Below are 54,418 nucleotides of genomic sequence, written 5' to 3' on the forward strand. Positions count from 1 at the left end.
GCGATGCTGCCGTGGCCCGGTTGAACGTCTTCAACTACGTCGGCTTCCTCGTCGGCTCGCCCCTCGTGGGGGCACTCGGCGACGCCTGGAGCTATCGCGGGGCGATGCTCGTGCCGATGGTGCTGGTCCTGGTGACGTTGGTGTATGCCAGGTCGTTCGGCGAGGGAGGCGCCCGATACGGTGGCGGGCATGAGCGGCCGCGGGTTGTTGATGTGGGACGAGGCGGTAACGAAGTATGACTTCGGACTCGGCCATCCGATGGATCCGGTGCGGCTCGCGCTGACCATGGGGCTGGTACGGGCCTATGGTCTCGACCGGTCGATGCGCCTGGTCGCCGCGAAGCCCGCCGGGGCCTCGACGCTGCGTCTCGTGCACCGGGAGGACTACCTCGAGGCGGTACGGGCGGCGTCGGCCGACCCGAAGGCCGCCGACCAGGCGTACGGACTCGGCACGGTCGACGACCCGGCGTTCGCCGGGATGCACGAGGCATCGGCTCTGATCGCCGGCCAGTCCGTCGGTGCGGCGGAGGCCGTGTGGCGCGGGGACGCCGCGCACGCGGTGAACTTCGCGGGCGGGCTGCACCACGCGATGCCCGGTGGTGCGTCCGGGTTCTGTGTCTACAACGACGCGTCGCTGGCTATTGCGCGGCTGCTGGAGCTGGGCGTGGAGCGCGTCGCGTACGTCGATGTGGACGTCCACCACGGGGACGGCGTCCAGGCGGCGTTCTGGGACGATCCGCGGGTGCTGACGGTGTCGCTGCACGAGCATCCGCGCACGCTGTTCCCGCAGACCGGCTGGCCGGAGGAGACGGGCGGCACCGACGCGGAGGGCTCCGCGGTGAACGTGGCGCTGCCCGCGGGCACGGGCGACGAAGGATGGCTGCGGGCGTTCCACGCGGTGGTGCCGGAGCTACTGGCCGATTTCCGGCCGCAGGTGCTGGTGACGCAGCACGGTGCGGACACCCACTTCGAGGACCCGCTGGCGCATCTGGCGGTGTCGCTGGACGCGCAGCGCGCGGTCCAGGAGGCGTGCCACGCCCTGGCGCACGAGCATGTGGACGGCGCCCGCTGGGTCGCGCTCGGCGGCGGCGGGTACGCGGTCGTGGACGTCGTGCCCCGGTCGTGGACCCATCTGGTGGGCATCGCGGCCCACGAGCCGGTGGAGCCCGAGTCGGTGATCCCGTCGTCGTGGCGGCACGAGGTGTACGCGAAGACCCGGCAGTTGGCGCCGGCGCGGATGACGGACGGCCGATGGCCGGTGGCCTGGCGCGGCTGGGAGGAGGGCTACGACCCTGCCGACCGGCTGGACCAGGCCGTGCTGGCGACCCGGCGGGCGGCCTTTCCGCTGCGGGGCCTGCTGGCGTAGGTCGCGGCCCAATCGGCGGTCCATCGGGGGCCCGTCGGACGGCCCCGGAGCCGCATTACGCCAACTGTAGGGGTTTTACCGGATTTTCCTGTCCCGGGTGCCCGGGTGCGTCAGCATCGGGAAGGTGTTGAGCACCCGAGCGCTGCGGGCGCACCTGCTGGCGTCACGACTGGCCGGTGAGGTCGCCACCACCCGTGAGACGAGTCTGCGGAGCTATCGTGCGTTCGTCGCGCGTGACCCCCGGGTCACGATCGGCCTCGACCCCGGGTGGGCCTGGAGCGTGCGGGACGTCGTCGCGCTCATGGCCGACCGGTGCGGGGTGTCGGCCGATCCTGAGCATGTGAGCGGCGCGGACGTCATCGATCCCGAGCTGACCCTGGCCGGGCTCGCCGCGTTCGCGGCGCGGCTGGGGGCGGTGGCCGCACGGGGCGGCTCCGTGCTGTTCGGGACCGGACACCCGCACCGGCTGATCGGGTTCTACGCCGGTCTGGCAGACGCCGTGTCGGCGGCGGGCTGCTCCGTACTCACACCCGCGCAGGGGCGATGTGTCGACATAACGACCCGGTTCGGCGTACGTCCCTACCGCCTGGAGTACGTACGGGGTGTGGCCCTGCTCAGTGAACCGGGGGCGCGTGCGGTCGGCGTGCACACCCATTCCCCGCTGCCGGTCAGGCTCGCGCTCCAGGCGGCCGTGAACGCCGGCGGGCCGCTGCCCGATCTGGTCGTCGGCGATCACGGCTGGGTCTGCGGCGCAGGTCAACTGGGTATCGAGGCCATCGGGGTGGCCGACACGGACGATCCCGCGCTGTTCGTCGGCGCGGCCGAGGGCCGGGTGTCGGTCGCCGTTCCGCTTGACGACGGCGTACGGTCCGACTTCTACCGGCCGTTGACGCGCTATGTACTCGATCGGGCGTGTCTGTCACAGTAGGCGCCTGATCGCAGCTCCTCTTCCCCACTTGCATCACCCGCCCCTACTCTGGGCAGTGAGCGCACAGCGACGAAGAGTCACCGGAGGGGAAGCCGGTGCGCGTCGGGTGCGGAAGGTACAGGTGGGTCATGGCTGCTGGCAGCGAGAGGCCTCTCAACGAGGTCAAGTTTCTCACCGTGGCGGAGGTTGCCTCGGTGATGCGGGTGTCGAAGATGACCGTGTACCGCTTGGTGCACAGCGGTCATCTGCCGGCGATCCGGGTGGGGAGGTCCTTCCGGGTACCGGAGCAAGCGGTGCACGAGTATCTCCGCGAATCCTTCGTGGGGGTGGAATCCGCGTGACGGAGCCCGGTCCATTGCCCTCGGATTACGTCCCTCACTCGGCGGCAGGTAGGCTAGGCCGACGTAGGTCGTGTGGGCCCAGACGCCCCGCACCGAGTGAAGAGAAGTGAGCGAGGGTAGTCGTGGGCTCTGTTATCAAGAAGCGGCGTAAGCGGATGGCCAAGAAGAAGCACCGCAAGCTGCTCAAGCGCACCCGCGTTCAGCGTCGCAACAAGAAGTAAGCGGCAGCTGTACGCGTCGCCCCGGCCCCTCCACCGCACGGTGGAGGGGCCGGGGTGTTTGTGACCCGCGTCTCCGATCCATGGTTTGGTCCGACACGGCACGACGTGGCAAAAGTCCGTCGTGCGGTCATCACAGCGCAACACCGACGCGCTACGGTGACGCCAGGACTCGAGGCCCTGTCCGGCGGACCAGGGCCGGAACGCCCCAAGGAAGGCGCTGATCTTGGGCAAGGTCGTGCTCGTCACCGGAGTGGCCCGGCAGCTCGGAGGCCGTCTCGTGCGGCGCATCCAGCGCGATCCCGAGGTGGACCGGGTGATCGGGGTCGATGCCGTGGGCCCCGGACACCACCTGGGCGGTGCCGAGTTCGTCCGTGCCGACATCCGGCAGCCCGCCATCGGGCGGGTCCTCGCCGAGCACGCCGTCGACACGGTCGTGCACATGGACGTGACGGGCACGCCGCTGGGCGCCGGCGGCCGTACGGCCGTCAAGGAGACCAACGTCATCGGCACCATGCAGCTCCTCGGCGCCTGCCAGAAGTCGCCGACCGTGAAGCGGCTGGTCGTCAAGTCCAGCACGAGCGTCTACGGCTCCGCTCCGCGCGATCCGGCGGTCTTCACGGAGACCACCCCGCCCAAGTCGCTGCCCAGCGGTGGCTTCGCCAAGGACGCCGTCGAGGTCGAGGGATATGTGCGCGGCTTCGCCCGGCGCCGGCCCGACGTGGCGGTGTGCGTGCTGCGCTTCGCCAACATCCTCGGACCGTGCGCCGACTCGCCGCTCGCCGAGTTCCTCACGCTGCCGGTGATGCCGACGGTCTTCGGGTACGACCCGCGGCTGCAGTTCGTCCACGAGGACGACGTCATCGACGTGCTGCGGATCGCCCTGCACGAGCCGCGGCGCTCCACGCTCAACAGCGGCACCTTCAACATCGCAGGGGACGGCGTGCTGACGCTGTCCCAGTGCTCGCGGAGGCTGGGCAGGCCGACCCTGCCGGTGCTGCTGCCGGCGGTCACCTGGGTCGGCTCCGCGCTGCGGACGATCGGCATCACCGACTTCTCGCCCGAGCAGATCCGGCTGCTGACCCACGGGCGGGTGGTGAGCACCGTTCAGATGCGCGAGACACTGGGCTTCCGGCCGAAGTACACGACGGCGGAGACGTTCGCGGACTTCGCACGCAGCCGCGGGCCGGGGCTGCTCCCGCCCCGGACGCTCGCCAAGGCGGTGGACCAGGTCACTGCGGCCCTGCCGTTCACAGACGGCGCGGCCCTCGAAGACGGCGGGCGGACGGCCACGCGGACGCCCACGCAGACGACGCACAGCAGCGGACAGCCCGGATAAGGAGCGCAGCCGACGATGGCGGACGCCAAGGTCATTCCGTTCGACGACGACCGGTCGCGTGGCGGCGGCGCGCAGCGCCCGGCGCGGCGGCGCTCTGCGGCAGGCGGCCGTCGCAAGGCCGAGCCCGCGGCGACGGGGGAGGCCGTGGTGAGCCCCCTGCCCGGGCAGCACGGCGGTGAGAGCGCCGACGGCGGTACGGGCAAGCCCCCTGTGCCGGCCGCTCCGGTGGCCTCCGGCGCTCCGGGCGCCGGTGAGGTGCCGGACGCCGCCGAGGGTGCCCATGACGCCCCTCAGGACGCTGCCGCTCCTTCCGCCGCCGGACAGGAGTCACTCGGGGCGGCGCCACCCGGGGCGCCGGCGGCCGGGGTCTGGGACCGGAGGATCGCCGGCGGTCTGGCGTTTCTGCGGCGCCGGATCACGGGTGACTACGAGGTCGACGAGTTCGGGTACGACGCCGAGCTCACCGACCAGGTCCTGATGTCGATGCTGCGGCCGATGTACCGGAAGTACTTCCGGGTCGAGGTGAAGGGCATCGAGAACATCCCGGCCGAGGGCGGCGCGCTGGTGGTGGCCAACCACTCGGGGACGCTGCCGCTGGACGGGCTGATGATGCAGGTCGCCGTCCACGACAACCATCCGGCGGGCCGTCATCTGCGCCTGCTGGCCGCGGACCTGGTCTTCATGCTGCCAGTGGTCAATGAACTGGCTCGCAAGGCCGGCCACACCCTGGCCTGCGCCGAGGACGCCGAAAGGCTTCTGCAGCGCGGCGAGGTGGTGGGTGTGATGCCGGAGGGCTTCAAGGGCATCGGCAAGCCGTTCGGCGAGCGCTACAAGCTCCAGCGCTTCGGGCGCGGCGGTTTCGTCTCGACGGCGCTTCGGGCGGGAGTGCCGATCGTGCCGTGCTCGATCGTCGGGGCCGAGGAGATCTACCCGATGATCGGCAACGCGAAGACGCTGGCGCGGCTGCTGGGCATCCCCTACTTCCCGATCACGCCGACCTTCCCGTGGCTCGGGCCGCTCGGGGCGGTGCCGCTGCCGACGAAGTGGACGATCCAGTTCGGGGAGCCGATCGAGACGGACGGCTATCCGCCGGAGGCGGCGGAGGACCCCATGCTGATGTTCAACCTGACGGACCAGGTGCGCGAGCAGATCCAGCACACGCTCTACAAGTTGCTGGTGCAGCGCCGCTCGGTCTTCTTCTGAGCCCGCCTCGCCGGCCCCGGCGGCGCGTCAGCGGCCGGGGACCCACGTCCTGAGCCGCGACCTGTGTTCTGGCGAGCGGATCTGTGTTCTGCCGCGCGGACATACGTGAGGGGCGGGCCCCTGCCGGGACCCGCCCCTCACGCACGCACTGTCCGGACGGCTAGTCGTCCTCCGCCTCGAAACCGAGGCCCGGGAGAATGCCGGGCAGGAGCGGCGGGATGGTGACCTCCGGCGCCGACGGTGCGGATTCCATGCCGGACAGCGACGGGCTCGTCAGGCCCTCCGGCGGGTCGAGCAGACCGCCCGTGTTGCCGCCGAGCAGGCCGTCGTCCTCCGCGTCCGTGCTGGACCCCGACGGGCTGGGCCGGGTGACCTCGCCCGTCCGCCCGCCGCCGTCCGGCGCGCTGGGCGCCGTACGGTCCGGGTCCGAGGCGCTTCCCGAGTCCTGTGACGTGCTCGGGCCCTGGACGCCGCTCTGCTTCTCCGGGGGCCGGGGCAGCAGCGACTCGAGCGGGCCGACCTGTTCGTCTATGGCTTCGAAGGCGGAGTCGACCTCGTCGCCGACGTCGGTCAGCTGGGCGGGCAGCCGGTCGCGCAGTCCGTCCCACGTCTCGCGGTGCGAGCGGGAGAAGGAGTTGAGCGTGGCCATGGGGGCGAGCGAGCCGTCGCGTTCGTACGCGGCGCTGAGCAGACGGTGGCCTTCGGTGACGTCGTGCCGCATGCCGGTGAGCGTGCGGCGGACCTCGCCCAGGGACTCGTGGTCCATGGTGCCGGAGCGGCCTCGCTCCATGAGCCGGCGGGCCTCGCTCAGGCGGGTCGACGCCTGGTCGAGATAGAGCTCGCCGCGGTCGGACTCGTCGTCGGCCAGGCCGAGTTTGAAGTCCTCCATGCCGCGCTTCAGCCCGTACAGCGAGTCACCGGGGAGGGCGTCGGAACTGGCAGCGGCCACCCCGCCGAAGGCGCCCGCCGCCACACCGACGGTCAGGCCGCCGGCCGCGAGCCCCTTCGACCAGCGGGAACGCGGTCGCAACTTCCGGAGCGGGGATGCCCGGTGGGCGCCGCGGCCGGAGGTCCGCTGCTCGGGCACCGTAGGGCCCGCGGGCGCACCCGGCGAGGCTGCCGTGCCCTCTTGGAGCATCGCTTCCATGGCGGCCACGAGCTGTGCCCGCTGCACCACCTTGACCTCGGGGTCCATTTCCGGCTTGGGCAGCTCGCCGAGACCGTGGGCCAGGGTCAACAGCCGTTCGTGCTCGGGCGGTTCGACGGACTCGACCGACTCGTCGGGCTGTTCGGCCGCCTGGTCTTCCAAGGCCTGGGCGAAGGCGTTCGCCCGCCGGTGCGCCGAAACGTTCGCGATCACTGGCGGCACCTCCTCTCGTCATGACGATCGACTCCCCTGGGGGTCTGGAGGGTTGCACACCTTGAGCACATCCACACGAAAGAGTGAGCGGCTGCGGGCATGGCGTGTCCAGAGGGAGCCTGCATTCCGCACAACGAGCGGCGCGGCACTTGGGTTACGCGCGAAAGATGATCGGACCAGTGCGTCATCGAGGCGTCACCGAATGTGAGTCGGGTACAGGGGGCGTGGGGGGAGGCTGTGGGGACAGCGGGGCTCTGGAGCGGGCAGGGGCCGGTCAGCGTGCGTCATCGGGGAGCAGCCGGGCGAGGGTGCGCACGGCGCGGTACTGCAAGGTTTTGATCGCGCCCTCGTTCTTGCCCATCGCCCTGGCGGTCTCGGCGACGGACAGGCCCTGCAGGAAACGGAGGGTGACGCACTCCTGCTGCTGGGGGTTGAGCTTGCGGACGGCCTCGAGCAGCGCGGCGTTGGAGAGGGACTCCAGGACCGAGTCCTCGGGGCTGCGCTCCACCTCATTGGCGTCGAGCATCTCCCCGGTGGTCACTTCCAGCCGGAAGCGGCTCGACTTGAAGTGGTCGGCGACCAGATTGCGGGCGATCGTCACGAGCCAGGCGCCGAAGTCGCGGCCCTGCCAGGTGAAGGTGGAGATGCGGCGCAATGCGCGCAGGAAGGTCTCACTGGTGAGGTCCTCCGCCGTCGCCTTCCCGCCGACGCGGTAGTAGATGTAGCGGTACACGGTGTCGCTGTACTGGTCGTAGAGCCGGCCGAAGGCCTCGGCCTCGCCCGCCTGGGCCCGCTCGACCAGCTCCATCATGCGGGCGCTGTCGCTGTCGGCGGTGGGCCGCCGGGTGGCGGCCTGTGCGCCGGAGCCGCGGCCGGCCCTTCTGCCCGCGGCGCGTCCTTCGGCGGGCCCTCGCCCCTCGTCGACGGCGCTGCGTGTCGGCCCCTTGTGCAGGCCGTCGGTCAGGGCATAGCAGGGTGCGGCCGGGCCGTCGGCGGCAAGGCGGGGCGTGGCGAAGGCGGGGACGGCGTACGCGGCGGGGACAAGGCCGCGCAAGTGGTCGAGGACCGCTGCGCGCAGCGTAGCCAGGCCCGAGGCGTCAACCCCGACGTGTGGGTACACGGGACTCCCAGAGGCAGAGCTTCCATCACGAGCAGTGCGGGACCGTTCACCCGTCGTGGGGACTGGTGGGGTCCGTCATGCGTCTGAGGAGAATAACGCTTCGTACAGGCATTGCTACGCCCAGTTGCTCAAATCGCCGTTTCAGACACTTTTGTTGCGTCTACGCGATGGTTCTGGTCGCACATTGTGAGCAGTTATTGATCGAATTTGGTCATCATCTGTCGTGCCGGGCGGTGTGTTCTGGCCGGGCCGGGACAAGAGGACTGGCCGGGGACTTACCGGGACGAAGCCCGCGGATTGGTCGGCGACACGCGGAAGAGCACATGTTCGCCGGGCCGGGACCGGCCGGGCCGGTGTCAGCGGCGGCGGCGGTGGAGGGCGACCGCGGCGGCGGTACCGCCCGCCAGCGCGCCCACGCCGGCCGCGGCCGGGATGCCGACCTTGGCGGCCTTGCGGCCCGTCCGGTAGTCGCGCAGCCGCCAGTCGCGCTGCCGGGCGTGCTTGCGCAGCTTGGTGTCCGGGTTGATCGCGTACGGGTGCCCGACGAGCGAGAGCATCGGGATGTCGTTGTGGCTGTCGCTGTACGCGGCGCAGCGGGAGAGGACCAGGCCCTCTGCGGCCGCCAGGGCGCGTACCGCCTCCGCCTTCGCCGGGCCGTGGAGCGGTTCGCCGACGAGCTTGCCCGTGTAGACACCGTCGACGGACTCGGCGACGGTGCCGAGTGCGCCGGTCAGCCCGAGACGGCGGGCGATGATCGTCGCGGTCTCGACGGGTGCCGCGGTCACCAGCCAGACCTTCTGGCCGGCGTCGAGGTGCGCCTGTGCGAGGGCGCGGGTGCCGGGCCAGATCCGGTCGGCCATGTACTCGTCGTAGATCTCCTCGCCGATGCTCATCAGTTCGGAGACGCGGTGGCCCTGGACGATGGACAGGGCGCTCTCGCGGGCGTCCTGCATGTGCTCCGGGTCCTCGACCCCCGCGAGCCTGAACCACGCCTGCTGCCAGGCGAACCGGGCCAGTTCGCGGCGCTGGAAGAACTTCCGCTTGTACAGGCCCCGGCCGAAGTGGAAGATCGCGGCGCCCTGCATGACGGTGTTGTCGAGGTCGAAGAAGGCGGCGGCGCGTTCGTCGCCCGCGACGGGGAACTCCGGTTCGACGGCAGGGGCGGTGACCTCCTGCGCCTCGAGCGCCTCGATCGTCTGCGAGGACTTCCGTGCTGCCTCTGCTGCGGCTTCGCCCGCGAGCACGCTGCGTGCCGTGGCGGAGCGCCTGCGCGGAGTGAGCCATCCCAGTGCGGCCATGTCGTGAGCATAGCCAGTCTGTTCGGTACTTCCCGACCCGCCGGGGATGCGGCGGCGTGAACTCTGCGGGTCCGCGCTGTTAATCCGTACTGATGAGAGGACCGGCGAGAATGGGTGCATGAGTCCTTTGCTGCGGCGCACGAAGAAGAACCCCGCCGAACACACGGTCACCCTGATCGGGAAGCCCGGCTGTCACCTCTGTGACGACGCGCGCGCCGTCGTCCGGCAGGTGTGCGACGAGGCGGGCGCCTCCTGGGAGGAGAAGGACATCAACCAGGACGTGGAACTGCACCGCGCCTACTGGGAGCAGATCCCCGTCGTGCTGATCGACGGGGAGCAGCACACCTTCTGGAAGGTGGACGCCGACCGGCTCCGGCGGGCGCTCGGCGTCTGAACGGTCTCCCTCCGGCCCGTCGTGGCTCTATCGGGAGGCGCGGGCGGCAGGGCAGAGTGGATGGGATCAGGCGGTCTCGGGGGCGTGCGCGAGAGGAGTGTGTCCGGCTTTGCGCCCTTCGGTGCCCCAACGGTCACGGACGGTTTGCGGTTCCGTAATTCGCCTGTCGAATTGCGTGACCCCGATCACTTTGGACGGACAAACCGGACACCATCTTTGTGCACGCGTTCACAAAGACATAGCCTGCTGTCGACGGGGCGGTCTTGGGACACACGGCCGCCTGCAGCCTCGCTCATCCCCCAGGAGCACCGTGGCAACTGGCCGAAATCACCGACCGGCGACCCGTAGCCGAGGAATCCCCGAGGCCACCGTCGCCCGACTCCCGCTGTACCTGCGGGCTCTGACCGCACTTTCCGAGCGGTCCGTCCCCACGGTCTCCTCCGAGGAGCTCGCCGCGGCGGCAGGTGTCAACTCCGCGAAGCTGCGCAAGGACTTCTCCTACCTCGGCTCGTACGGGACCCGTGGCGTCGGCTACGACGTGGAGTATCTCGTCTACCAGATCTCCCGTGAACTGGGCCTGACGCAGGACTGGCCGGTTGTGATCGTAGGAATCGGTAATCTCGGCGCCGCGCTCGCCAACTACGGCGGCTTCGCGTCGCGTGGTTTCCGGGTCGCCGCACTGATCGACGCCGACCCGGCAATGGCCGGAAAGCCCGTCGCCGGCATCCCGGTCCAGCACACGGACGAACTCGAGAAGATCATCAGTGCCAACGGGGTCTCCATCGGGGTCATCTCCACGCCCGCCGGTGCCGCGCAGCAGGTGTGCGAGCGCCTGATCGCCGCCGGGGTCACCTCGATCCTGAACTTCGCCCCGACCGTGCTGTCCGTGCCCGACGGGGTCGACGTGCGCAAGGTCGATCTCTCGATCGAACTGCAGATCCTCGCCTTCCACGAGCAGCGCAAGGCCGGCGAAGAGGCCGAGACCACCAACCGCAGGGGCCCCGAGGGTGACATGTCCGCGGTGATGCCGGCATGAGTCTCCTGGTCGTGGGGCTGAGCCACCGCAGTGCTCCCGTGAGCGTGCTGGAGCGGGCGTCGCTGCCCGCCGACGCCCGGATCAAGCTGCTGCAGGACACCCTCGCCGCGGAACCCGCCACCGAGGCGACCGTGCTGGCCACGTGCAACCGCATCGAGCTGTACGCGGACGTGGACAAGTTCCACGCCGGTGTCGCCGAGCTGTCGACCCTGCTCGCCCAGCACAGCGGGGTGGGCCTCGAAGAGCTCACCCCTTATCTCTATGTGCACTACGAGGACCGGGCCGTCCACCACCTCTTCTCGGTGGCCTGCGGCCTGGACTCGATGGTCGTCGGCGAGGGCCAGATCCTCGGACAGATCAAGGACGCGCTGGCGCTCGGGCAGGAACTGCACACCGCCGGACGGCTGATCAACGACCTCTTCCAGCAGGCGCTGCGGGTCGGCAAGCGGGCCCACAGCGAGACCGGGATCGACCGTGCCGGGCAGTCGCTCGTCACCTTCGGTCTCGAGCAGCTCGCCGCCGGGGCACCGGTCGACGGATGGGCCGCGGACAAGCGGGCGCTGGTCATCGGCGCCGGTTCGATGTCCTCGCTGGCCGCCACGACGCTGGCGCGCCTCGGCGTGCGGGAGCTGGTCGTCGCCAACCGGACCACGGAGCGTGCGGAGCGGCTGGCCGCGGTGCTCTCCGAGCCGGGCACTCTCGACGCGCGCGCCGTCAGCATGTCGCAGGTGCCCGCCGAGCTGGCCCTGGCCGACGTGGCCGTGTCCTGCACCGGCGCGACCGGGCTCGTGCTGACGGCCGAGGCGGTCGCGGCCGCGCTCACCGAGCACATGGTGCCGGGCGCGTCCCCCGCCGCGGACCTGCGCGCCCCCGAAGGCAGCGTCGTCGCCCGGCTGGCCGCGCTCGCCGCACGCGACGGCCGCGTGGCCGAACTCCCGGGGGGCGCCGACGACCTGGCGGGCCTGCCGGGCGTGGACCGCGCCGGCGGCCCGGGTGCGCCCGAGGTGGGAGCGCCCGACGCGGGTGCGCCAGGACCGGCTGACGCGCGGGCGGACGCCGCCACTGGAGCCGAGGACTCGCTGCCCGGCGACGCGGCCGGGGCCGAGTGCCCCGTCGGCCTCGACGACTCCCTGGCGCAGCACGCCGCCTGGGTCGACAACGGCTCGCGCGCCCGCGACGCCCACGCCGGCGCGGTCACCGCGCACGGCGCCGGGCCCGTACGGCTCGCGCTGCTCGACCTGGCCATGCCGCGTGACATCGACGCCGCCGTCCACCGCCTCGCGGGCGTACGGCTCGTCGACATCGAGTCCCTCGCGGAGGCCTCGGCCGACGCGCCCATGGCCGCGGACGTGGACCAGGTGCGCTCCATCGTCTCCGACGAGGTCGCCGCGTTCGGCGCCGCCCAGCGGGCCGCGCACATCACGCCGACCGTGGTCGCCCTGCGCACCATGGCCGCCGATGTGGTCGCCGGGGAGATGGCGCGTCTCGAGGGACGGCTGACCGGACTCGACGAGAAGCAGCGCGCCGAGATCACCCAGACGGTGCGCCGCGTGGTGGACAAGCTCCTGCACGCGCCCACCGTGCGGGTCAAGCAGCTGGCCGGAGAACCCGGCGGCGCCGGGTACGCGGACGCGCTGCGGACCCTCTTCGACCTCGACCCGGAGACGGTCGCCTCCGTCAGCCGGGCCGACCTGAATGACGCAGACGTCAAGAACCGAGGGCGAGTATGACCGAGAGGGCACTGAGGCTCGGAACCCGGCGGAGCAAGCTGGCCATGGCCCAGTCCGGGCAAGTGGCAGAGGCGGTGCGCCGCCTCACCGGCCGCGACGTCGAGCTCGTCGAGATCACCACGTACGGGGACGTGTCCCGCGAGCACCTCGCGCAGATCGGCGGCACGGGCGTGTTCGTCGCCGCGCTCCGTGAGGCGCTGGCGCGCGGGGAGGTCGACTTCGCCGTTCACTCGCTGAAGGACCTGCCGACGACCCAGCCGGACGAGCTGGCGCTCGCGGCCGTGCCGAAGCGCGAGGACCCGCGGGACGTGCTGATCGCCCGCGACGGCCTGACCTTCGAGCAGCTGCCGAACGGCGCCCGGATCGGGACCGGTTCGCCGCGCCGCATGGCGCAGCTGAACGCGTACGCCCGCACCCACGGCCGGACGGTCGAGACGGTGCCGATCCGCGGCAACGTCGACACCCGCATCGGATTTGTACGGAACGGGGAGCTCGACGCCGTCGTGCTCGCCGCAGCCGGACTCAACCGCATCGGCAGGACCGACGAGGTGACCGACTTCCTGTCGGTCGACTTCGTCCTGCCCGCCCCCGGCCAGGGGGCACTGGCGATCGAGTGTGCCGCGTCCGACGCGGACCTCGTCGCCGCGCTCGCCGAGCTCGACGACCCGCGCACGCGGGCCGCCGTGACCGCCGAGCGTGCCCTGCTCGCCGCCCTGGAGGCCGGCTGCTCCGCACCTGTGGGTGCGCTGGCCGACCTGTTGGGCGACGGCCAGGAAGTCACCGAAATGCGCCTGCGCGGCGTCGTCGGCACGACCGACGGCTCCTCGCTGGTGCAGCTGTCCACCACCGGTCCCGTACCCACGTCGCACGACGACGCGGCGGCGCTCGGACGCGAACTCGCGGACGAGATGCTCGCCAAGGGTGCGGCCGGTCTTATGGGGGAGCGAGCACTTTGAGCCCCACCACCTCGAACCGTCCACCCCTTCCGGCACACGGACACGGGCACGTCACCTTCCTGGGTGCCGGTCCCGGCGATCCCGGTCTGCTGACTCTGCGCGCCGTCGAGGCACTGGCCGGCGCCGACGTGCTGATCGCCGAGCCGCACGTGCTCGAGGTCGTTCGCGGCCACGCGCGGGCGAGCGTGAGCACGCCTGAGCTGACGGTCGTTGACGGCGCGTCAACAACCGCCGGAATCCCCGTACTCAGGGATGCGGCCAATCTTGTCATGGAGGCCGCGCGGGGCGGCAAGCGGGTCGTCCGTGCGGTGACCGGCGACCCGGGCCTGGACACCGACGCAGGTCAGGAGATGCTCGCCTGCGCCGCGGAGGGCATCCCCTTCGAGGTCGTGCCGGGCGTGGCCGCCGCGGTGGGCGTGCCCGCGTACGCGGGTGTCCCGCTCCGCGACGAGCACGGCACCGACGTCCGCTTCATCGACGCGCGGACCGCCTCCGACCGGTGCTGGACCGAGGTCGGGACGAGCGACGGCACGGTCGTCGTCTCCACCACCCTGGAGACGGTCGCCGCGGCCGCCGGCGAACTGGTCGCCGCCGGCCGCAAGCCGGACACCCCGCTGACCGTGACCGTGGCCGGTACGACCACCCGGCAGCGGACGTGGACCGCGACGCTCGGCACCATCGCCCAGACCTTCAAGCAGGCGAAGGTGCTGCCGTCCCCCGAGGGGCACCAGCCGGTCATAGCCGTGGTCGGTGAGCGCAGCGCCGCCGCCCAGCGCGACCAGCTCGCGTGGTTCGAGTCCAAGCCGCTGTTCGGCTGGAAGGTACTCGTGCCGCGTACGAAGGAGCAGGCCGCCTCGCTCTCCGACCAGCTTCGTTCCTACGGCGCGGTGCCGCACGAGGTCCCGACCATCGCCGTCGAACCGCCGCGCACGCCGCAGCAGATGGAACGCGCGGTCAAGGGCCTCGTCACCGGCCGCTACGAGTGGATCGCCTTCACCTCCGTCAACGCGGTGAAGGCGGTGCGGGAGAAGTTCGAGGAGTACGGCCTCGACGCGCGCGCCTTCGCCGGCATCAAGGTCGCGGCGGTCGGCGAGCAGACGGCCGCCGCGCTCGTCGACTTCGGTGTGAAGCCCGACCTCGTGCCGAGCGGCGAGCAGTCCGCGGCCGGTCTGCTGGAGGACTGGCCTCCGTACGACCCGGTCTTCGACCCGATCGACCGCGTCTTCCTGCCGCGCGCCGACATCGCGACGGAGACGCTGGTCGCGGGCCTGATCGAGCTGGGCTGGGAGGTCGACGACGTCACGGCCTACCGGACCGTGCGGGCGTCGCCGCCGCCGGCGGAGACGCGCGAGGCGATCAAGGGCGGCGGCTTCGACGCGGTGCTGTTCACGTCGTCGTCGACCGTGCGGAACCTGGTCGGCATCGCCGGCAAGCCGCACAACGTGACCGTGATCGCGTGCATCGGTCCGGCGACCGCGAAGACCGCGGAGGAGCACGGGCTGCGGGTGGACGTCCTGTCCCCGGAGCCGTCCGTGCACCGGCTGGCCGAGGCCCTCGCCGACTTCGGCGCGGCGCGCCGCGCGGCGGCGGTCGAGGCGGGCGAGCACGTGACGCGCCCGTCGGAACGGCGACCGGGCGGGCGGCGGCGGCGTACGACGACCTGATGGGTGCGCGTGGCGGGGCGGGTGGGGTGCTTTCCCCCACCCGCCCCTTCCCGTAACCGGGGGCTCCGCCCCGGACCCCGTACGGGCTGCGCCCCGGACCCCGGTACCGCGCTTCGCGCGGTGTTCCGGGGACTCCGCCCCCGCACCCCCGCGCCTCAATCGCCGGCGAGGCTGACACAGTCAGCCCGGCCGGCGATTGAGGCCGGTACAGGGTCCGGGCGGAGCCCGCCACGCGGCGGAGGCACATATCGGTACACCGGGAAGGGGCGGGGTGGGGACGGCTCCGCGCAGCGGTTGGCGGGGCCGCAGCCCGAGGCGTACACCGGAAGCAGACACGTCGCGCGGCTGAGAATGAGTGGGTGACCGCCATGAGCGCCAGGACTCTGCACGTCGATCCGTCCAACGCCGAGCAGGCACGCGCCTGGGACGGTGACGAAGGCTCGTACTGGGCCGCGCACGCGGACGACTTCGACCGCGCGATTCACGCCTACCAGCGGCCGTTCCTGGACGCCGCCGCCCTCCACCGCGGCGAGCGTGTCCTCGACATCGGCTGCGGCAACGGGCTGACGTCCCGCGCCGCCGCCCGGCTCACCGTCGGCGGCCCCGTGCTCGGCATCGACCTGTCGGGCCCGATGCTGCGCTTCGCGCGGCGGGAGGCCGAGCGGGAGGGGCTCGACAGCGTCCGCCACGAGCAGGCGGACGCCCAGACCTATCCGTTCCCGGAGGCGTCGTTCGACGTCGCGATCAGCCGTATGGGGTGCATGTTCTTCGCCGATCCGGTGACGGCGTTCCGCAACATCGCCCGCGCGCTGCGGCCCGGCGGCCGGCTGGTGCTGCTGGTGTGGCAGGCCGTGGAGCACAACGAGTGGTTCCGGTCCTTCGCGACCGCTCTCGCGGCGGGCCGCGATCTGCCCGTGCCGCCGCCCGGCGCGCCCGGACCGTTCGCCATGGCCGATCCGGACGTCGTACGGGAAAGGCTCACCGCTGCCGGGTTCGAGGAGCCGGAGCTGACGGGGCTGCGCCGCCCCATGTACTTCGGGCGGGACGCCGATCACGCGTACGCCTTGGTCTCCGGGATGCTCACCTGGCTGGTCGACGACCTCGACGATGTCGGCCGGGCGCGGGCCCTCGCCGGTCTGCGTGTGAACATCGAGACCCACGAGACCCCGGAGGGTGTGCTCTACATGTCGGCCGCCTGGCTCGTCACCGCCACGCGCCCGTAGAGAGGGCCGCAGGGGAGGCCGTGGAGGGCCGCAGGGAGCCCCCGCACCGACGGGCTGTCGGCATTCGCACCCCCGCGGCGGGCGTAGCGTGGCATGCATGACTGTGTACGGATCCTTTCCCGGTGCGCGGCCGCGGCGGCTGCGGGTGAATCCCGCGATGCGGCGCATGGTCGCCGAGACCCGGCTGCACCCGGCCGATCTGATCCTGCCCGCCTTCGTGCGCGAGGGGATCAGCGAGCCCGTCCCGATCCAGGCCATGCCGGGCGTCGTGCAGCACACCCGTGACACGCTCCGGAAGGCCGCCGTCGAGGCGCGTGAGGCCGGGGTTGCCGGGATCATGCTCTTCGGCGTACCGGAGGACGAGAAGAAGGACGGCCTCGGGACCGCCGGCACGGACCCGGACGGCATCCTCCAGGTCGCCATCCGCGATGTGAAGGCCGAGGTCGGCGACGAACTCGTCATCATGTCCGACCTGTGCCTCGACGAGTACACCGACCACGGCCACTGCGGTGTCCTGGCCGAGGACGGCCGCGTCGACAACGACGCCACGCTGGAGCGTTACGCCGAGATGGCCCAGGTCCAGGCCGACGCCGGCGTCCACGTCGTCGGCCCCAGCGGCATGATGGACGGCCAGGTCGGCGTCGTCCGCGACGCGCTCGACACCATCGGCAAGGAGGACGTGTCGATCCTCGCGTACACCGCGAAGTACTCGTCCGCGTTCTACAGCCCCTTCCGCGAGGCGGTCGGCTCGTCGCTCAAGGGCGACCGCAAGACCTACCAGCAGGACCCGGCCAATGCGCGGGAGTCGCTGCGCGAGCTGGCGCTCGACCTCGAGGAGGGCGCCGACATGGTCATGGTCAAGCCCGCCGGCCCCTACCTCGACATCCTCGCCAAGGTCGCCGAGTCGGTGGACGTGCCGGTCGCCGCCTACCAGATCAGCGGCGAGTACGCGATGGTCGAGGCCGCTGCCGAGAAGGGCTGGATCGACCGGGACAAGGCGATCGCCGAGACGCTGCTCGGCATCAAGCGCGCCGGCGCGAGCATGATCCTGACGTATTGGGCGACGGAGGTCGCCCAGGGGCTCGGCGCAGGTCGCTGACCGAGAGAGTCCTCCGACGGCCCGGTGCACACGTCGCACCGGGCCGTCGGCCGTTCCGTGCCCGGTTCGCCCGGCACCCTGCCGCCCGGTCAGGCCACCGCGTAGTCGGCGAGCGCCGGTTCGAGCAGGTCGAAGGCGCGGGCGGCCTCGTCGGCGACGGTCCGCGCGATGTCGTCGTTGGAGTGCCCGGCGAGGGTGAGTTCCTGGATGCGACCGAACAGGACCCGGTGCACCGCGCCCAGCAGAGCGGCGGCCGTGCGGGGGGTGATGTCGGCGGCAGTCGTGCCCGTGGCTCCGGCGAGGGCGTCGGCCAGGGCCTCCTCGCGCCGGTCGTGCAGACCGCGCAGGCAGGCGGACAGAGTCGGACTGTCGTCGATCATGCGGGAGAAGTCCGGGCCCGCGAAACCGGCGATCGGATCCTGGGCCGCGACGGCGGCCTCGAACGCGCGGCGCAGCGCCGCGAGGGCCGATTCACCGGAAGACCGTGCGGCGACGGTGTCCGCCAGGCTCGCGGCGAACGCGTCCTGGTGGTCCAGCGCCATGTCCTCCTTGCGCGGGAAGTAGTTGGTCACCGTCTTCTTCGCCACGCGCGCGGCGTCGGCGATCTCCGCGATGGTCGTCCGCTCGAAGCCCTGTGCCATGAACAGCCGGGTCGCGTGATCGGAGATCAGCTGTCGCGTCTCGCGCTTCTTGGACTCCCGTAGGCCCGCCGGTGCGGCAGGCGCCGGGGTGCTCGTCACCGTGCTCGTCTCGTTGCTCATGAGAGAATCTTACATCCGTAGCAAATTTACGTTGACACCCTCGCTCTCCTCGGTCTAAGTTTACGTCCAACGTAAGTTTCTGTCGAGAGGACCATCGCATGCAGCGAATCGATCTCGCCAAGCTCCTCGCCGACCAGGCAGCCGGCAACCCGGCCGCCCGAGGACGGCAGCAAGGCGGTCGACAGTCCGTACAGCTCCACCCCGTCCGCTTCCAGGACAACCATCGCCGCGCACGGAACCTCCCGCGCCGCAGCTCCTACTGACCGACCCGACCGCCACCGTGGCGCGCCGGCCCCCTCAACCCACCGAAAAGGAACCCGCCTTGAAGATCACCGCCTCCACCGTCTCCCTCACCGTCGACGACGTGGCCGCTTCGCAGGCCTTCTTCACCACCCACCTCGGCTACCAGGAGCAGGCCGCCGCCGACGGCTTCGCCTCCCTCACCCGGTCCGACGCCGCAGTGGACATCGTTCTGCTGCAGCGCGGCATCGAGGTCCTGCCTGCGGAGCAGCGCGACCAGCACGCCGGCGGACTGATCCTCGCCTTCACTCTCACGGGGCTGGAGGCCGAGGAGAAGCGGCTGCGCGGCGAGGGCGTCGAGATCACCATGCCGCTGCGCGAGGAGCCGTGGGGTGAGCGGCTCTTCCAGATCACCGACCCGAACGGAGTGATCGTCCAGTTCGTCGAATGGGTCCCCCCCGCCGCCGCCGACGGCGCGGAGGGGGAGATGTGAGCGGGACGTCCAGGCCTCAGCGCAGGTCGCTGACGAAGGCCGCCCAGGCGGCCGGTGCGAGCGTGAGCACCGGACCGCCGGGGTTCTCGCCTCCCGCTCCAGATCCATGTACTCCACCGCCCACGCCGGGATCAGGTCCACCTCCGGCATGTGCTCGACCGCGACCGACAGCGCGCCCTTGGTCTCCAGACGGTCGTCGAAACTCTGCGCCAGGTCCGGTTCCAGCGGGCGGCGGCCCTGCTCGACGGAGGCGACGGTCTCCTCCGCCAGGTTGAACTCCGTCGCGAGTTCCCGTTGCGTGAGGCCCGCGGCCTTGCGGAAGCGGGCGAGCCGGCGGCCGACCAGCCGCATGGCCGACGCGTGCTTCCGGTGGCGTCTCCTGGGGTGCATGTCCGACCAACTGCCCGGACCCGTCCGTACGTTACGCCTGCGCGACCGGTACAAACGAAATGTACGGGTCGGCGGAGTGCAGCCGGACGCTCACCCGCCGCGACTCTCGTTCCCGTGGACAAGACGATGCAACACGAGGACGTGCGCGAGCTGTTCTGCCGGCGTGAGCGCCGGTCGGAGCGCGCCGCGCGGGAGTTCGCCCGTGAGGCGCTGACCGCCTGGGAGTGGGGCGCGGGGGCCGGCGACGTCACCCTCTGCGTGAGCGAACTCGCGGCCAACGCGCTGGTGCACGGCGTACCGCCGGGCCGCGGGTACCTGCTGCGGATGTGGCTGTACGAGCAGGGGTGCGCCCTGCGCGTCGAGGTGCACGACAGCGGCTACGGGAGACCCCGCGTGCGCCGGCCGGAGGGCGAGTCGGGGCGCGGCCTGCTGCTGGTGGACGCGCTGGCCGACCGGTGGGGGGTGGGGCCGCGCGAACCCGGCAAGGTGGTGTGGTGCGAATTCGAGAGGCATAGGCCATTTGCATCAATCCCCCGGCCCTCTCCCTCTGCCCCTGTAAAGGAGCCCTGACCTGGGGACATGCGGAATCACCCGGGCTGGAGCGGCGTGATGTGGACGTGTCGTCGCCGCTGATCGCGGCGAGTGTGGTGCGCGGCACAGCGTTGGCCCGTCTCCCGGGACTTCTTCGGGACGGTGCTCTTGCGGAGGAGAGATCGATGCGGTTTTCCCGGATAGCGACAGGAGCCGGCGTCGCCGGCATGGTGCTGGCCTTGTCGCCGGCAGTGGCGTGGGCGGGCGGTGCGCCGGACGGACGCGGCCCGACGAATGTGAGCGTGAGTCCGTCACAGGTGCATCAGGGCGCGACGCTGTCCGTGACGGCGAGCGGGTGTACGAGCGGCGGTACGGTCACCTCGGCGGCGTTCCCCACTGTGCGCCTGCCCGCGGGTTCGAGGACCACGACCACGGCCCGCGTGTACAACACCGCTACCCCAGGGGCGGCGACCCTGACCGTGACGTGCTCGGGCCGCAGTGCCCACGCCGGTTTCACAGTCCTCAAGGGAACCGCGACGCAGGGCGGCCTGGGAGGCTCCCAGTCCCTCGGCACGGCGGAGACGGCCATCGGCACCGCCATGGCTGCCGGAGCGTTGGCTGCCGGGGCGTTCGTCGTGTCCCGTCGGCGTCGACGCGTGGGCGTTCGCGCCTGACGACACCCACCGGGTGGGCGGAGGACACGCACGGCGTGCGGGGTGGTGAACCGTGGGACGAGCAAGGTCCGCCACCCGCACCGGTGCGTTGCCGGAGATGGGGCGGCCGCGGCCGGGGGACGAAGTCTCCCCGGTCCGCGGCCCGTTCAGTGGCGGCGGGTCCTCAGCAGTAGAGGTTCCCGCCGGTCGGCACGCCCAGGATCTGGGCGAACTGCTGGTACTTGCTGACCCGGCTCTGGACCTGCGCCGGGTTCTTGCCGTCGCACTCCAGGGAGCCGTTGATCGAGCGGATGGAGTGGCCGAAGCCGGCCTGGTTGACCATGGCGTCGTGGCCGGTCATCGTGCCGGGGCCGCGCTGGGTGTTCCAGTACCAAAGGCCCGTCTTCCAGGCCACGGCGGCCTCGTTCTGGACCCGCCACGGGTTGTTCAGCAGGTCGATGCCGAGTGCGTCGCCCGCGGCCTTGTAGTTGAAGTTCCAGCTGAGCTGGATCGGTCCGCGGCCGTAGTAGGCGGCCTGGCCGGCCGGGCAGCCGTACGGCTGGCTCCAGTCGCAGTAGTGCGGGTAGTTGGCGGTGTTCTGCTCGACGATGTGGACCAGGCCGCCGGTCTCGTGGCTGACGTTCGCGAGGAAGGCCGCGGCCTCCTGCTTCTTCACCGTGTCGCTGCCGGTGTTGGCGAAGCCCGGATAGGCGCTCAGGGCCGCCTTCAGGCCGCTGTAGGTGTAGAAGGAATTCCGGTTCGGGAACATCTGATTGAACTGCGACTCGCTGACCACGAAGCCGGACGGGGAGGGGGTGCCCCCGCCGCTGCAGGTGTACGGGTCCCAGTACCAGGTGCTGACCGTCGGGCTGTAGCCCGGATTGTCGTGCTCGGCTATGTAGTACGAACCGTTGTACCTGACAACGTTGCCAGCTGTGTACCAGGCGCCCTGCTGCCAGTTCGGAGCGGTGTCGCAGACGGTGGCCGCCGACGCCGCGGACGCGGAGGGCATCAGGACCGCGGCGAGCCCGGTGGCGGCGAGGATCGCGACCAGCAGGGCCATGAGACGTGTTCTCAGCACTCGATCACTCCTTTGAGCGCAACGGCCTTACCCGGAGCCGTAGTTGCCCTCCGGGCTCGGCCGCGGTGGGGGGCTGTGCGCCCACTCAAGCGCTATTGACGTGATCGAGTCAAGGTATAGACCAATGAGAACCGGCGGTAACTTCAGAGACCCTTCCAGAACGGGTACCGGTGTTCGGCCTCGAAGTCCGTCGGACGGTCCCCGGCGGACGACAGCGACCGCACCTGGGGCGAGGCCGGCGTGTACGGCTTCCAGGCCGCTCGGCCGGTCCGGGCGAAGTCCGACCAGATGCCGATCAGCGAGGCGGCGAGCGCGGGCTGGTGCCCGGTCAGCGGCTCCGCCCACGCCATGTCGAAGAGGTAGGGCAGCTCGGCCAGATGCGGCGCGCCGACCGGGAGACTTCCCGGGGAAGCCCCTGGAACCACGGGTTGGACGCCTCGGCGAACTCGTACGCGTACGTCCGGGGCCTCGCCCCCAGCGCCCTGTTCGTCTCCACCGCCGTACGCGCCCACAGCGCGTCCGTCATCGCGGCGGCGAGGGCCCTGCCGTGCGAGCCGCCCCACGCCCCGGCCGGGTAGCGGGCAGGATGCCGTCGACCGTTTCCGGCCCGAACGCGGCGGCGCCCGTACGTCGCCTTCGTCGAGGGTGGCCGCCGGATCCTGGAGCCGCCGGCGCTTCTCGAACTACTGGCCCCAGATGCGGAACGTCTCCTCGTCGCGGTTGATGCCGTGCAGCACCGGAACGCGGTGGAAACGGCCGGAGGTGAAGGCGTGGGCCGGGGTGCGGGGCAGCAGCCGAGTGCCGTAGACCGGGCCGTAGCGCGTCTCCTCGTCGTCCGCCGCGACGAGATCCCCGGCCGGCACGGTACGCAGCGGCACCTCGAACTTCCCGTCCAGACGTCGCGCGTGACGCAGCGCCTCGGCGCGGGTCAGGGTCTCGTCGTCGTCCAGGCACGGGCCGCAGCGGCATGGCCGTGACGGTACGGAGCCCGGCCTCCCACGGGCAGCCGGCCCGCCCCCGCCCCGGGGGTGTACTTCGGTGCACCCCGGCCCTGAGGGCAGTCCCCGGGCGGGGCCCGGGAACGCGGGCGCCCGAGCCGTGCCGCGGGCTCGCGATCAGCAGCCGTGCGGCGCACCCTTGAAGGGGAACCGCTGGAGGTGGTCCGTCATGCAGACACTCGTCGGATGGCACATCGAGATGGAGTTCAAGGAAGACGGCGACCGCACGAGGGCGGCCGCCATGGTGAGGCTCGGTGACGGTACGGAATACCGCGGTCACGGAAACGCGAATCGGCACCGGTCCGACCAGCCGCAGTTGCTGGTCGGCGAGGAGATCGCGGGCGCACGTGCCCTGATGGACCTCGCCTCCCAGCTGCTGCAGAAGGCTCACACGGAGATCGACGAGGCGTCCGGGAGGCCCTCACACGACATCGTCCGGTGAACGGTCGGCGGCTCCACGCCGCCGGTGGTCGACAAGTCAGTACATAAGGGCGTCGTCCATGGAGTTCTGCCAGTGGCTGACGGTCGTCGTCGAGTCGATGTACGTGTCGGCCGGCAGCCGGACGACGGCCGGAGCGGCGTCCGTCGAACCCGAGCCGCCGCGCGGCGCGAAGCTCACCGCGAGCTTCGCCGCCGTGGTTCCCGCTGCCGTCGGCCGCCACCAGTATGACGGACGCGTAGGCGGATTCGCCGGGGGCGAGGGTGACGACGGCCTGCGGCTTGCTGGCGGCGTCGATCGCGGTCGCCGCCTGTGCCTCGTCGAAGCGCAGCAGCGGCGCGTGGTACGCGTTGCACGGCTTCGAGCCGGTGTTGGTCATGGTGAGCAGCGCTGCCGAGCCGCGGGGTGGTGGCGGGAGCCGCGTCCTGCGCAAGCGCCTTCTCGTGGCGCTCGCCGCGTCTGCCGTCGTGGCCTTCGCCGTCGCCGTCGCCGTCGTCGCGAGCAGCGGCCGTGGCAACGGCAACAGCAGCGGTTCCGGCGACGCGGCGGCCCGGGCCGAGTCACCCGCCGGGGCTGTCGCGCCGACCGGGGGCGCGTCCCGTACGCTCTCCGGTTCCCCGTCGGCCCCGCAGAGCGCTTCGCCGAGCAGCGGCAGCCGGGCCCCCGGTGACTCCCCCCGCGGCGCCGACCCCTCGCCGGAGGCCGGCCGGCAGAACACCGCCCCGGCCGGCGGCGTACCGCTGCGCGTCGGGATCAGCTCGTACAACTGGGCCTCGCCGTGCGGCCAGTACTACCTGTTCGACGGGAAGCCGGACGGAGTCCCCCGCCGCCCGCCCCGCAGGACCGCCGGCGCTGGGCCGGCGTGCTCGGCGGCATCGACGCCGGCCGTATGCATCTCCAGCTGACCGCCACCGGCAGGACCGAGGACTCGGTCGTCATCAACGCCGTGCACGTACGGACCGTGGCGCGGGGCGCGGCACTCGCGTGGAACGCGTACTCGATGGGCGAGGGATGCGGCAGCGGGGTCACCCCGCAGACCTTCGACATCGACCTCGACGCGGGCGGCCCCGTGGCGAAGCCCGTCGCGGGAACGGACGGCGACCTGACCGTGCCGGCCAAGGACTTCCCGTACAAGGTGGCGTCGAACGATCCGCAGGTTCTCAACTTCGACGTGCACACCGAGGAGCACGACGTCAGCTGGTACCTGGAGGTCGCCTGGAGCAGCGGTGACCGGAGCGGAACCGTCCGCGTCGACGACGGGGGCAAGCCGTTCCGTACCAGTGCCGCCGAAGGCCGCCCCATGTACGACTACTGGCCGGACAAGAGCGAGTGGGTGGCTCGCTGACTCGTCCGGCCAGTGTGCGGAATCGTGTGATCAGAGACGCTCGGGCGTCCGGATGCCCAGCAGCGCCATGCCCCGGTGGAGGGTGCGGCCGGTGACGTCCACCAGGAACAGGCGGTTCTCCACGACCTCCGGCGCGTTGTCCGCGCTGAGGACGTGGCACTGGTCGTAGAACGTCGTCAGGTGCGACGCCAGCTGGTACAGGTACGCGGCCAGCTTGTGCGGCTCGTACGACGACGCGACTTCCGCCAGCACCTCGCCGAACTGGTCCAGGTGCAGACCCAGCGCCCGCTCCGCCGGGGCCAGCGGCAGCTCGGGGTGGGCCAGCGGGCTGCGGTCGCCCGCCTTGCGCTTGATCGACTGGATACGGGCGTACGCGTACTGGAGGTAGACCGACGTGTCGCCGTTCAGCGACACCATCTGGTCCAGGTCGAACTTGTAGTCGCGCACCGCGGACGTCGACAGGTCGGCGTACTTCACCGCGCCGATGCCCACGTACCGGCCGTTCTCGACGATCTCCTGCTCGGTCAGGCCCACCTTCTCGGCCTTCTCGCGCACCACGGCCGTCGCCCGGTCGATCGCCTCGTCCAGCAGATCCACCAGCCGCACCGTCTCGCCCTCACGGGTCTTGAACGGCTTGCCGTCCTTGCCCAGCACCGTGCCGAAGGCGAGCTGGTGGGCCTTGACCTTCTCGTTCAGCCAGCCGGCCCGGCGCGCGGTCTCGAAAACCATCTTGAAGTGCAGTGACTGGCGGGCGTCCACGACGTAGAGCAGCGTGTTCGCGTCGAGGGTCTGGACACGGTTGCGGATCGCGGAGAGGTCGGTGGCGGCGTAGCCGTAACCGCCGTTGGACTTCTTCACGATCAGCGGCACCGGGTTGCCGTCCGGGCCCTTCACGTCGTCGAAGAAGACGCACAGCGCGCCCTCGGAGCGCACGGCGACGCCGGACTCCTCGAGGATGCGGCAGGTCTCGTCGAGCATGTCGTTGTACCCGGACTCGCCGACGATGTCGGGGTCGCGGATCTCCATGTCGAGCTTCTCGAAGACCGAGTAGAAGTAGATCTTCGACTCGTCGACGAACCGCTGCCACAGTGCCAGGGTCTGCTCGTCCCCGGACTGGAGGTCCACCACCCGGCGCCGGGCCCGCTCCTTGAACTCCTCGTCGGAGTCGAACAGGGCACGCGAGGCCTTGTAGAGGCGGTTCAGGTTGGACATCGCCTCCTCACCGGAGACCTCCGGCGCGGCGTCGCCCTCCTTGTGGTCCAGCTCGTGCGGGTGCTCGATCAGATACTGGATGAGCATGCCGAACTGGGTGCCCCAGTCGCCGATGTGGTGGCGGCGGACCACCTTCTCGCCCGTGAACTCCAGGATCTGCACCATGGCGTCGCCGATCACGGCGGACCGCAGATGACCGACGTGCATCTCCTTCGCCACGTTCGGCTGGGCGTAGTCGATCACCGTCGTACCGGCGTCCGCCGCGAACGGCACGCCGAGACGGTCGTCCGCGGCACGGGCGGCCAGGGTCTCGGTGATCGCCTTGTCGGTGATCGTGATGTTCAGGAAGCCGGGGCCCGAGACCTCGATGTCCTTCACCACGTCGTTCGCCGGGATCGCGTCGACGACCTTGACCGCCAGCTCGCGCGGGTTGCCCTTGAGCTTCTTCGCGAGCGCCAGGATGCCGTTGGCCTGGAAGTCGGCCCGGTCGCTTCGTCGCAGCATGGGGTCTCCCCAGCCCGAAGGGCGAGGGGAAGGGTCGGCCATCCCGGCCTCCGGCAGGGCTGCCGAAAGGGCGTCCGCGAGGCGCTGCTGCACGGTCGAAGCGAGGGAAGGGACCGAGGCCATGAGCTTCCGTTCCGGTTGAGGTGTGCTTTCACTGAATGTTGCGGTGGTCAAGTATCCCACGGAGGGGCAAGTCGTTTCCCGGAGCAGGAGGCAGCGTACGGGCGACGAGGGGGCGGCGCGCGGGCGAGCCGGACAGTGGCGCACGAGGCGAGCCGGAGGAACGCCCTCCGTCTGGGAGAATGGCCAGGAGCTCAATCCAGCTTTCGAGAAAGAAGGACGTGCCGACCGTGGCTCAGAGCAGCACCGAGACCGACTGGGTCTCCCGTTTCGCGGACGAGGTCATCGCCGAGTCGGAGCGACGTGCGCCTGGCAAACCGGTCGTCGTCGCCTCCGGTCTGTCCCCCTCCGGCCCCATCCACCTGGGCAACCTCCGCGAGGTCATGACCCCGCACCTGGTCGCCGACGAGATCCGGCGCCGCGGGCACGAGGTCCGCCACCTGATCTCGTGGGACGACTACGACCGCTACCGCAAGGTGCCGGCCGGCATCGAGGGCATCGACGCCTCGTGGGCCGAGCACATCGGCAAGCCGCTGACCTCGGTCCCGGCCCCCGCCGGATCGTCCCACCCGAACTGGGCCGAGCACTTCAAGGCCGCGATGACCGCCGCTCTGGACGAGCTGGGCGTCGAGTACGACGGCATCAGCCAGACCGAGCAGTACACGTCCGGCGTCTATCGCGAGCAGATCCTGCACGCGATGAAGCACCGCGCCGACATCGACGCGATCCTCGACCAGTACCGCACCAAGAAGGCCCCCGCGAAGAAGTCGCAGAAGCCGGTCGACGCGGCCGAGCTCGAAGCGGCCGAGGGCTCGGGTGCGGCCGCCGAGGACGACGGCAGCGGCGGCGCGGGCGGGTACTACCCGTACAAGCCGTACTGCGGGCAGTGCGAGAAGGACCTGACCACCGTCACCTCGTACGACGACGACACGACCGAGCTCGCTTACGTCTGCACGGCGTGCGGCTTCGGCGAGACCGTCCGGCTGAGCGAGTTCAACCGCGGCAAGCTGGTCTGGAAGGTCGACTGGCCGATGCGCTGGGCGTACGAGGGCGTGATCTTCGAGCCGAGCGGTGTCGACCACTCCTCGCCGGGCTCGTCCTTCGTCGTCGGCGGGCAGATCGTGCGCGAGGTCTTCGACGGCGTCCAGCCGATCGGCCCGATGTACGCCTTCGTCGGCATCAGCGGCATGGCCAAGATGTCGTCCTCGCGAGGCGGCGTGCCCACCCCGGCCGACGCGCTGAAGATCATGGAGGCGCCACTGCTGCGCTGGCTGTACGCGCGCCGCAAGCCCAACCAGTCCTTCAAGATCGCCTTCGACCAGGAGATCCAGCGTCTCTACGACGAGTGGGACAAACTCGCCGCCAAGGTCGAGGACGGGACCGCCCTGCCGGCCGACGCCGCCGCGTACTCCCGTGCCGTCCGCACCGCCGCCGGCGAGCTGCCGCGCACACCGCGCCCGCTGCCGTACCGGACGCTCGCCTCGGTCGTCGACATCACCGCCGGCCACGACGAGCAGACGATCCGCATCCTCAGCGACCTCGACCCGGCGAACCCGCTGGCTTCGCTGGACGAGGCCCGCCCGCGGCTCGACCGCGCCGAGAACTGGATCACCACCCAGGTCCCGGCCGACGCCCGGACCGTCGTCCGCTCCGAGCCCGACACCGAGCTGCTCGGTTCACTCGACGACCAGGGGCGCGAGTCGCTGCGCCTGCTGCTGGAGGGCCTGGACACGCACTGGTCGCTCGACGGCCTGACCACGCTCGTCTACGGGGTGCCGAAGGTGATGGCCGGTCTCGAGCCGGACGCCAAGCCGACCCCGGAACTGAAGGTCGCCCAGCGTTCCTTCTTCGCCCTGCTCTACCGCCTGCTGGTCAGCCGCGAGACAGGCCCGCGCCTGCCGACGCTGCTGCTGGCGGTCGGCGCGGACCGGGTACGGAAGCTCCTCGGCGCCTGACGCCGCGTCGCGCGTTTCGCAGGGCCTCACCCCGGGCGGGGTGGGGCCCTGCGCCAGTGCTGGCCGCTCGAAGGCGCGTCACCGCAAGAGCCGATCGCCGGCCGCCGACGCCGGCGCCGACCGCCGACGTGACCGTCGACCCCGACTCCGGGCATGCGCGGCGCTGCCGGTCCTACGCGATGTGGTCGTCCATCAGCTCACCGTTGAGACGGGCGGTGAACCGGTCCATGTACTGGTTCAGGTCGCGCGACTGGAGGCGAAGCCCGTACGCGGCCTCGACATTCCCGGCGAAGGCACCGGGCGTCGGCATGCCCTCACCCTCTATCGAGTGCCGGAACACCTGGTACAGCTCGTCGTCCGACGGCGCCGCTTCCTTCACGCCCTCACCCAACGGCCGCGTACCGCCCGCTCCGTTGGGCACCTGGAACTGCGGCTCCGGCGCCTGCACCCCGACCGGCGCCTGAGCCTCGGCCGGTGCCTGGACCCCGGCCGGTGCCGGCTCGGGCTCCGGACGGCGTGGCTGCGGCACCGGGATCTGCTGCGGCTGCTCGTCGTACCAGGCCTGATGCTCCTGCGGGGGGTCGTAGACGGGCAGTTCGTAGTTCGGGTCGTACTCGCCGTGGTACTCCGCCTTCGAAGGTGTGGCGAACCACTGGCTCGGCGCCTCCTCGGGGACCACGGCCGGCTCCTCGGCCCGGGCCGCCCTGGACTCCAGCTCCGGCTGCGCCGGGGCCGGCGGCAGCAGCACCGGCTCGATGCCCGCGGCCGCCAGACCTGCCGGAGCGGTCTCCGCCAGCGGCACGCCGAACTTCGCGAGCCGCAGCGGCATCAGCGCCTCGACCGGGGCCTTGCGCCGCCACGACCGTCCGAAACGGGCCTGCAGCCGGGCCTGGTAGATCAGCCGGTCCTGCTCGAGCTTGATCACCTGCTCGTAGCTGCGCAGCTCCCACAGCTTCATCCGCCGCCACAGCTTGAACGTCGGGACGGGCGAGAGCAGCCAGCGGGTGAGGCGCACGCCCTCCATGTGCTTGTCGGCCGTGATGTCGGCGATCCGGCCGACCGCGTGCCTGGCCGCCTCGACGGCGACCACGAAGAGGATCGGGATCACCGCGTGCATCCCGACGCCGAGCGGGTCGGGCCAGGCCGCGGCACCGTTGAACGCGATCGTCGCGAACGTCAGCAGCCAGGCCGTCTGACGCAGCAGCGGAAACGGTATGCGCATCCACGTCAGCAGCAGGTCCAGCGCCAGCAGGACGCAGATGCCCGCGTCGATGCCGATGGGGAAGACGAGCGAGAAGCTGCCGAAGCCTTTCTGCTCGGCGAGTTCGCGCACGGCGGCGTACGATCCGGCGAAGCCGATCGCGGCGATGACCAACGCACCCGCGACCACCACGCCGATGAGTATTCGGTGCGTACGTGTCAGCTGCATCGCGGCCACCCGCGACCCTCCCCAATTCCTGAACCGGATTCCGAACCGGCTTCCGAACGGGATCCCGTGCGGGGTCCCGAACCGGATCCCGGGCAGGATTCCCGAACCGGCGGGCACAGCCTGGCACATGCCACCGGAGCCGGACCGCCCGGGCTCCCGGCGTTACGCACTTGTGTACTACTTGTTGGCGGTCGCGACCGAGGCCACGGCCTCCTTCGCGGCCTTCACGGCGCCCTTCGTGATGTCGGACGTCGAGGGGTTCTTCGCCCCGGCATATCCCGTGCCGTTGTAGGTGAGCGTGACCACGCCGTTCTCGGTGCGGGCCACGACTGTCGCGTAAGTGAAGTCCTCGCCCGTCTTGCGCAGCTTGTAGGTGACCGTCGTCGCCTCGTCACCGATGCCGGCGGCCGGGGAGGTCTTGACGTCCTTGGCGCCCTCGCTGGCCTGGGCCTTCGCGATCTCCTTGTCGTACGACTCCTCGGCGCGCTGTTCGGCGCTCACCGCGAGGGTGGCGTCGGACTCGTAGCGGAGGAACGAGACATCGAGCCAGCGGTACTGCGAGCCCTTCACCCCGTTGTCGTCCAGGCCGTTCCAGGAGCAGCTGCCGCGCCGTGAGATGTCCGACGACTTGCCCTCCGTCCCGCTCTTGGACTTCGCGGAGGGCACCAGGTCCTCGATCGTCTTCTCGCCGATCGAGTCGCACGGCTCCGGCAGCTTGCCGAACGTGGCGGGAGCGACGGTCGGGGACTTCTTCGCCTCGGGGGTAGGGGAGGCGGTGGCTGAGTCCTTGGACTTGCTGTCGGAGTCCGACGAGCAGCCTGCGACGACGAGCATCACCGGGACGGCGGCGCAGGCGAGTATGCGGGTGAGTCGCGGGGCTGAACGGTGCATGGTTCCTTCAGTCGGTCGGTCGGTCAGTCAGTCGGAGAGCCGGCTGCTCGGTCGGTCGACGGTCGATCGTCGGTCGTCGTCGATCGGTCCGGCGAGGGCCACCGTACGCGGACGCATCACCGCGACGGGCCGGACCGGCCGAAGGGGACGGACGGGCGGGCGGCCGCGGAGTCCGTTCACTCGTCGAACTGCTCCGCCAGCTTCCTGGCCAGACTCTGCGCCTTGTCCTGCAGTTCCTTGCTGTCGGGGACCTTGGTCGACAGGGCCGGCTGCTCGCCGTAGACCACGGTGACGATCACGTTCGATGTGCGGAACACCACGCTCACGGTGCGGCGCTGCGCCGTGGAACCGGCACGGCCGAGCACATCGTCGATGAACGCGGCGTCGCCGAGTCCCTCCACCACCCGCGGCTCGAGTCCCGTCGTGGCGGGGGCGCCGGAGGACGGGCCCGCGGGCGTGGCCGACGTGGCGGAATCGGCCGCCGTGTCCGTCGAGGCGCCGGGACGTGCGGTGCCGTCCGTCTCGCCGCCGCCGGCGGGGCTCATGGTGGCCGACGGCGAGCCGTCGTCCCCCTCGGCCCTCTCCTCGCCGGAGGGCTCCTCCGGGGGCGCGGTCGCGATCGGGACGGAGGCGGACGACTGCTTCTTCGCGAAGACCTCCTGCGCACGGGCGTCGTCGCTGACGGCCGGGTCGTAGGAGACGACCCGCTCGAAGTCGACCCGGAGCTTGTGCGAGGCGTTCGGAGAGTCCCCCTGCCAGCTGCAGGCGACCCGACGGTCCGTGTCGTAGGTGACGCCCGCGGTGCCGCGCAGCACCTTCTGCTGCTGGTCCTCGGGCAGCGTCGCCGTGCCGGGCAGCAGGTCCCTGAGGGTGGAACGCTCCACGGACCCGCACGGCTCGAGGAGCGTGCGGTACTTGCCGGGAGCCGCCGCGGGGGACGCCGCCCCTTCGGCCTTGGCGTCGATGTCGGAGCCCTCGGCGCCGCTGCCGGTGGTGCAGCCGGTGACGAGCGCCGTGAGAAGCGCCGCCACGGAGGGGACATACGCCTTTCGTTGCACGCTGGGGGCTCCTTTCTGAGTCTGCTCCGTTGCTGCTGTCGGGGCGAAAACCGGTTGCCGCCCCCCGGAGGCCGATGGACACAATGTCTATCGCACACGCTGCCGCTGCCGCCGGTCTGTCGACCCTTTCGCGGCCATTGATCGCGGCTTTTGCGTTTCATGTCATTTCGGGGGAATCGAGTAGTTATGTCTTATGTGGAGATGCCGGGCGCCAAGGTCCCGATCCGTATGTGGGCCGACCCGTCGACGGTCGAGGACGTCGCGCTGCAGCAGCTGCGGAACGTGGCCACGCTGCCGTGGATCAAGGGCCTCGCCGTCATGCCGGACGTGCACTACGGCAAGGGCGCGACGGTCGGCTCCGTCATCGCGATGCACGGCGCCGTCTGCCCGGCCGCCGTCGGTGTGGACATCGGCTGCGGCATGTCGGCGGTGCGGACGTCGCTGACCGCGAACGACCTGCCGGGCGATCTCTCCCGGCTCCGCTCCAGGATCGAGCAGGCCATCCCGGTGGGGCGCGGCATGCACGACGAGATGGTGGACCCCGGCAGGGTGTTCGGCCTTTCGGCGGGCGGCTGGGACGACCTCTGGGAGCGGTTCGACACGGTCGCGGACGCGGTCAAGTTCCGCCGCGAGCGGGCGACGAAGCAGATGGGGTCGCTGGGATCGGGCAACCACTTCGTGGAAGTGTGTGTTGATACATCCGGTTCTGTCTGGCTGATGCTGCACTCCGGTTCGCGGAACATCGGCAAGGAGCTCGCCGAGTACCACATCGGTGAGGCGCAGAAGCTGTCGCACAACCAGGGTCTCGTCGACCGCGACCTCGCCGTGTTCATCTCCGACACCCCGCAGATGGCCGCCTATCGCAACGACCTCTTCTGGGCGCAGGAGTACGCGAAGTACAACCGCGCCGTCATGATGGGGCTTCTCAAGGAAGTGGTCCGCAAGGAGTTCAGGAAGGCCAAGGTCACCTTCGAGCAGGAGATCAGCTGCCACCACAACTACGTGGCGGAGGAGCGGTACGAGGGCATGGACCTGCTGGTCACCCGTAAGGGCGCGATCCGTGCCGGCAGCGGCGACTTCGGGATCATCCCGGGCTCGATGGGCACCGGCTCCTACATCGTGAAGGGGCTCGGGAACGAGGCGTCCTTCAACTCCGCGTCGCACGGCGCCGGCCGCAAGATGAGCCGCAACGCGGCGAAGCGGCGCTTCTCGGCGCGGGACCTGGAGGAGCAGACGCGAGGCGTGGAGTGCCGTAAGGACTCGGGTGTCGTGGACGAGATCCCCGGTGCGTACAAGCCGATCGAGCAGGTCATCGACCAGCAGCGGGATCTGGTCGAGGTGGTCGCGAAGCTGAAGCAGGTCGTCTGTGTGAAGGGCTGAGGAGCAGTCGCCACGCCGCTCCCGGCGGGCCCCGGACCGGAACGGTCCGGGGCCTTTTTGCGCGCTCGTCCCCGGTGCGCCGGGCCCTTATGCGCCCGGGACGAGCAGGGACTTGTGAAAGAACGTGGTCGGGCGGAGCGTGCCCGAGGGGTCGGCGGCGTAGTCGGGGACGGTGCCGAGCGGGGTCCAGCCCGCTGTGCGGTAGAGCTTCTCGGCGGCGCTGCCGGTCTGGGTGTCCAGCATCAGCAGGGTGCGGCCGTCGGTGCGGGCGAACTCCTCTGCCGTGCTCAGGAGCCGGCGGGCGGTGCCGCGGCCCCGGGCGGCGCGGTGGACCAGGAGCTTGGCTATCTCGGCGCGGTGGCGGCCGTTGGGGGACGTCTCGCAGCCGAGCTGGACGGTGCCGATGAGCCGGTCGCCGTCGTGGGCGGCCCAGAGGACCACGCGGCCGTCGGTGAGGGCGGGCGCCAGGGACGCCCACCAGGCGGCGGCCTGCTCGGAGGTGAGGGACGCGGTGAAGCCCACGGAGGCTCCGTCGTCCACCGCGTCGAGGAGTAGCGCGGCGAGAGCGGGGGCCGCGGCGGGCAGGTCCCCGGCCGTGAGGCGGGTGATGGCGGGTCCGTCGGTCATCACAGCTCCCTGTGCACCTTCGAGTTGGATGCCTGAGCGCGGGGCCGGACGACGAGCAGGTCGATGTTCACGTGGGACGGGCGGGTGACGGCCCAGGTGATGGTGCCGGCCACGTCGTCGGCGGTGAGCGGCTCGGCCACGCCCGCGTAGATCTTGGCGGCCTTGTCCGTGTCGCCCCGGAAGCGGGTCGTGGCGAACTCGTCCGTCTTCACCATGCCGGGGGCGACTTCGATCACGCGGACCGGAGTGCCCACGATCTCCAGGCGAAGGGTCTCGGCGAGGACGTGCTCGCCGTGCTTGGCCGCGACGTAGCCGCCGCCGCCTTCGTAGGTGCTGAGACCGGCGGTGGAGGAGAGGATCACGACGGTGCCGTCGCCGCTCGCCGTGAGGGCGGGGAGCAGTGCCTGGGTGAGATTGAGCGTGCCGATGACGTTCACCTCGTACATGCGGCGCCAGTCGGCGGGGTCGCCGGTGGCCACCGGGTCGGCGCCGAGGGCGCCGCCGGCGTTGTTCACGAGGACGTCGCAGCGGTCGAGGGACGCGGCGAAGGAGTCGACGGCGGGGCGGTCGGTCACGTCGAGCGCGTGGGCGGAGGCCCGGTGGCCGGCGGCGGTGAGTTCGGCGGCCAGGGCCTCGATGCGGTCCTTGCGGCGGGCGGTGAGGACGACGTGGTGGCCGGCGGCGGCCAGTTGACGTCCGGTGGCCGCGCCGATGCCGCTGCTTGCTCCGGTGACGACGGCGACGGGGGGCCCAGCGGTGCTCATGCCTCAGCTCCTTGCACGTGTGATCGATGGTGATCGACGTGACGCCAGAATAGATCGGGGTGACGCGCCGGAACGGGCCGACAATCACACTTAATTGCGGACGGATAGGTATCTTCTGGCTATGTCTGTGATGCGTAGGGCGTTGCCGGCCGGGGCCGCAGCGGTGTTGTTGTTGACCGGGTCGGGGGCGGCGAGCGCCGGTGGTGACGGCCCGGCCGTCGCGCCGGAGTCCGACGTGGCCCACCACGGCCATGTCTCGCTGAGCGACGGGCGGCTCAGGATCTCGCTGACGACCCGGAACCACGGGCCGGCCCACCTCGAGGACGTGACCGTACGGCTCTCCCTGTCGGCGGCCCCGGTCGGTGCTCCGCGGCTGCCGAGCGAGTGTCTGCGTGCGGGTGAGCGGGATGTGCTCTGCGCCATGGGGCCGCTCTCGGCGGACGGCCTTGGCCGCAGCACCCGCCTGGACCTGCGGATGGCCGGTCTTCCGCAGGAGGTCGTCGTGCGGGTCGGCACGGTCTGGAACGGCGGCGCGAGCGACCGGAACACGGAGAACAACGAGCACCGGGTCCTGGCGCCGGCCACGGGCGACCGGTACGTCTTCTGACGTCGCTGACCGGGGCGGGCCGGACCGGTCATCGCGGCTCCACGTGGTCGGCGGCCCAGGCGATGTAGCCGTCGGGGCGGACCAGGACCGCGGAGCGCCGGTCCGTCGTCCAGTGGGCCCGGATGACGCGCCCGGGTGCATCCGGCGCGCCGGGCACCGGGCCGGAGGGGCCGACCAGCACGAAGTCGCCCTCGCGGAGCAGTTCGTAGAGACGCCCTTCCGCGAGCCGCAGGTCGGGGGCGCGCCGGCCGGTGAGGCGGTGGGAGCCGCGCGGCGCGCCGTAGGAGATGCCGATGCCCGAGATCATGCCCATCGCCTTGGCTGCGGCGGGCCGGACCGAGTTCAGGAAGCGGGCCGCCAGTGAGCGGGCGGCGCGCCGGATCGGGGTGTGTGCCATGGCCAGGCGCACGATGGCGCCGCTGCTGCGCAGGACCGCCGCGCCGACCGGGTGGCGCTCCGATTCGTAGGTGTCGAGCAGGGTTTCGGGGTCGGGGGTGTGGCCCTGGATGGCGGAGGCGAGTTTCCAGGACAGGTTCGCCGCGTCCTGCAGGCCGGTGTTCATGCCCTGGCCGCCTGCGGGGGAGTGGGCATGCGCCGCATCGCCGGCGAGGAAGACGCGACCCTTGCGGTACGACGGGGCCTGGCGCTCGTCGCTGTGGAAGCGGGAGATCCAGCGGGCGTCGTGCATCCCGAAGTCGGTGCCGAGGGCACGGCGGGTGATCTCGCGTACTTCGTCCAGGTCGACGGGCTCGCTGTCGGGGACCTGGCGGCTGCGGTTCCAGCCCATGACCCGGTACCAGCCGTCGCCGAACGGGGCGACGAAGGCGAAGGCGTCGCCCACGCCGTTGACCGTGAGCAGGTCCGCGGGCTCGTCGGCGAGCTTCACGTCCGCGAGCACGATGGACCTGATCACCGAGACGCCGGGGAAGGGCAGGCCGAGCGCCTTGCGCACGGTGCTGCGCACGCCGTCGGTCCCGACCGCGAAACGCGCGCGAAGGGCGGTGTGCGCGCCGGTCGCGTCCTGGACCCGGGCGGTGACCGAGGTGCCTGACTGGTCCAGGCCCGTGAGCTCCGTCCCGTGACGGAAGACGGCGCCGGCGGCCAGGGCGCGGCGCTCCAGCAGTTTCTCCACCTCGTACTGCGGGGTGATGAGGAGGAACGGGAAGCGGGAGGGCAGCCGGGACAGGTCCAGGGACAGGTGCCGGAACAGCCTCAGGCCGGTGATCGCGGTGCCCGTCTTCACCAGCTCGTCGGCCAGGCCGCGGGCATCGAGAAGCTCCAGGGTGCGGGCGTGCACACCGAAGGCGCGGGTGATGTTGCTGGTCTCGTGGGGGCGGCGCTCCAGGACCGTGACGCCGACGCCCGCGGAGGCGAGATCGCCTGCGAGCAGCATGCCGGTGGGACCGGCGCCGACGATGACGACGTCGGTGTCGAAGTCCGGCTCCGAGGCCGGGCGGTGGACGCCGGGGTCCGTGCTTCCGGTGCTGGGCGTGCCGCTCATGGCTGCCTCCTCGATCCGGGCGCTGGAAAGCCGCGCCGTCGGTCAACGATTGTGGGCTCGCGGGCCAACGCTTGTTGGTCAACGCTTGTTGGCAACGGTAGACCTGGCGGCTCTGGCGTGTCAACGGTTGTTGGCCTACAGTTGTTGGCATGACGACGGAAGCACCGACGGGGCCGCGCCGCTCCGATGCCACGCGGGCCGCGATCCTCGAAGCCGCCCGCGAGCGCTTCGCGACCGACGGGTACGAACGCGCCACCATCCGCGCGATCGCCCGCGACGCGGGGATCGACCCCTCGATGGTCATGCGCTACTACGGGAACAAAGAGGGCCTCTTCGCCGCCGCTTCCGAGTTCGACCTGCGGCTTCCGGAGTTCGGGGCCCTCCCCGCCCGGCACGCCGGTGCCGTCCTCGTCTCGCATTTCCTCGACCGCTGGGAGCAGGACGACGTGCTGATGGCACTGCTGCGTGCCGCCGTCACCCACGAGGCGGCCGCCGAGCGTGCCCGCGCGATCTTCCGCGACCAGGTGGGGCCCATAGCCGTGGCGCTCTGCCCCGACCCGGCGGAAGCGCCGCGACGGGCCGCGCTCATCGCCTCACAGATACTCGGCATGGCCATGGCCCGATATGTGCTGCGTTTCCCGCCGGCCGTGGAGATGACGCGTGAAGAGATCGTCAGCTGGCTCGCTCCGACGGTGCAGCGCTATCTGACGGAGGAGCGACCCGCAGTCCCGGCCGCGGAGCGTGCGGAGCGGCCCTGAGGTTCGACGGACGCCGGCCCTGAGGTTCGACCCGACGCCTCACGCACCGCTGGTGCGCAGGGCGTCGGCGACGATGGCCTCCAGACGGGAGTGGTGGGCACCGCGCCAGTAGACGCGGCCGCAGGCGGTGCACTGGGCGAAGACGTCATAGGTGCGCTGCGTGCCCTGCTGCAGCTGCTCCTGGACCGCGTCCTTGTCCGCGTCCTTCAGCGGACCGTTGCAGGCGGTGCAGCGCGTCCAGGGGGCCAGCGCCGGCGTGAACCGTTCCAGTACGTCCCGCAGTTGATCATCGGGACGGTCGCTGTAGACGTACGCGCCGGCCCAGATCTCCCGCCGCCGCAGCAGTCCGCGGTCGCGGGACAGCAGCACCCGCCGCTCCTTCGCGGAGAGGGTGGCGAGGGCCGGGTCGCCGATGTCCTCGTTCTCGTAGGCCGCGTCGACGCCGAGCAGGCGGAGCCGCCGGGCCAACGTGCCGAGGTGCACGTCGAGGAGGAAGCGGAGCGGAGCGCCGGGGACCTGTTGAGGGCGTTCCACGCCGCACACCTCGACGTGCTCCCCGTCGCCCGGGACGTGCGAGACCGGGACCTGATGGCCGTCGACCAGCAGCCGGCCGGCTTCCGTCAGCGGCACGCCCAGCGATTCCACGACATGGCCGAGGGTCGACGAGCCGTCCGTGGCCAGGGTCCGGCGCCCGGAGCGGTAGTCCGAGGGGACGAAAAGCCGCAGCTCGGGGGCGACCTCGATGGTGATCTCCGGTCTCTTCACGGCGCCAGCATGTCATCGGCCGCGCCGGACCGGCCAGTACTTTCCCCACTGTCGGCGCCATGCCTCCGCCGTGCCGCCGACGCCGCGCCGCCGTCCCGCGTCGCCGACGCCGCGCCGCCGTCCGGCCGACACCAGCTCGGCCCGGGCCGCCGATGCGACAACCACCCACCCCGAACCACCGGCTGCGGCGCGACTTCGCGTCCCGGGGCCCGCACGCACGTCGGCGGCCTGCCCTCCGTGCCGGCGCGCGTACCGCTCAGCCCGGTATCGGCCCGAGATCGAGGCACCAGTCGTTGGAGCGCAGCAGATTGCCCGGCGGGTACTCGAAGTCGCACTCGCCGACGAGGACGAAGCCCGCCTTCCGGCACACCGCGTTCGACGCACCGTTGGAGACGGAGGGGAAGGCGTGCAGGAAGCGGTGCCTGCGCTCGGCCCGGGCCGCCTCGACCACCGCCAGCGTCCCCGCCGTCGCGATCCCACGGCCCTGGAAGCCCGGCAGGACGCTCCAGCCCGTCTCGTAGACCTGCTCGTCCTCCCAGGTCTGCTCCCAGAAGCCGACGGTCCCGGCGGCCTCCCCGTCCCCGGTGTCCACGACGATGCGGAACATCCGACCGCGCCCTGTGGAGTCGGCGCTCATGTCGACGTACCGGCGATGGCGGGTGAGGAGCTGCTCCTCCGTCTCCGGGCCGCCGAGGTGGTTCATCAGCGCCGGGGCATTCGCCGCGCGGAGCAGGTCCAGGTCGTCCTCGGACCAGGGCTCGATCCGTACCGGGGTGTTCTTGCCGTCCATGCCCGCACTGTAGGGCGCGGGTCCGACAGCGGCCCGGCCGCCTACCGTTCGGACCTGGCGTACGCCGACGGAGGGACCCCCACGGTGGCGGTGAAGTCCCGTACGAGATGCGCCTGGTCGCTGTAGCCCAGCTCGTCGGCCAGCGCCGCCCAGTCGACGCCGCCGGCCGGTCCGCCCACGGGTCCGCCGGCCGGTCCGCCTACGAGTCCGTCTTCCGGGCTCCCTGACGGTCCGCCTGCCTGCTCCGCGCGTTCCAGCGCCTCGTGGATGCGGTAGCGCAGGATGACCCACTTGGGGCCCACCCCCACGTACGTCGCGAACAGCCGTTGCAGGGAGCGGGCCGACAGGCCCTCCGTGGCGGCGAGTCCGGCGACGCGCCGCACGGAGCGGTCGTTACGGATCCGGCTGACGAGCTCCATGGCCCGCTCCGCCTGCGGGTCGGGCTGCGGATCCAGGTCCAGCAGAAAGGTGTCCAGCGCCGCAACCCGGGCATCATCCTCCTCCGGACCGACGACCGCGCTCACGGTGGCGCGCAGAGCCGACTCGTCCGCGTCCGGCAGCAGTACGTCCCCGATGGGCAGCCGCCGGCCAGTCCAGTCGGACACCGGCCGCCGCGGGGCGAACGGCCGGAAGCCACCGGGCCGGAACTGGATCCCGCACACCCGCCCCCTCCCGGCGAGTTTCCGAGTGAACAGCTCCAGCCCGATGCCGGCGACCTCTGCCCGGGCGGGCTCGTCGCCGTACTGCTGGAAGACCACGTTCACCGACGGGTGCGGCACCACATGGGAGGCGTACGGCTCGGTCAGGTCCCAGTCGATGAGCCAGTAGTGCTCGAGGTACGGACGCAGGGCGGGCGCGGGCGCGCGGCGGCGGAAGCGCACGCGGGCGAGAAGCTCACGGGCATCCACGATGCCCCGCGTGTCACGCCGGGGGCCGGTCATGTGCCGATCCTAGGACGGCCCGGTGTCGCGTTTTTTCAATACGCGCCCCTGGCGGCCGTGCCTACGGTGGGCCCATGACGAAAAGCATCAGTGACCTGCTCGAAGCGGCGGCGGAGCGCTCTGTCCCGGTCGTGCGGAGCATCACCGACGAGCAGCTGGGCGATCCCACCCCGTGCGCCGAGTACGACGTGAAGGGACTGGCGAACCACCTCTTCCAGGTGGTGGTCAACTTCCAGGCATTGGCGGCGAAGGAGGACACCGACTTCTCCGCGGAAGCGGACTACGTCGGCCACGGCGGCTGGCGCGCCGCCTTCGCGGACGAGACGGCCGCGCTCGTGAGGGCCTGGGCGGCGCCCGGCGCGGACGAGGGCACCTCGGGCGCGATGCGGATGCCGGCCGGTGTCGTCGGCCGGATGGCTCTCGGCGATCTGACCGTGCACGCGTGGGACCTTGCCCGGGCCACCGGACAGCAGTACACACCCGACCCGGTCGTGGTCGTCGACGTGCTCGCCGCCTTCGAGCAGCTGGCCCCCACGGGCCGGAAGATGGGCGTCTTCGGTGAGCCGTTCCCCCTGCCCGGCGGCGGCGCAGGGGCATCCGACCTCGACCGTCTGCTGGCCCTGACCGGCCGGGACCCGGGGTGGCAGCGGCCGTAGGTCTGCGGGCGGCCCCGCCGGGCGGCGCCCGTCACGTCCGGGCCGGGCGTCCGGCCACGCGCTCCGGCCAGGCGCAACCGGCCACGTGCTCCGGATCAGCGCTCCGGCCAGGCCAACCGGTGTCGACGCCGCCGCCCCGACCAGCCACTGGGACACGCCGATCGCCGAGGACGGCATCGCCCACGAGCGGCCCGTCAGCGGGATCGCCACCCGACTCGCCCGGTACTACGGGGACTTTGTGAAGCCCCGGACATCGGCTGCCGGACGTGACCGGCGAGCCGGCTTCAGCTGTCGTGACCGGCGGTCCGGCGCTGCTCGGCGCGGTGGGCGAGCGCGTCGAGGATGCGCTGCCATGCCGGTGATGCCTCGTCGAAGATCCGGGAGAAGACCAGCCGCAGGTTCCCCGGCCGGCTGCGCTCCCGTTCGTGCTTGATCTCCCATGCGTCCAGCTCGTCGATGAGCCGGTCCAGGCGCGGATCCTGCGGATCCCAGTCGACAGACTGATCACAGGCGAGATACAGGCGCGTCGTCCCGGGGTCGTCGAATCTGGCGTTCTTGTCCCGTATCCGTTGCGGCATGGAACGCGGGTCCAGTGCCTGAATCAGGATCCACGAGTCGCGCTCGAGCCGTACCCTCCGTTCGCTGACCCCGAGACCGCGCATCCGGTCCAGGACGGCGACCACCTCGGGAGGCAGGACCAGCCTTTCGCCGCTCGCCAGTTCGGCGATCCGGCGGCGGTACTCGGTGAGCTGGTCGATCTTGCGCTGCAGTTCGGCGTCGATGTCGGTGATGGCCGAGGCGAATTCGGTCGGCTGTGCATGCAGCAGCGCGTCGATACGGGCCAGCGGAACACCGGCATCGGCGAGGGTCCTGATCCGGATGAGATCCACCGCGGCTTGCGCGCTGTAACAGCGGTACCCGGAGGAATCGCGCTCGGGCTCGGGCAACAGGCCGAAGTGGTGGTAGTGGCGAACGGTGCGCACGGTCACGCCGGCTGTCGCCGCGAGTTGGCTGATCGTCAGCACCGTTCACCTCTGGTCGTCGGGCCTGGTCGTGGCGAGTCTAGGGACGGGCCGCCCGGTCGACGACGTCGCGGACCGCCTGGACCACGGCATCGGGGCGGTCGAAGCAGAGCCGGTGGTGGTGGGTGTCGGAGAGGACGCGTTGTTCCCCGTGCGAGACGGCGCTCACCAGGGCGGCGTCCATTCTCGTCCTGCCGTCGTGCAGCTCTCGCAACGTCCGCTTTGACGTCGGCGCCTGCTGGGCGGGGGCAGTGCCCAACACGGTGAGAGCGACCACCGGAACGTCAGGAATGTTCGGCCCGGCCTTCAGTTCGGTGGCGAGTTCGACCAACCTGCTCCGCTCGGCGATGCCGACGCGCATCCATTCGTCGCTCGCCTTGGCATCGATCAGGGGCTTCCGCAGGTGCTCCGGGTAGGTCGCGAGCAACTCGGCGTGCATCTCGCCCAGGGCCGGGCGCATCTGTTCGAGCTGCTCCGGACCAGGTGCCATCTGTTCGGTCGCGGCCAGACCCATCGCGGGAGGCATGAAGTCGTCCCAGTCGCGGTGGAAGGCGTCCAACCAGACCAGCCCGGCCACGTCCTGCGGGTACAGCTGCGCGAACCGATGCGCGTAGGCACCGCCGAGGGAGTGCGCCACCAGAACGTACGGGGCGGCGAGGTCCTCGGCGCGCAGCAGCTCGTGCAGCTCCGTGGCGACCGCGGCGGCGGTGCGCGGCAGCGGGAGGGGATCGCTGTAGCCCGTGCCGCCGCGGTCGTACACCACGGCGGTGGTGAACTGCGAAACACCTTGCTGGACACCGAAATAGTCCAGGCCGACCGCGCCGGCGCCCGGCAGGAACACGACGGCCGGTCCGCCGCTGCCCGACCGATGCACGAAGACACGGCGGCCGTCGATCTCCTGGAACCCTCCGACCGGCGGGGCGAGCCGAGCCGGGGAAGTGCTGTTGTTCGTCATGAGACGAGGCTCCAACCTTGACGCACGGTCAAGGTCAAGCCCCGTTGCCACATCCGAAATGAAGACGGGGTTCGAAGCGCTGTCATGCCGCGAGGAGCGCGTCCCGCCGAGGTCCGGATGAGGGGCTTCAGAGGATCGGCGGGCGACCCAGCCGGGTCATACGCCAGACCGTGCGCCACTTCATCGGCTTGCGTGCGCCGCACGGCGTCCGCGCACCCTCGATGAAACCGCCCCACCACGCCTTCAGGCCCGTCAGGGACCGCGTCCGCACCATGGTGAGAAGGATCCACACGCCGAGATAGACGGGAATCAAGGGCATCGGCAGCCGGCGGCGGGCCAGCCAGACACGGTTCCGGGCGGTGAACCGGTAGTAGACCGCATGCCGGGCGGGGGACGTCCTCGGATGCTGGAGGACGAGCTCGGGTTCGTAGAGGATCTTCCATCCTGCATCGAGCGCACGCCATGCCAGATCGGACTCCTCGTGCCCGAAGAAGAACTCCGCCGGCCACAGGCCGATCTGCCGGAGCATCGGCATCGAGAAGGCATGGCCCCCTCCGAGGAAGGCGGTCACCGGACCGCGGCGCATCGGGTCGTCCGCGCGCAGCCGGGGAACCCAGCGTCGCTCCGTGTGTCCGTGTTCGTCGGCGACCCTGAAGCCGATGATCCCCAGCTTCGGGTCCTCCGCGAACAGCTGCTGGACCTTCCGGAACACGTCGTCGGCGATGAGCAGGCCGTCGTCGTCCAGCTCGACGACGACATCGACCTCGCCCGATTCGCGCAGCATCTTCAGACCGACGTTGCGGCCGCCTGGGCAGCCCAGGTTCTCCTCGAGCGGGATCTTGGTCGCGTCCGTCGCGACCTCGGTGAGGGGCGTCGCGTTGCCCACCAGCACCACCCGCGTCGCAGGGACGTCCTGCTTCTCCACCGAAGCGAGCAGAGCCTCCAGCTCCCGCGGGCGGGTGCCCATGGTCACGATGACGACTCCGATACGCGGCAACGACATAGCGGCAAACTCCAGTGGTCGGCAGAGCGCCGATGCTAGCGCCGCGCGACCTGGCCGCTTCACCGCCTCACACACGTGTTCGCGACGTGTTGCCCGGGCCCGGCCGGCGGTCCGCCCGGCCGGCGTCCGCCGATCCGACCGGGGAACGCGCCGTAAGGGAACCGTCATGTCTTCCGGGCCCCGCAGCGGGCTGCCGTCTCCTTGAATGGAGATCCGAGAGTTCTTCTTCCGGGCTCGTCGAGGAGGCAGGGATGGGACGCGTACGCAGGGCTTCGAGCAGACCGGTGGGTGTCGTGGCGCTGGTGCTGACGGTCGTGGTGGCGGTCGCGGGGCTGTACTGGTTCCAGCCGTGGAAGCTGTGGCAGGACGAAACCGTGGAGGAGGCACTGCCCGGGGTCGAGGCCCCGGCGACGCCCACGACCGGGCCAGCCGAGGACGCGACGCCGTCCGCCTCGACGCCGTCCGCCTCGCCGTCCACGCAGCCGTCCGAGCCGCCGTCGAGTCCGCAGACGCTCGCAGGCGGCGAGCTGATCAGTCACGAGCACACGACGACCGGTTCCGTGCGGCTGCTGCGCCTGCCCGACGGCTCGCACATCGTGCGGCTGGAGAACCTGGACACGAGCAACGGCCCCGACCTGCGCGTCTGGTTGACCGATGCGCCGGTCAAGGAGGGCCGGGCGGGCTGGCACGTCTTCGACGACGGGGCGTACGTCAGTCTCGGCAAGCTCAAGGGGAACAAGGGAGACCAGAACTACCGCCTGCCCGCCGATGTCGACCCGGCCGACTTCACCAGCGTCAGCATCTGGTGCGACCGCTTCGACGTGTCGTTCGGCGCGGCGGAGCTCGGCCGCACCTGAGCGCGACACCGGTCCCTACCGGATCCGAGCCGCGACAGTGGTCCGTCGGAGGGGGCGGGGCGGCTGCGGCGACACGCTTCGGTGAGCAGACGCAGGACCGCCGGCTGGACCTGCCCGAACCTGCGTATACCCACCCGGACGACCTGGACCACCCGGATCTGCCCGAACCTGCGGCACGCACCCGAGTGCGGCACGGCCGCGCGCCGCAGAATCGGAACCGGCGTCGGGGGTCAGGGCCAGACGAGGCAGTACGGCTGATGGCCGGCCTCGTGCAGTCGATGGCTGAAATCCTGCCATTCGTGGAGCAGTTGGTAGACGTTGAACGCGTCCCGCGGCCCCCCGCGGTCCGGGACCGTCGACCATATGAACGCCGCCGCGCCCACCGACTCCTCGCCGATGCCGCGCAGGGGATCGACCACGGTCATCGGCAGCTTCACCACCGCGTAGTCGGGGTGCAGCACCACGAGCTCCAGTGGCGGCACCTTGTTCAGCGGCATGCCCTGGATGCCGGTCAGCACCATCGCCGCTATGGTCTCGGGCTTGATCTTGGTGAACATCCCGCCCATGCCGAGCTCGTCACCGCCGAGCTCCTCGGGGCGCATCGAGATCGGCACCCGCGCGGCAGTGGCACCGTCGGGCGCGCCGAAGTACTTGTAGGTCACCCCCACCCGGCCGCTCCTGCCTCCTGCGGGCTCGTCCCCTTCGCCTCGCCGGTGCTTCCCGCGCCGGGCAGGCTCAGGACCCAGGCCGTCGGTCCCCTCGCCCAGTCCGCCACCGCGATGCATATCTCCACCCGACCACTCGCAGCCCCCGCCGCGCAACCCGATCATCGTGACAGTGACCTCCCCCACGAACGTGCGGTGAAACACCTGTCCACCAGATCCGTCCGAGCCTCTGAGACCATGGATTCCGTGAGCTTCCCCTATGACGCCCCAGTTTCGCAGACGCTTTTCGACCGCGCGTCCCTCGTGACGCCCGGCGGCGTGAACTCTCCTGTCCGGGCTTTCCGTGCTGTGGGCGGTACGCCCCGGTTCATGGTGTCCGGCACCGGTCCGTACCTCACCGATGCCGACGGGCGCGAGTATGTCGACCTCGTGTGCTCGTGGGGACCGATGATTCTCGGGCACTCCCACCCGGCCGTCATCGAGGCGGTGCAGGCCGCGGTCGCCCGTGGCACCTCGTTCGGCACGCCGGGCGAGGGGGAGGTCGCGCTCGCCGAGGAGATCGTGGCCCGTGTCGAGCCCGTCGAGCAGGTACGGCTGGTGTCCAGCGGTACGGAAGCGACGATGTCCGCCATCCGGCTGGCCCGCGGCTTCACCGGCCGGCCCAAGGTCATCAAGTTCGCCGGCTGCTACCACGGACACGTGGACGCCCTGCTGGCCGCGGCCGGATCGGGTGTGGCGACGTTCGGCCTGCCCGACACGCCCGGCGTGACGGGCGCACAGGCCGGCGACACGATCGTGCTGCCGTACAACGACCTCGAGGCGGTGCACGCCGCGTTCCACGCCAACGCCGGCCAGATCGCCTGTGTGATCACCGAGGCGTCACCCGGCAACATGGGCGTCGTCCCGCCGCGGCCCGGTTTCAACGAGGGCCTCAAGGCGGCCTGCGCGCAGAACGGCGCGCTGTACATCTCCGACGAGGTGATGACCGGTTTCCGTACCTCGAAGGCCGGCTGGTACGGCGTCGACGGTGTGGCGCCCGACCTGATGACCTTCGGCAAGGTCATGGGCGGCGGCTTCCCCGCCGCGGCCTTCGGCGGCCGCAAGGACGTCATGGCGCACCTCGCCCCCGCCGGCCCGGTCTACCAGGCGGGCACGCTCTCGGGGAACCCGGTGGCCACCGCCGCGGGCCTCGCGCAGCTCAGGCTCCTCGACGACGCCGCGTACGACAAGGTGAACGCGGTCTCGCTCGAGATCCAGGGGCTGGTGGCCGACGCGCTCGCCAAGGAAGGCGTCGCCCACCGGCTGCAGACGGCGAGCAACATGTTCTCCGTCTTCTTCACGGCGACCGAGGTCAGGGACTACGAGGACGCGAAGAAGCAGGAGGCGTTCCGCTTCAACGCGTTCTTCCACTCGATGCTCTCCCAGGGCGTCTACCTGCCGCCGTCCGCCTTCGAGTCGTGGTTCGTCTCCACGGCCCACGACGAGCGGGCGGTCGAGCGGATCGCCGCCGCTCTGCCCGCGGCCGCGCGAGCGGCGGCGGAGGCCACCGCATGAGCGCCGAGCAGAGCAGCGGCTTTGGGCACAGCCCGCTGGACGACGCCGTGGACCGCGCCGCCGGCGAGAGCGCCGATGTCCGGCGCGTCGCCGGCAGCGGCGAGATCACCGTGGTGCATCTGATGCGCCACGGCGAGGTGCACAACCCCGACGGTGTCCTCTACGGGCGCCGCAGCGGCTACCACCTCTCCGATCTCGGACGGCGGATGGCCGACCGGGTCGCCGAGCACCTCTCAGGACGGGACATCACCCATGTCGTCGCGTCCCCGCTGGAGCGGGCCCAGGAGACGGCCATACCGATCGCCAAGTCGCACGGCCTCACGCTCGACACGGACGAGCGCCTGATCGAGGCGGCCAACGTCTTCGAGGGCAAGACGTTCGGCGTGGGCGACGGCGCACTGCGCAAGCCGGGCAACTGGAAGCATCTGACCAACCCGTTCCGTCCCTCGTGGGGCGAGCCGTACGTGGAGCAGGCCAGGCGGATGCGGGCGGCGCTGGACGCGGCACGGGACGCGGCGCGCGGCCACGAAGCGGTCTGCGTCAGCCATCAGCTGCCCATCTGGACCGTGCGGAGTTTCGTGGAGCGTCGCCGGCTGTGGCACGACCCGCGTCGCCGCCAGTGCACGCTCGCCTCGCTGACCACGTTCACGTACGACGGCGACAGGATCGTTTCGGTGGGTTATTCGGAACCCGCCCGTGATCTTGTTCCGGCGCACCTCCTCGCGGGGGCCAAGCCGGTGAAGGGCAAGAGCAAGGCATTCGGCGCGTAGCCGGCCGCCGCTGATCGTCGTACAACCGGTCCACACTCGGTCAAGATCACTCATGAGCGTGCAAGAAAAATAAGCAGAAGTCCCCGGAACCCTCATGTTCCGACGCGCATCTCAGCTTGTGTCGGCTTGCTGTGCCGATTTCAGACAGCTCTCCCGACCAAGAGAGCGCGGATGGGGACGATATGCGGGACATCAGTCGAAGGGGACTGCTCGGGGCGGGACTTGGGGCCGCGGCAGCGATCGGGGTGGCGGGCTGCGGCTCCAACGGCCCGGACAGAAGCGGACCCGGCGATCCGGCCAAGGGGGGTGGCCGGGGCAAGGGCAGCGCCAAGCCCTCTCCGTCGAAGACCCCCGGCCGGCTGATCGGTGACGGTTCCACCTCCGACACGGGCAAGCAGCCGCACCAGCCGCCGAAACCCGTCCGGCTCGAACCCGGGCAGTCGCCCCCGCAATTCGTGATCTTCTCCTGGGACGGGGCGGGTGAAGTGGGCAACGGCCTCTTCCCCCGATTCCTCGAGCTCGCCAGGAACCACGGGGCGGGCATGACGTTCTTCCTCTCCGGGAACTACGTCCTGCCCGAATCGAAGAAGTCGCTCTACCGGCCGCCCAACAATCCGGTCGGCGCTTCCGACATCGGTTATCTCACCGACGACCACATCAAGGACACGCTGAAGTACATACGCCTGGCATGGCTCGACGGCCATGAGATAGGCACCCACTTCAACGGTCATTTCTGCGGCGGCAGCGGATCGGTCGCCAACTGGACGCCGGCGGACTGGCGCAGCGAGGCGGAACAGGCTGTGAAGTTCGTCACCGAATGGCGCACGAACAGCGGCTGGCACGACATCGACCCGCTGCCCTTCGACTACCGCAAGGAACTCGTCGGCGCACGCACCCCCTGCCTGCTCGGCCAGGACAAACTGCTGCCGACGGCCAAGCAGCTCGGCTGGCGCTACGACGCCAGCTCGCCCGGCGGCCGCCAGATATGGCCGGACAAGAAGCTCGGCATCTGGGACCTGCCGCTCCAGGCCGTCCCGTTCCCGGGCCACACCTTCGAAGTCCTCTCCATGGACTACAACATGCTCGCCAACCAGTCGAAGAATTCGACCCAGGGCGTGCCCTCCCGTTATCCGGGCTGGAAGAAGCAGGCGACCGACGCCTATCTCGCGGGATTCAGCAGGGCCTACGAGACCAATCGCGCCCCCTTCTTCATAGGCAATCACTTCGAACAGTGGAACGGCGGAATCTACATGGACGCCGTGGAGGACGCGCTCAAGGGCATGGCCGGCAAGAAGGACGTACGGCTGGTGTCCTTCCGGCAGTTCTGCGACTGGCTCGATGTGCAGGACCCGCAGGTGCTCGCCAAGCTGCGTACGCTCGAAGTCGGTCAGGCGCCGGCGGGCGGTTGGAACGCATTCTTTAAGGCGGCTTGACAACGGTCCCAAACGGGCACCCAGGGGGGCGCGGAAGATCCGCGCGGACGTCATGCGAAACTTTTCACATGACCCATAGCCGTGCCTCCCGTGCCGCCCTGCTGACCGCCCTGGTCGCCGCAGGCGCGCTCACCCTGTCGGCCTGCGGCGACGGTGGAACGTCCGGCGGTGGCGGCGACACCAACTTCGTCACCGGCACCGGCGGTGTCGAAACCGTCCCCAAGGGCGAGCGCCGGTCACCCGAGAAGCTCGCGGGCGAAACGCTCCACGGAGAGCAGCTCGACGTCGCCGACCTCAAGGGCAAGGTCGTCGTACTGAACCTCTGGGGATCATGGTGCGGTCCATGCCGTGCGGAGGCCCGCCATTTCGCCGCGGTGGCCGAGGAGACCGAGGCGCAGGGCGTGGCGTTCGTCGGAATCAATACCCGTGACCCGAAGAAGCAGAAGGCGATCAACTTCGAGAAGGACTACGGCATCGAATATCCGAGCCTGTACGACCCGATCGGGAAACTGATCGTCAACGCCTTCCCCAAGGGCACTCTGAATCCGCAGGCCATTCCCACCACGATCGTCCTCGACCGGGAGGGAAAGATCGCCGCGCGCTCGCTCAAGGCGCTCGACGACAAGGGACTCCGCAAGATGATCGATCCAGTGATCGCGGAGAAGTGATCCTGTGGAGGTTCTGGCCGTCGCGTCCGGCGTGACCGAGACGATCAACAGCGGTGCCCTGCTGCTCGCGCTGCCCATCGCCCTGCTCGCCGGGCTCGTCTCCTTCTTCTCGCCCTGCGTACTGCCTCTGGTCCCCGGCTACATCTCGTACGTCACCGGGGTCGGTGGTACCGATCTGGCGGACGCGCGGCGCGGCCGGATGGTCACCGGCGCGTCCCTCTTCGTCCTGGGCTTCACGGTCGTCTTCGTCTCCGGCGGCGCGCTGTTCGGTTACTTCGGCAACACGCTCCAGGGCCAGCGCGAGGTCCTGTCCAAGATCCTCGGCGTCCTGATGATCCTGCTGGGCGTCTTCTTCATGGGACTCATGCCCTGGCTCACCCAGCGGGAGTTCCGCTTCCACAAGCGCCCGGCGGCCGGCCTCGCCGGTGCTCCGCTGCTCGGCGCACTGTTCGGCATCGGCTGGACGCCCTGCCTCGGCCCGACCATCGCATCGGTGAACGCCCTCGCGTTCCAGGAGGCGACCGCGGGCCGCGGGGCCGTACTGATGGTCGCCTACTGCCTCGGCCTCGGGCTGCCCTTCGTGCTCGCCGCGGTCGCCTTCCGCAAGGCGCTCGGCGCGTTCGGCTGGGTGAAGCGTCACTACACATGGGTGATGCGGATCGGCGGCGGCATGATGATCGCGACGGGTCTGCTGCTGCTCACAGGTGCATGGGACACCCTGGTGCAGGAGATGCAGGGATGGTCCGACGGTTTCACGGTGGGGATCTGAGTTCATGAGCAAGACGGAAGAGCGCGACCTCGGCGAGGCCGGCGCGCAGCTGTCCACCGCTCCTGTGGAGGAGAGGCACCGGGAGTCCGCCGGCGGTCCCACGCTGGGCGTGATCGGCTGGCTGCGCTGGTTCTGGCGGCAGCTCACCTCCATGCGGGTCGCGCTGATCCTGCTGTTCCTGCTGTCGCTGGGTTCCATCCCCGGTTCGCTGATCCCGCAGAACAGCGTGGACCCGATGAAGGTGGAGGCCTTCAAGAAGCAGCACGACGTCCTGACGCCGGTCTACGAGAAGCTCCAGCTCTTCGACGTCTACAGCTCGGTGTGGTTCTCCGCGATCTACATCCTGCTGTTCATCTCGCTCATCGGCTGCATCGTGCCCCGCAGCTGGCAGTTCGTCGGACAGCTCCGCAGCCGGCCGCCGCGTGCGCCCAAGCGGCTCACCCGCCTTCCCGCCCACACCACCTGGCGCACCGAGCGGGAGCCGGAGCAGGTGCGCGAGGCGGCGCTCGCGATGCTGAAGAAGCGTCGCTTCCGCGCCCACACCGCCGGCGACGCGGTCGCCGCGGAGAAGGGCTACCTCCGCGAAGCGGGGAACCTCGTCTTCCACGTGTCGCTGATCGTGATCCTGGTGGCGTTCGCGATGGGGGTGCTGTTCAAGTCCGAGGGCGGCAAGCTGGTCGTCGAGGGCGACGGCTTCTCCAACACCCTCACCCAGTACGACGACTTCAAGTCCGGTTCGCTGTTCAGCCCCGACGAACTCGTGCCGTTCAGTTTCACCCTGGACAGCTTCACCGGCACGTACGAGAAGAACGGTCCGCAGCGCGGCACCCCCCGCACCTTCGAGGCCGCCGTCACCTGGTCCAAGGGCGACGGACCCGAGAAGAAGTCGGTCATCGAGGTCAACAAGCCGCTGAACGTCGACGGCACCAAGATCTACCTGCTGGAACACGGGTACGCTCCCGTCGTCACCATCCGCGACGGCCGCGGCAAGGTCGTCATCAGCGAGCCCGTGCCGCTGCTCCCCATCGACGCCAATGTCTCGTCGACCGGCGCGATCAAGGTGATGGACGGCTACCGCGACAAGAACGGCAAGAAGGACCAGCTCGGTATCGCCGCGTTCTTCGTCCCGACCTACGGCGGTGAGAACAGCGGCCAGATGTTCTCGCAGTTCCCCGGGCTCGAGTACCCGGCGCTCAGTCTCGGCGTCTACCACGGCAGCCTCGGCGTCGACTCCGGCCTGCCGCAGAACGTCTACCAGCTCGACACCAGCAAGATGGAGCAGTTCAAGGACGCCGACGGCAACCGGCTCACCAAGCGTCTGCTGCCCGGCGAGACCATGAAGCTCCCCGACGGCGCCGGTTCCATCACCTTCGAGAACGAGGTGAAGGAGTGGGCGAGCTTCCAGATCTCGCAGCAGCCCGGCAACGGCTGGGCGCTGACCGGCGCGGTCGCGGCCATCACCGGCCTCGTCGGCTCGCTCTTCATCCAGCGCCGCCGCGTCTGGGTGCGGGCCGTGCGCGGCGCGGACGGCGTGACCGTCGTCGAGATGGCCGGCCTCGGACGAGCCGAGTCGGCGAAGGTCCCCGAGGAACTGGCCGACCTGGCCGCCACCCTCCATGCACAGGCGCCCACGGCGTCTGAACCCGTAGAAGTTCCTGCCGAAGGGTCTGAGAAGTGACTCTCGCCGCCGCGACCAACGCGAACCTGGCTGAGATCAGCAACTACCTGATCTATTCGTCGATGGCCGTCTACACGCTGGCCTTCTTCGCGCACATCGCCGAGTGGACGCTCGGCAGCCGCAGCAAGGTGGCCCGTACCGCCGCCGCGCTCACCGCACCCGCGCGGGAGACCGAGGCCGAGGCCCCGAAGGTGCATGTCAAGGGCGGCGGCACCGCCATTCTGGAGAAGCCGAAGGTCGTCACCCGGGCCACGAACGGCGCCCGTGACGTGCCCGACGGCCCGGGCGCGCACGGCGGCACCGCGAGCGGTGACCTGTACGGCCGGATCGCGGTCTCCCTCACCGCGCTCGCCTTCCTGCTGGAGGCGGCCGGTGTCGTCTCCCGGGCCCTGTCGGTGCAGCGCGCGCCGTGGGGCAACATGTACGAGTTCTCCACCACGTTCTCGACCGTCGTCGTCGGTGTGTACCTGGCGCTGCTCCTCGCCAGGAAGAACGTCCGCTGGGCCGGTCTGCCGCTGGTCACCACCGTGCTGCTCGACCTCGGCATCGCCGTCACCTGGCTCTACACGGAGAGCGACCAGCTGGTCCCCGCGCTGGACTCGTACTGGCTGTGGATCCACGTCTCCACCGCGATCTTCTGCGGTGCGGTCTTCTACCTGGGCGCCGTCGGCACCGTGCTCTACCTGTTCCGCGACTCCTACGAGAACAAGCTGGCGAACGGCGGCAGGCCCGGCCGCTTCGCCACCTCGGTACTGGAGCGGCTGCCCGCCTCGGCCTCCCTCGACAAGTTCGCCTACCGGGTCAACGCGGCGGTCTTCCCGCTGTGGACGTTCACGATCATCGCCGGCGCCATCTGGGCCGGCGACGCGTGGGGCCGCTACTGGGGCTGGGACGCCAAGGAGGTCTGGTCCTTCATCACCTGGGTCGCGTACGCCGCGTATCTGCACGCCCGGGCCACCGCGGGCTGGAAGGGCCGCAAGGCCGCGTACCTGGCGCTGATCGCCTTCGCCTGCTGGCTGTTCAACTACTACGGCGTGAACATCTTCGTGAACAGCCTGCACTCGTACGCGGGCGTCGAGTGAGGTAGCGCCCGCACCGCCCAGGGGTGACGCTGGATGTATGAGTGACGTGATCCCTCGCGGCAGCACGGAGACCCGGGACGACGGCACTCACCTGCTGCGGTACGTACTGCGTCTGCCGCATCCGGTGATCAGGGTATGGGCCGCCGTGGCGACCCCTGAAGGACTGCCGACCTGGCTCTGCGCCGCCGACCTGCTCGAACCGAGAGTCGGCGGCGCCGTCACGCTCCGCCGGCTCGCCGCGTCCGATCCGTGGGCTGTGCCCACGGGGGATGCGGAGGTCCGCCACACCGTCGCGGAAGGCCACGTCACCGCGTGGGACGTGGAGCGGGTCGCCGAGTACACCGTCTCCGTCCACGGCCGCATCCGCTTCCACCTCGAGCCGCACGGCGACAACGGGACCGTGCTGCGCTTCACCAACGAGCTGCGCTGCGACGACGACGTGCTCCTCGACCGCCTGGCCGGCTGGCACAACCACTTCGAGCTGCTCGTGGACGCCCTGGAGGGCCGGCCCGTCACCGACTGGAAGACCTGGACCCCCGACCGCTGGCGGCAGCTGCGGGAGTCCTACGCGGCGGCGTAGCGCGCTCAGTCGCCGATGTCCTCGTGCCACAGCTCGGGGTGCCGTCCGACGAAGTCGCGCATCATCGCCGTGCACGCGGCGTCGTCCAGCAGCACGATCTCCACGCCGTTCGCGGCCAGCCAGTCGTGGCCGCCGTGGAAGGTCTCCGCCTCGCCGATCACCACCCGCGAGATGCCGAACTGCCGCACCAGACCGCTGCAGTACCAGCACGGCGACAGCGTCGTCACCATCGTCGTGCCGCGGTACGACCGCTGCCGTCCCGCCGCGCGGAAGGCCGCCGTCTCCGCGTGCATCGACGGATCGCCGTCCTGGACACGCCGGTTGCGGCCCCTGCCGAGGAGCGTGCCGTCCGCCCCGTACAGCGCGGCGCCGATGGGGATGCCGCCCTCCGCGAGACCGGCCCGTGCCTCTGCCACGGCCGTCGCCAGCCATGTCCCGTACCTGTCGTGTGCCATGCGTCTCCTCTCCGCGGCCGGGCCCGGCCCTCGTCTCAGGGGCGAGCCCCGCGGAACCCGGTCCGCTCGCGCGACTGCGGGCTCCTTTGGGCCGCGACCTTCTCGAAGGTGACGAGCAGACGGATCCACACGTCAGGACTTGTCGCCCTCGCCGTCCTGCTCGCGCTTCTTCAGCTCCTCCTCGCGGCGGCGCAGGTCGGCCTCCCAGTCCTTGAGGACCGCCTCGTCCTTCTTGTTCTCGTCCTTGAGGGACTTGAGGAAGTCGGGGTTGTCGTCGGGGGCGACCCACTCCATGCGGTGGTTGCGGTGCCACTCCGAGGGGGTGCGGCCGCCGGCCGGGGCGTGCCGCATCTTGCCCGCGGCGAACCAGACGATCGGGCCTACGACCCAGAAAAGCAGGATGATGAACACCCAGGCCAGCTTGGGGAGGTGCTTGGCCTCGTCCTCGGGGGTGTTCAGGCAGTCGATGAACGCGTAGATCGTCAGCGCCAGCGGCAGGATGTACATCAGCGCCCTGAGCATTGGGACAGCCCCCTGGAGACATAGGCGGGGCGGCGTTTCCCCGGCCCCGGTGACGGGGCCAGGGTAGCGGGTGCCCGATACTTGACCCCATGGCTTACGACGATCTTCGCTCCCTGCTCCGGGCGCTGGAGCGCGAGGGCGACCTCAAGCGCATCAAGGCCGAAGTCGACCCGCATCTCGAGGTCGGGGAGATCGTCGACCGGGTGAACAAGGCCGGCGGGCCGGCCCTCCTCTTCGAGAAC

General features: G+C 70.7%; 60 protein-coding genes and 2 pseudogenes (2 of these 62 cut by a window edge). 35 read left to right on the top strand and 27 right to left on the bottom strand.

Annotation, left to right across the window (positions count from 1 at the left end):
• From OGH68_RS20730 to OGH68_RS20760, 7 genes are all read left to right on the top strand, one after another.
• On the top strand, window positions 1-239 hold the 3' end of the coding sequence (locus OGH68_RS20730; protein WP_264246121.1) for an MFS transporter. It extends 1,000 nt beyond the left edge of the window; the window shows 239 of its 1,239 coding nt (coding positions 1,001-1,239); its start codon lies off the left edge, out of view; it ends in the stop codon at window positions 237-239.
• Entirely contained in the window at window positions 211-1,365 is a 1,155-nt protein-coding gene (locus OGH68_RS20735) for an acetoin utilization protein AcuC (RefSeq protein WP_264250195.1), read from the top strand. Before OGH68_RS20730 ends, OGH68_RS20735 begins: the two co-directional genes overlap by 29 nt.
• A 124-nt stretch (window positions 1,366-1,489) precedes the next feature.
• Window positions 1,490-2,293, top strand: coding sequence for a phosphatase (locus tag OGH68_RS20740; RefSeq protein ID WP_264246123.1), 804 nt, complete (start codon window positions 1,490-1,492; stop codon window positions 2,291-2,293).
• 128 nt (window positions 2,294-2,421) lie between these two features.
• Window positions 2,422-2,634 carry a helix-turn-helix domain-containing protein gene (locus OGH68_RS20745; protein ID WP_014046653.1) on the top strand — a complete coding sequence of 71 codons (213 nt, stop codon included), beginning with the start codon at window positions 2,422-2,424 and terminating at the stop codon, window positions 2,632-2,634.
• 122 nt (window positions 2,635-2,756) lie between these two features.
• Window positions 2,757-2,855, top strand: coding sequence for a 30S ribosomal protein bS22 (locus tag OGH68_RS20750; RefSeq protein ID WP_003948845.1), 99 nt, complete (start codon window positions 2,757-2,759; stop codon window positions 2,853-2,855).
• Window positions 2,856-3,078: 223 nt separating this feature from the next.
• A complete protein-coding gene (locus tag OGH68_RS20755; protein ID WP_264246126.1) occupies window positions 3,079-4,191 on the top strand; it encodes an NAD-dependent epimerase/dehydratase family protein in 1,113 nt (370 codons plus the stop codon).
• A gap of 15 nt (window positions 4,192-4,206) precedes the next feature.
• Window positions 4,207-5,394, top strand: coding sequence for a lysophospholipid acyltransferase family protein (locus OGH68_RS20760; RefSeq protein ID WP_264246128.1), 1,188 nt, complete (start codon window positions 4,207-4,209; stop codon window positions 5,392-5,394).
• A gap of 160 nt (window positions 5,395-5,554) precedes the next feature.
• Here the strand turns inward: OGH68_RS20760 and OGH68_RS20765 are convergent, their stop codons facing one another.
• The 3 genes from OGH68_RS20765 to OGH68_RS20775 all read right to left on the bottom strand — a co-directional run bounded on the left by OGH68_RS20765 (window position 5,555) and on the right by OGH68_RS20775 (window position 9,172).
• Window positions 5,555-6,754, bottom strand: coding sequence for a DUF5667 domain-containing protein (locus OGH68_RS20765; RefSeq protein WP_264246130.1), 1,200 nt, complete (start codon window positions 6,752-6,754; stop codon window positions 5,555-5,557).
• 274 nt (window positions 6,755-7,028) lie between these two features.
• Window positions 7,029-7,874 (bottom strand): ECF subfamily RNA polymerase sigma factor, BldN family, encoded by an 846-nt coding sequence (locus tag OGH68_RS20770; RefSeq protein ID WP_264246132.1) that lies wholly within the window; start codon window positions 7,872-7,874, stop codon window positions 7,029-7,031.
• A 356-nt stretch (window positions 7,875-8,230) separates the two neighbouring features.
• Entirely contained in the window at window positions 8,231-9,172 is a 942-nt protein-coding gene (locus tag OGH68_RS20775) for an HAD family hydrolase (RefSeq protein ID WP_264246133.1), read from the bottom strand.
• 118 nt (window positions 9,173-9,290) lie between these two features.
• Here OGH68_RS20775 and OGH68_RS20780 point away from each other — a divergent pair, with 118 nt between their 5' ends.
• From OGH68_RS20780 to hemB, 7 genes are all read left to right on the top strand, one after another.
• Window positions 9,291-9,566: a glutaredoxin family protein gene (locus tag OGH68_RS20780; protein WP_264246134.1), complete on the top strand. Its 276-nt coding sequence runs from the start codon at window positions 9,291-9,293 to the stop codon at window positions 9,564-9,566.
• Between the two features lie 310 nt (window positions 9,567-9,876).
• Window positions 9,877-10,602: a redox-sensing transcriptional repressor Rex gene (locus tag OGH68_RS20785; RefSeq protein ID WP_264246136.1), complete on the top strand. Its 726-nt coding sequence runs from the start codon at window positions 9,877-9,879 to the stop codon at window positions 10,600-10,602.
• Window positions 10,599-12,332, top strand: a complete 1,734-nt coding sequence (locus OGH68_RS20790) for a glutamyl-tRNA reductase (protein ID WP_264246137.1) — start codon at window positions 10,599-10,601, stop codon at window positions 12,330-12,332. Before OGH68_RS20785 ends, OGH68_RS20790 begins: the two co-directional genes overlap by 4 nt.
• Complete coding sequence (gene hemC, locus OGH68_RS20795; protein WP_264246140.1) at window positions 12,329-13,288, top strand: hydroxymethylbilane synthase; 960 nt, start codon at window positions 12,329-12,331, stop codon at window positions 13,286-13,288. Before OGH68_RS20790 ends, hemC begins: the two co-directional genes overlap by 4 nt.
• A complete protein-coding gene (locus OGH68_RS20800; protein WP_264246141.1) occupies window positions 13,285-14,952 on the top strand; it encodes a bifunctional uroporphyrinogen-III C-methyltransferase/uroporphyrinogen-III synthase in 1,668 nt (555 codons plus the stop codon). Before hemC ends, OGH68_RS20800 begins: the two co-directional genes overlap by 4 nt.
• Before the next feature lie 368 nt (window positions 14,953-15,320).
• On the top strand, window positions 15,321-16,175 hold the full coding sequence (locus OGH68_RS20805; RefSeq protein WP_264246143.1) for a class I SAM-dependent methyltransferase: 855 nt from the start codon (window positions 15,321-15,323) through the stop codon (window positions 16,173-16,175).
• Between the two features lie 97 nt (window positions 16,176-16,272).
• A complete protein-coding gene (hemB, locus tag OGH68_RS20810; RefSeq protein ID WP_264246146.1) occupies window positions 16,273-17,274 on the top strand; it encodes a porphobilinogen synthase in 1,002 nt (333 codons plus the stop codon).
• 89 nt (window positions 17,275-17,363) lie between these two features.
• Here the strand turns inward: hemB and OGH68_RS20815 are convergent, their stop codons facing one another.
• A complete protein-coding gene (locus OGH68_RS20815; RefSeq protein WP_264246148.1) occupies window positions 17,364-18,035 on the bottom strand; it encodes a TetR/AcrR family transcriptional regulator in 672 nt (223 codons plus the stop codon).
• A 98-nt stretch (window positions 18,036-18,133) separates the two neighbouring features.
• Between OGH68_RS20815 and OGH68_RS20820 the strand changes: the two genes are divergently transcribed.
• Window positions 18,134-18,298 carry a hypothetical protein gene (locus OGH68_RS20820; RefSeq protein ID WP_264246150.1) on the top strand — a complete coding sequence of 55 codons (165 nt, stop codon included), beginning with the start codon at window positions 18,134-18,136 and terminating at the stop codon, window positions 18,296-18,298.
• A 59-nt stretch (window positions 18,299-18,357) separates the two neighbouring features.
• The gene (locus tag OGH68_RS20825) at window positions 18,358-18,768 is read left to right on the top strand and encodes a VOC family protein (RefSeq protein WP_264246152.1); all 411 of its coding nucleotides are present in this window, start codon (window positions 18,358-18,360) and stop codon (window positions 18,766-18,768) included.
• 180 nt (window positions 18,769-18,948) lie between these two features.
• Here the strand turns inward: OGH68_RS20825 and OGH68_RS20830 are convergent.
• A pseudogene (locus OGH68_RS20830) lies at window positions 18,949-19,158 on the bottom strand (helix-turn-helix domain-containing protein); the annotation flags it as partial.
• A 114-nt stretch (window positions 19,159-19,272) separates the two neighbouring features.
• Here OGH68_RS20830 and OGH68_RS20835 point away from each other — a divergent pair.
• The gene (locus OGH68_RS20835; protein ID WP_264246154.1) at window positions 19,273-19,728 is read left to right on the top strand and encodes an ATP-binding protein; all 456 of its coding nucleotides are present in this window, start codon (window positions 19,273-19,275) and stop codon (window positions 19,726-19,728) included.
• A 283-nt stretch (window positions 19,729-20,011) separates the two neighbouring features.
• On the opposite strand, the gene OGH68_RS20840 is transcribed toward OGH68_RS20835, so the two are convergent.
• The 3 genes from OGH68_RS20840 to OGH68_RS20850 all read right to left on the bottom strand — a co-directional run bounded on the left by OGH68_RS20840 (window position 20,012) and on the right by OGH68_RS20850 (window position 21,848).
• Window positions 20,012-20,206: a hypothetical protein gene (locus OGH68_RS20840; RefSeq protein WP_264246157.1), complete on the bottom strand. Its 195-nt coding sequence runs from the start codon at window positions 20,204-20,206 to the stop codon at window positions 20,012-20,014.
• Window positions 20,207-20,526: 320 nt separating this feature from the next.
• Window positions 20,527-21,405, bottom strand: a complete 879-nt coding sequence (locus tag OGH68_RS20845) for a glycoside hydrolase family 19 protein (protein WP_264250196.1) — start codon at window positions 21,403-21,405, stop codon at window positions 20,527-20,529.
• 161 nt (window positions 21,406-21,566) lie between these two features.
• On the bottom strand, window positions 21,567-21,848 hold the full coding sequence (locus OGH68_RS20850; RefSeq protein WP_264246158.1) for a carboxylesterase family protein: 282 nt from the start codon (window positions 21,846-21,848) through the stop codon (window positions 21,567-21,569).
• A gap of 3 nt (window positions 21,849-21,851) precedes the next feature.
• On the opposite strand from OGH68_RS20850, the gene OGH68_RS20855 reads away from it, so the two are divergent.
• The gene (locus tag OGH68_RS20855; RefSeq protein ID WP_264246160.1) at window positions 21,852-22,001 is read left to right on the top strand and encodes a hypothetical protein; all 150 of its coding nucleotides are present in this window, start codon (window positions 21,852-21,854) and stop codon (window positions 21,999-22,001) included.
• A 105-nt stretch (window positions 22,002-22,106) separates the two neighbouring features.
• Here the strand turns inward: OGH68_RS20855 and OGH68_RS20860 are convergent, their stop codons facing one another.
• On the bottom strand, window positions 22,107-22,301 hold the full coding sequence (locus OGH68_RS20860) for a carboxylesterase family protein (RefSeq protein ID WP_264246163.1): 195 nt from the start codon (window positions 22,299-22,301) through the stop codon (window positions 22,107-22,109).
• 289 nt (window positions 22,302-22,590) lie between these two features.
• Between OGH68_RS20860 and OGH68_RS20865 the strand changes: the two genes are divergently transcribed.
• Window positions 22,591-22,863 (top strand): DUF1876 domain-containing protein, encoded by a 273-nt coding sequence (locus OGH68_RS20865; protein ID WP_264246166.1) that lies wholly within the window; start codon window positions 22,591-22,593, stop codon window positions 22,861-22,863.
• 36 nt (window positions 22,864-22,899) lie between these two features.
• On the opposite strand, the gene OGH68_RS20870 is transcribed toward OGH68_RS20865, so the two are convergent.
• Window positions 22,900-23,040, bottom strand: a complete 141-nt coding sequence (locus tag OGH68_RS20870) for a hypothetical protein (RefSeq protein WP_264246168.1) — start codon at window positions 23,038-23,040, stop codon at window positions 22,900-22,902.
• A 64-nt stretch (window positions 23,041-23,104) separates the two neighbouring features.
• Window positions 23,105-23,239, bottom strand: a pseudogene (locus OGH68_RS20875) (DUF4232 domain-containing protein); the annotation flags it as partial.
• Window positions 23,240-23,749: 510 nt separating this feature from the next.
• Between OGH68_RS20875 and OGH68_RS20880 the strand changes: the two are divergent.
• Window positions 23,750-24,205, top strand: a complete 456-nt coding sequence (locus tag OGH68_RS20880) for a hypothetical protein (protein WP_264246171.1) — start codon at window positions 23,750-23,752, stop codon at window positions 24,203-24,205.
• Window positions 24,206-24,235: 30 nt separating this feature from the next.
• Here OGH68_RS20880 and argS read toward each other — a convergent pair whose 3' ends face one another.
• Window positions 24,236-26,044, bottom strand: a complete 1,809-nt coding sequence (gene argS, locus OGH68_RS20885; RefSeq protein WP_264246174.1) for an arginine--tRNA ligase — start codon at window positions 26,042-26,044, stop codon at window positions 24,236-24,238.
• A 179-nt stretch (window positions 26,045-26,223) separates the two neighbouring features.
• Here argS and lysS point away from each other — a divergent pair, with 179 nt between their 5' ends.
• Window positions 26,224-27,996 carry a lysine--tRNA ligase gene (lysS, locus tag OGH68_RS20890; RefSeq protein WP_413471012.1) on the top strand — a complete coding sequence of 591 codons (1,773 nt, stop codon included), beginning with the start codon at window positions 26,224-26,226 and terminating at the stop codon, window positions 27,994-27,996.
• A gap of 172 nt (window positions 27,997-28,168) precedes the next feature.
• Here the strand turns inward: lysS and OGH68_RS20895 are convergent, their stop codons facing one another.
• From OGH68_RS20895 to OGH68_RS20905, 3 genes are all read right to left on the bottom strand, one after another.
• A complete protein-coding gene (locus OGH68_RS20895; protein WP_264246179.1) occupies window positions 28,169-29,425 on the bottom strand; it encodes a DUF2637 domain-containing protein in 1,257 nt (418 codons plus the stop codon).
• A 177-nt stretch (window positions 29,426-29,602) separates the two neighbouring features.
• Window positions 29,603-30,316, bottom strand: a complete 714-nt coding sequence (locus OGH68_RS20900) for a DUF3558 domain-containing protein (RefSeq protein WP_264246180.1) — start codon at window positions 30,314-30,316, stop codon at window positions 29,603-29,605.
• A gap of 176 nt (window positions 30,317-30,492) precedes the next feature.
• Window positions 30,493-31,374 carry a DUF3558 domain-containing protein gene (locus OGH68_RS20905; protein WP_264246181.1) on the bottom strand — a complete coding sequence of 294 codons (882 nt, stop codon included), beginning with the start codon at window positions 31,372-31,374 and terminating at the stop codon, window positions 30,493-30,495.
• Between the two features lie 186 nt (window positions 31,375-31,560).
• Between OGH68_RS20905 and OGH68_RS20910 the strand changes: the two genes are divergently transcribed.
• A complete protein-coding gene (locus OGH68_RS20910) occupies window positions 31,561-32,754 on the top strand; it encodes an RtcB family protein (RefSeq protein WP_264246183.1) in 1,194 nt (397 codons plus the stop codon).
• Window positions 32,755-32,841: 87 nt separating this feature from the next.
• Here OGH68_RS20910 and OGH68_RS20915 read toward each other — a convergent pair whose 3' ends face one another.
• Both OGH68_RS20915 and OGH68_RS20920 read right to left on the bottom strand, forming a co-directional pair.
• Window positions 32,842-33,381 carry a GNAT family N-acetyltransferase gene (locus tag OGH68_RS20915; protein ID WP_264246185.1) on the bottom strand — a complete coding sequence of 180 codons (540 nt, stop codon included), beginning with the start codon at window positions 33,379-33,381 and terminating at the stop codon, window positions 32,842-32,844.
• A complete protein-coding gene (locus OGH68_RS20920; RefSeq protein WP_264246187.1) occupies window positions 33,381-34,145 on the bottom strand; it encodes an SDR family oxidoreductase in 765 nt (254 codons plus the stop codon). The genes OGH68_RS20915 and OGH68_RS20920 overlap by 1 nt, the downstream gene beginning before the upstream one ends.
• 121 nt (window positions 34,146-34,266) lie before the next feature.
• On the opposite strand from OGH68_RS20920, the gene OGH68_RS20925 reads away from it, so the two are divergent.
• Window positions 34,267-34,752: a hypothetical protein gene (locus OGH68_RS20925; protein ID WP_264246189.1), complete on the top strand. Its 486-nt coding sequence runs from the start codon at window positions 34,267-34,269 to the stop codon at window positions 34,750-34,752.
• Window positions 34,753-34,780: 28 nt separating this feature from the next.
• Here the strand turns inward: OGH68_RS20925 and OGH68_RS20930 are convergent, their stop codons facing one another.
• Complete coding sequence (locus OGH68_RS20930; protein WP_264246192.1) at window positions 34,781-36,253, bottom strand: FAD-dependent monooxygenase; 1,473 nt, start codon at window positions 36,251-36,253, stop codon at window positions 34,781-34,783.
• Window positions 36,254-36,402: 149 nt separating this feature from the next.
• Between OGH68_RS20930 and OGH68_RS20935 the strand changes: the two genes are divergently transcribed.
• Entirely contained in the window at window positions 36,403-37,011 is a 609-nt protein-coding gene (locus tag OGH68_RS20935; protein ID WP_264246194.1) for a TetR family transcriptional regulator, read from the top strand.
• A gap of 39 nt (window positions 37,012-37,050) precedes the next feature.
• Here OGH68_RS20935 and OGH68_RS20940 read toward each other — a convergent pair whose 3' ends face one another.
• The 3 genes from OGH68_RS20940 to OGH68_RS20950 form a co-directional block, all read right to left on the bottom strand.
• Window positions 37,051-37,776 (bottom strand): Mut7-C ubiquitin/RNAse domain-containing protein, encoded by a 726-nt coding sequence (locus OGH68_RS20940; RefSeq protein WP_264246196.1) that lies wholly within the window; start codon window positions 37,774-37,776, stop codon window positions 37,051-37,053.
• Between the two features lie 256 nt (window positions 37,777-38,032).
• Window positions 38,033-38,566 (bottom strand): GNAT family N-acetyltransferase, encoded by a 534-nt coding sequence (locus tag OGH68_RS20945; RefSeq protein WP_264246198.1) that lies wholly within the window; start codon window positions 38,564-38,566, stop codon window positions 38,033-38,035.
• Window positions 38,567-38,607: 41 nt separating this feature from the next.
• Window positions 38,608-39,507: a helix-turn-helix domain-containing protein gene (locus OGH68_RS20950; RefSeq protein ID WP_264246200.1), complete on the bottom strand. Its 900-nt coding sequence runs from the start codon at window positions 39,505-39,507 to the stop codon at window positions 38,608-38,610.
• Between the two features lie 74 nt (window positions 39,508-39,581).
• On the opposite strand from OGH68_RS20950, the gene OGH68_RS20955 reads away from it, so the two are divergent.
• Window positions 39,582-40,163 carry a TIGR03086 family metal-binding protein gene (locus tag OGH68_RS20955; protein WP_264246202.1) on the top strand — a complete coding sequence of 194 codons (582 nt, stop codon included), beginning with the start codon at window positions 39,582-39,584 and terminating at the stop codon, window positions 40,161-40,163.
• A 284-nt stretch (window positions 40,164-40,447) separates the two neighbouring features.
• On the opposite strand, the gene OGH68_RS20960 is transcribed toward OGH68_RS20955, so the two are convergent.
• The 3 genes from OGH68_RS20960 to OGH68_RS20970 all read right to left on the bottom strand — a co-directional run bounded on the left by OGH68_RS20960 (window position 40,448) and on the right by OGH68_RS20970 (window position 43,143).
• Window positions 40,448-41,188 carry a MerR family transcriptional regulator gene (locus OGH68_RS20960; protein WP_264246204.1) on the bottom strand — a complete coding sequence of 247 codons (741 nt, stop codon included), beginning with the start codon at window positions 41,186-41,188 and terminating at the stop codon, window positions 40,448-40,450.
• Between the two features lie 37 nt (window positions 41,189-41,225).
• Window positions 41,226-42,140, bottom strand: a complete 915-nt coding sequence (locus tag OGH68_RS20965; RefSeq protein ID WP_264246206.1) for an alpha/beta fold hydrolase — start codon at window positions 42,138-42,140, stop codon at window positions 41,226-41,228.
• 127 nt (window positions 42,141-42,267) lie between these two features.
• On the bottom strand, window positions 42,268-43,143 hold the full coding sequence (locus OGH68_RS20970; RefSeq protein WP_264246208.1) for a glycosyltransferase family 2 protein: 876 nt from the start codon (window positions 43,141-43,143) through the stop codon (window positions 42,268-42,270).
• 251 nt (window positions 43,144-43,394) lie between these two features.
• Between OGH68_RS20970 and OGH68_RS20975 the strand changes: the two genes are divergently transcribed.
• Complete coding sequence (locus OGH68_RS20975) at window positions 43,395-44,000, top strand: DM13 domain-containing protein (protein ID WP_264246210.1); 606 nt, start codon at window positions 43,395-43,397, stop codon at window positions 43,998-44,000.
• A 230-nt stretch (window positions 44,001-44,230) separates the two neighbouring features.
• On the opposite strand, the gene OGH68_RS20980 is transcribed toward OGH68_RS20975, so the two are convergent.
• The gene (locus OGH68_RS20980) at window positions 44,231-44,785 is read right to left on the bottom strand and encodes a hypothetical protein (protein WP_264246213.1); all 555 of its coding nucleotides are present in this window, start codon (window positions 44,783-44,785) and stop codon (window positions 44,231-44,233) included.
• Window positions 44,786-44,902: 117 nt separating this feature from the next.
• On the opposite strand from OGH68_RS20980, the gene hemL reads away from it, so the two are divergent.
• From hemL to OGH68_RS21020, 8 genes are all read left to right on the top strand, one after another.
• Complete coding sequence (hemL, locus tag OGH68_RS20985; protein ID WP_264246215.1) at window positions 44,903-46,219, top strand: glutamate-1-semialdehyde 2,1-aminomutase; 1,317 nt, start codon at window positions 44,903-44,905, stop codon at window positions 46,217-46,219.
• A 122-nt stretch (window positions 46,220-46,341) separates the two neighbouring features.
• A complete protein-coding gene (locus OGH68_RS20990; protein WP_264250197.1) occupies window positions 46,342-46,989 on the top strand; it encodes a histidine phosphatase family protein in 648 nt (215 codons plus the stop codon).
• Window positions 46,990-47,171: 182 nt separating this feature from the next.
• Entirely contained in the window at window positions 47,172-48,422 is a 1,251-nt protein-coding gene (locus OGH68_RS20995; protein WP_264246217.1) for a hypothetical protein, read from the top strand.
• Window positions 48,423-48,490: 68 nt separating this feature from the next.
• A complete protein-coding gene (locus OGH68_RS21000; RefSeq protein ID WP_264246219.1) occupies window positions 48,491-49,090 on the top strand; it encodes a TlpA family protein disulfide reductase in 600 nt (199 codons plus the stop codon).
• A 4-nt stretch (window positions 49,091-49,094) separates the two neighbouring features.
• Window positions 49,095-49,859: a cytochrome c biogenesis CcdA family protein gene (locus tag OGH68_RS21005; protein ID WP_264246221.1), complete on the top strand. Its 765-nt coding sequence runs from the start codon at window positions 49,095-49,097 to the stop codon at window positions 49,857-49,859.
• A 4-nt stretch (window positions 49,860-49,863) separates the two neighbouring features.
• Window positions 49,864-51,537, top strand: coding sequence for a cytochrome c biogenesis protein ResB (locus OGH68_RS21010; RefSeq protein WP_264246223.1), 1,674 nt, complete (start codon window positions 49,864-49,866; stop codon window positions 51,535-51,537).
• A complete protein-coding gene (ccsB, locus tag OGH68_RS21015; RefSeq protein ID WP_264246225.1) occupies window positions 51,534-52,619 on the top strand; it encodes a c-type cytochrome biogenesis protein CcsB in 1,086 nt (361 codons plus the stop codon). Before OGH68_RS21010 ends, ccsB begins: the two co-directional genes overlap by 4 nt.
• A gap of 37 nt (window positions 52,620-52,656) precedes the next feature.
• Window positions 52,657-53,199, top strand: a complete 543-nt coding sequence (locus OGH68_RS21020) for an SRPBCC domain-containing protein (protein ID WP_264246227.1) — start codon at window positions 52,657-52,659, stop codon at window positions 53,197-53,199.
• Between the two features lie 5 nt (window positions 53,200-53,204).
• Here the strand turns inward: OGH68_RS21020 and OGH68_RS21025 are convergent, their stop codons facing one another.
• Window positions 53,205-53,654: a nucleoside deaminase gene (locus OGH68_RS21025; protein WP_264246229.1), complete on the bottom strand. Its 450-nt coding sequence runs from the start codon at window positions 53,652-53,654 to the stop codon at window positions 53,205-53,207.
• A 132-nt stretch (window positions 53,655-53,786) separates the two neighbouring features.
• On the bottom strand, window positions 53,787-54,176 hold the full coding sequence (locus OGH68_RS21030) for a PLD nuclease N-terminal domain-containing protein (protein ID WP_264246231.1): 390 nt from the start codon (window positions 54,174-54,176) through the stop codon (window positions 53,787-53,789).
• A gap of 89 nt (window positions 54,177-54,265) precedes the next feature.
• Here OGH68_RS21030 and OGH68_RS21035 point away from each other — a divergent pair, with 89 nt between their 5' ends.
• On the top strand, window positions 54,266-54,418 hold the 5' portion of the coding sequence (locus OGH68_RS21035; RefSeq protein ID WP_264246233.1) for a menaquinone biosynthesis decarboxylase. 1,299 nt of this gene lie beyond the right edge of the window; the window shows 153 of its 1,452 coding nt (coding positions 1-153); its start codon is at window positions 54,266-54,268; its stop codon lies beyond the right edge, outside the window.

It is taken from the genome of Streptomyces peucetius (genome assembly GCF_025854275.1).
GTDB lineage: Bacteria > Actinomycetota > Actinomycetes > Streptomycetales > Streptomycetaceae > Streptomyces > Streptomyces peucetius_A.

Coding starts and splice junctions, on each gene's coding strand:
- OGH68_RS20935 (WP_264246194.1), top strand. CDS start 36,403: ATGACGACGGAAGCACCGACGGGGCCGCGCCGCTCCGATGCCACGCGG.
- OGH68_RS20790 (WP_264246137.1), top strand. CDS start 10,599: ATGAGTCTCCTGGTCGTGGGGCTGAGCCACCGCAGTGCTCCCGTGAGC.
- OGH68_RS20920 (WP_264246187.1), bottom strand. CDS start 34,145: ATGAGCACCGCTGGGCCCCCCGTCGCCGTCGTCACCGGAGCAAGCAGC.
- OGH68_RS20880 (WP_264246171.1), top strand. CDS start 23,750: ATGCATCTCCAGCTGACCGCCACCGGCAGGACCGAGGACTCGGTCGTC.
- OGH68_RS20775 (WP_264246133.1), bottom strand. CDS start 9,172: ATGGCCGCACTGGGATGGCTCACTCCGCGCAGGCGCTCCGCCACGGCA.
- OGH68_RS20760 (WP_264246128.1), top strand. CDS start 4,207: ATGGCGGACGCCAAGGTCATTCCGTTCGACGACGACCGGTCGCGTGGC.
- OGH68_RS21010 (WP_264246223.1), top strand. CDS start 49,864: ATGAGCAAGACGGAAGAGCGCGACCTCGGCGAGGCCGGCGCGCAGCTG.
- OGH68_RS20865 (WP_264246166.1), top strand. CDS start 22,591: ATGCAGACACTCGTCGGATGGCACATCGAGATGGAGTTCAAGGAAGAC.
- OGH68_RS20900 (WP_264246180.1), bottom strand. CDS start 30,316: ATGCACCGTTCAGCCCCGCGACTCACCCGCATACTCGCCTGCGCCGCC.
- OGH68_RS20815 (WP_264246148.1), bottom strand. CDS start 18,035: ATGAGCAACGAGACGAGCACGGTGACGAGCACCCCGGCGCCTGCCGCA.
- hemC (WP_264246140.1), top strand. CDS start 12,329: ATGACCGAGAGGGCACTGAGGCTCGGAACCCGGCGGAGCAAGCTGGCC.
- OGH68_RS20950 (WP_264246200.1), bottom strand. CDS start 39,507: ATGACCGGCCCCCGGCGTGACACGCGGGGCATCGTGGATGCCCGTGAG.
- OGH68_RS21025 (WP_264246229.1), bottom strand. CDS start 53,654: ATGGCACACGACAGGTACGGGACATGGCTGGCGACGGCCGTGGCAGAG.
- OGH68_RS21020 (WP_264246227.1), top strand. CDS start 52,657: ATGAGTGACGTGATCCCTCGCGGCAGCACGGAGACCCGGGACGACGGC.
- OGH68_RS21000 (WP_264246219.1), top strand. CDS start 48,491: ATGACCCATAGCCGTGCCTCCCGTGCCGCCCTGCTGACCGCCCTGGTC.
- OGH68_RS20930 (WP_264246192.1), bottom strand. CDS start 36,253: ATGAGCGGCACGCCCAGCACCGGAAGCACGGACCCCGGCGTCCACCGC.
- OGH68_RS20820 (WP_264246150.1), top strand. CDS start 18,134: ATGCAGCGAATCGATCTCGCCAAGCTCCTCGCCGACCAGGCAGCCGGC.
- OGH68_RS20955 (WP_264246202.1), top strand. CDS start 39,582: ATGACGAAAAGCATCAGTGACCTGCTCGAAGCGGCGGCGGAGCGCTCT.
- OGH68_RS20915 (WP_264246185.1), bottom strand. CDS start 33,381: ATGACCGACGGACCCGCCATCACCCGCCTCACGGCCGGGGACCTGCCC.
- OGH68_RS20780 (WP_264246134.1), top strand. CDS start 9,291: ATGAGTCCTTTGCTGCGGCGCACGAAGAAGAACCCCGCCGAACACACG.
- OGH68_RS20735 (WP_264250195.1), top strand. CDS start 211: ATGTGGGACGAGGCGGTAACGAAGTATGACTTCGGACTCGGCCATCCG.
- OGH68_RS20910 (WP_264246183.1), top strand. CDS start 31,561: ATGTCTTATGTGGAGATGCCGGGCGCCAAGGTCCCGATCCGTATGTGG.
- lysS (WP_413471012.1), top strand. CDS start 26,224: ATGGCCAGGAGCTCAATCCAGCTTTCGAGAAAGAAGGACGTGCCGACC.
- OGH68_RS20980 (WP_264246213.1), bottom strand. CDS start 44,785: ATGCATCGCGGTGGCGGACTGGGCGAGGGGACCGACGGCCTGGGTCCT.
- OGH68_RS20995 (WP_264246217.1), top strand. CDS start 47,172: ATGCGGGACATCAGTCGAAGGGGACTGCTCGGGGCGGGACTTGGGGCC.
- OGH68_RS20965 (WP_264246206.1), bottom strand. CDS start 42,140: ATGACGAACAACAGCACTTCCCCGGCTCGGCTCGCCCCGCCGGTCGGA.
- OGH68_RS20970 (WP_264246208.1), bottom strand. CDS start 43,143: ATGTCGTTGCCGCGTATCGGAGTCGTCATCGTGACCATGGGCACCCGC.
- OGH68_RS20805 (WP_264246143.1), top strand. CDS start 15,321: ATGAGCGCCAGGACTCTGCACGTCGATCCGTCCAACGCCGAGCAGGCA.
- OGH68_RS20990 (WP_264250197.1), top strand. CDS start 46,342: ATGCGCCACGGCGAGGTGCACAACCCCGACGGTGTCCTCTACGGGCGC.
- OGH68_RS20745 (WP_014046653.1), top strand. CDS start 2,422: ATGGCTGCTGGCAGCGAGAGGCCTCTCAACGAGGTCAAGTTTCTCACC.
- OGH68_RS21030 (WP_264246231.1), bottom strand. CDS start 54,176: ATGCTCAGGGCGCTGATGTACATCCTGCCGCTGGCGCTGACGATCTAC.
- OGH68_RS20975 (WP_264246210.1), top strand. CDS start 43,395: ATGGGACGCGTACGCAGGGCTTCGAGCAGACCGGTGGGTGTCGTGGCG.
- argS (WP_264246174.1), bottom strand. CDS start 26,044: ATGGCCTCGGTCCCTTCCCTCGCTTCGACCGTGCAGCAGCGCCTCGCG.
- OGH68_RS20895 (WP_264246179.1), bottom strand. CDS start 29,425: ATGCAGCTGACACGTACGCACCGAATACTCATCGGCGTGGTGGTCGCG.
- hemL (WP_264246215.1), top strand. CDS start 44,903: ATGGATTCCGTGAGCTTCCCCTATGACGCCCCAGTTTCGCAGACGCTT.
- OGH68_RS20945 (WP_264246198.1), bottom strand. CDS start 38,566: ATGGACGGCAAGAACACCCCGGTACGGATCGAGCCCTGGTCCGAGGAC.
- OGH68_RS20845 (WP_264250196.1), bottom strand. CDS start 21,405: ATGGCCCTGCTGGTCGCGATCCTCGCCGCCACCGGGCTCGCCGCGGTC.
- hemB (WP_264246146.1), top strand. CDS start 16,273: ATGACTGTGTACGGATCCTTTCCCGGTGCGCGGCCGCGGCGGCTGCGG.
- OGH68_RS20925 (WP_264246189.1), top strand. CDS start 34,267: ATGTCTGTGATGCGTAGGGCGTTGCCGGCCGGGGCCGCAGCGGTGTTG.